The sequence below is a fragment of the Bradyrhizobium sp. i1.15.2 genome (assembly GCF_040548425.1).
In the GTDB taxonomy this organism is placed as follows: Bacteria; Pseudomonadota; Alphaproteobacteria; order Rhizobiales; family Xanthobacteraceae; genus Bradyrhizobium; species Bradyrhizobium canariense.
Genome location: NZ_JBEPRQ010000038.1, coordinates 1 through 48,015 on the forward strand (window position 1 = coordinate 1; position 48,015 = coordinate 48,015).

General features: G+C 64.2%; 46 protein-coding genes. 30 read left to right on the top strand and 16 right to left on the bottom strand.

Annotated elements, in window-relative coordinates; translation table 11 throughout:
• Nucleotides 1-196: 196 nt before the first annotated feature.
• Complete coding sequence (locus ABIB80_RS36010) at nt 197-556, bottom strand: hypothetical protein (RefSeq protein ID WP_007601391.1); 360 nt, start codon at nt 554-556, stop codon at nt 197-199.
• An 87-nt stretch (nt 557-643) separates the two neighbouring features.
• Between ABIB80_RS36010 and ABIB80_RS36015 the strand changes: the two genes are divergently transcribed.
• Genes ABIB80_RS36015 through ABIB80_RS36030 form a run of 4 tightly spaced genes read left to right on the top strand, consistent with a single transcriptional unit; the run spans nt 644 to nt 3,464 of the window.
• A complete protein-coding gene (locus tag ABIB80_RS36015) occupies nt 644-1,624 on the top strand; it encodes an ABC transporter substrate-binding protein (protein WP_051058479.1) in 981 nt (326 codons plus the stop codon).
• 1 nt (nt 1,625) lies between these two features.
• Entirely contained in the window at nt 1,626-2,363 is a 738-nt protein-coding gene (locus ABIB80_RS36020) for an ABC transporter permease (RefSeq protein ID WP_007601389.1), read from the top strand.
• Nucleotides 2,353-3,063, top strand: coding sequence for an ABC transporter ATP-binding protein (locus ABIB80_RS36025; protein WP_007601388.1), 711 nt, complete (start codon nt 2,353-2,355; stop codon nt 3,061-3,063). Before ABIB80_RS36020 ends, ABIB80_RS36025 begins: the two co-directional genes overlap by 11 nt.
• 47 nt (nt 3,064-3,110) lie before the next feature.
• On the top strand, nt 3,111-3,464 hold the full coding sequence (locus ABIB80_RS36030; protein ID WP_007601387.1) for a hypothetical protein: 354 nt from the start codon (nt 3,111-3,113) through the stop codon (nt 3,462-3,464).
• A 168-nt stretch (nt 3,465-3,632) separates the two neighbouring features.
• On the opposite strand, the gene ABIB80_RS36035 is transcribed toward ABIB80_RS36030, so the two are convergent.
• The 4 genes from ABIB80_RS36035 to lanM form a co-directional block, all read right to left on the bottom strand.
• A complete protein-coding gene (locus tag ABIB80_RS36035) occupies nt 3,633-3,842 on the bottom strand; it encodes a hypothetical protein (RefSeq protein WP_007601386.1) in 210 nt (69 codons plus the stop codon).
• 133 nt (nt 3,843-3,975) lie between these two features.
• Nucleotides 3,976-4,881 (bottom strand): DUF6662 family protein, encoded by a 906-nt coding sequence (locus ABIB80_RS36040; RefSeq protein WP_007601382.1) that lies wholly within the window; start codon nt 4,879-4,881, stop codon nt 3,976-3,978.
• 48 nt (nt 4,882-4,929) lie between these two features.
• A complete protein-coding gene (pqqA, locus tag ABIB80_RS36045) occupies nt 4,930-5,010 on the bottom strand; it encodes a pyrroloquinoline quinone precursor peptide PqqA (protein WP_035994375.1) in 81 nt (26 codons plus the stop codon).
• Nucleotides 5,011-5,181: 171 nt separating this feature from the next.
• Entirely contained in the window at nt 5,182-5,574 is a 393-nt protein-coding gene (gene lanM / locus ABIB80_RS36050; protein ID WP_007601381.1) for a lanmodulin LanM, read from the bottom strand.
• A 342-nt stretch (nt 5,575-5,916) separates the two neighbouring features.
• Here lanM and ABIB80_RS36055 point away from each other — a divergent pair, with 342 nt between their 5' ends.
• The 7 genes from ABIB80_RS36055 to ABIB80_RS36085 all read left to right on the top strand — a co-directional run bounded on the left by ABIB80_RS36055 (nt 5,917) and on the right by ABIB80_RS36085 (nt 11,667).
• Nucleotides 5,917-7,581 (top strand): methanol/ethanol family PQQ-dependent dehydrogenase, encoded by a 1,665-nt coding sequence (locus ABIB80_RS36055; protein ID WP_007601380.1) that lies wholly within the window; start codon nt 5,917-5,919, stop codon nt 7,579-7,581.
• Between the two features lie 10 nt (nt 7,582-7,591).
• Entirely contained in the window at nt 7,592-7,948 is a 357-nt protein-coding gene (locus tag ABIB80_RS36060; RefSeq protein ID WP_354129296.1) for a c-type cytochrome, read from the top strand.
• Nucleotides 7,945-8,874: a substrate-binding periplasmic protein gene (locus ABIB80_RS36065; RefSeq protein ID WP_035995565.1), complete on the top strand. Its 930-nt coding sequence runs from the start codon at nt 7,945-7,947 to the stop codon at nt 8,872-8,874. The genes ABIB80_RS36060 and ABIB80_RS36065 overlap by 4 nt, the downstream gene beginning before the upstream one ends.
• A gap of 127 nt (nt 8,875-9,001) precedes the next feature.
• Nucleotides 9,002-9,634: a hypothetical protein gene (locus ABIB80_RS36070; protein WP_035994373.1), complete on the top strand. Its 633-nt coding sequence runs from the start codon at nt 9,002-9,004 to the stop codon at nt 9,632-9,634.
• Nucleotides 9,577-10,011, top strand: coding sequence for an FUSC family protein (locus ABIB80_RS36075; protein WP_245286014.1), 435 nt, complete (start codon nt 9,577-9,579; stop codon nt 10,009-10,011). Before ABIB80_RS36070 ends, ABIB80_RS36075 begins: the two co-directional genes overlap by 58 nt.
• A 110-nt stretch (nt 10,012-10,121) precedes the next feature.
• Nucleotides 10,122-11,111: a Bug family tripartite tricarboxylate transporter substrate binding protein gene (locus tag ABIB80_RS36080; protein ID WP_007601374.1), complete on the top strand. Its 990-nt coding sequence runs from the start codon at nt 10,122-10,124 to the stop codon at nt 11,109-11,111.
• Between the two features lie 130 nt (nt 11,112-11,241).
• Entirely contained in the window at nt 11,242-11,667 is a 426-nt protein-coding gene (locus ABIB80_RS36085; protein WP_007601372.1) for a hypothetical protein, read from the top strand.
• Between the two features lie 59 nt (nt 11,668-11,726).
• Here the strand turns inward: ABIB80_RS36085 and ABIB80_RS36090 are convergent, their stop codons facing one another.
• On the bottom strand, nt 11,727-12,695 hold the full coding sequence (locus tag ABIB80_RS36090; protein WP_007601369.1) for a helix-turn-helix domain-containing protein: 969 nt from the start codon (nt 12,693-12,695) through the stop codon (nt 11,727-11,729).
• Between the two features lie 513 nt (nt 12,696-13,208).
• On the opposite strand from ABIB80_RS36090, the gene xoxF5 reads away from it, so the two are divergent.
• The 7 genes from xoxF5 to ABIB80_RS36125 all read left to right on the top strand — a co-directional run bounded on the left by xoxF5 (nt 13,209) and on the right by ABIB80_RS36125 (nt 21,091).
• Nucleotides 13,209-15,014 carry a lanthanide-dependent methanol dehydrogenase XoxF5 gene (gene xoxF5 / locus ABIB80_RS36095; RefSeq protein ID WP_007601367.1) on the top strand — a complete coding sequence of 602 codons (1,806 nt, stop codon included), beginning with the start codon at nt 13,209-13,211 and terminating at the stop codon, nt 15,012-15,014.
• A 109-nt stretch (nt 15,015-15,123) separates the two neighbouring features.
• Entirely contained in the window at nt 15,124-15,612 is a 489-nt protein-coding gene (locus ABIB80_RS36100; RefSeq protein WP_007601366.1) for a c-type cytochrome, methanol metabolism-related, read from the top strand.
• Nucleotides 15,613-15,673: 61 nt separating this feature from the next.
• The gene (locus tag ABIB80_RS36105; RefSeq protein ID WP_007601365.1) at nt 15,674-16,783 is read left to right on the top strand and encodes an S-(hydroxymethyl)glutathione dehydrogenase/class III alcohol dehydrogenase; all 1,110 of its coding nucleotides are present in this window, start codon (nt 15,674-15,676) and stop codon (nt 16,781-16,783) included.
• A 33-nt stretch (nt 16,784-16,816) separates the two neighbouring features.
• Entirely contained in the window at nt 16,817-17,380 is a 564-nt protein-coding gene (gene gfa / locus ABIB80_RS36110; protein ID WP_007601364.1) for an S-(hydroxymethyl)glutathione synthase, read from the top strand.
• A gap of 626 nt (nt 17,381-18,006) precedes the next feature.
• The gene (locus tag ABIB80_RS36115) at nt 18,007-18,459 is read left to right on the top strand and encodes a (2Fe-2S)-binding protein (protein WP_007601363.1); all 453 of its coding nucleotides are present in this window, start codon (nt 18,007-18,009) and stop codon (nt 18,457-18,459) included.
• 1 nt (nt 18,460) lies between these two features.
• Complete coding sequence (locus ABIB80_RS36120; RefSeq protein WP_007601362.1) at nt 18,461-20,773, top strand: xanthine dehydrogenase family protein molybdopterin-binding subunit; 2,313 nt, start codon at nt 18,461-18,463, stop codon at nt 20,771-20,773.
• 57 nt (nt 20,774-20,830) lie between these two features.
• Nucleotides 20,831-21,091, top strand: a complete 261-nt coding sequence (locus ABIB80_RS36125) for a hypothetical protein (protein ID WP_007601361.1) — start codon at nt 20,831-20,833, stop codon at nt 21,089-21,091.
• Nucleotides 21,092-21,399: 308 nt separating this feature from the next.
• On the opposite strand, the gene ABIB80_RS36130 is transcribed toward ABIB80_RS36125, so the two are convergent.
• The 5 genes from ABIB80_RS36130 to ABIB80_RS36150 form a co-directional block, all read right to left on the bottom strand.
• Complete coding sequence (locus tag ABIB80_RS36130) at nt 21,400-23,139, bottom strand: methanol/ethanol family PQQ-dependent dehydrogenase (RefSeq protein ID WP_007601360.1); 1,740 nt, start codon at nt 23,137-23,139, stop codon at nt 21,400-21,402.
• A 116-nt stretch (nt 23,140-23,255) separates the two neighbouring features.
• Nucleotides 23,256-23,909: a QcrA and Rieske domain-containing protein gene (locus ABIB80_RS36135; RefSeq protein ID WP_007601359.1), complete on the bottom strand. Its 654-nt coding sequence runs from the start codon at nt 23,907-23,909 to the stop codon at nt 23,256-23,258.
• Between the two features lie 264 nt (nt 23,910-24,173).
• Nucleotides 24,174-24,638, bottom strand: a complete 465-nt coding sequence (locus ABIB80_RS36140) for a group III truncated hemoglobin (RefSeq protein ID WP_354129297.1) — start codon at nt 24,636-24,638, stop codon at nt 24,174-24,176.
• A gap of 137 nt (nt 24,639-24,775) precedes the next feature.
• Nucleotides 24,776-25,627 (bottom strand): 3-hydroxybutyryl-CoA dehydrogenase, encoded by an 852-nt coding sequence (locus tag ABIB80_RS36145; RefSeq protein WP_007601357.1) that lies wholly within the window; start codon nt 25,625-25,627, stop codon nt 24,776-24,778.
• A gap of 261 nt (nt 25,628-25,888) precedes the next feature.
• Complete coding sequence (locus ABIB80_RS36150) at nt 25,889-27,367, bottom strand: FAD-binding oxidoreductase (protein ID WP_007601354.1); 1,479 nt, start codon at nt 27,365-27,367, stop codon at nt 25,889-25,891.
• Between the two features lie 221 nt (nt 27,368-27,588).
• On the opposite strand from ABIB80_RS36150, the gene hisC reads away from it, so the two are divergent.
• A complete protein-coding gene (gene hisC, locus ABIB80_RS36155) occupies nt 27,589-28,641 on the top strand; it encodes a histidinol-phosphate transaminase (RefSeq protein ID WP_007601352.1) in 1,053 nt (350 codons plus the stop codon).
• Between the two features lie 224 nt (nt 28,642-28,865).
• A complete protein-coding gene (locus tag ABIB80_RS36160) occupies nt 28,866-29,564 on the top strand; it encodes an ABC transporter permease (RefSeq protein WP_007601350.1) in 699 nt (232 codons plus the stop codon).
• Here ABIB80_RS36160 and ABIB80_RS36165 read toward each other — a convergent pair.
• A complete protein-coding gene (locus ABIB80_RS36165; RefSeq protein WP_007601348.1) occupies nt 29,538-30,347 on the bottom strand; it encodes an ABC transporter substrate-binding protein in 810 nt (269 codons plus the stop codon). The genes ABIB80_RS36160 and ABIB80_RS36165 overlap by 27 nt on opposite strands.
• A gap of 173 nt (nt 30,348-30,520) precedes the next feature.
• Here ABIB80_RS36165 and ABIB80_RS36170 point away from each other — a divergent pair, with 173 nt between their 5' ends.
• Nucleotides 30,521-30,793, top strand: a complete 273-nt coding sequence (locus ABIB80_RS36170; RefSeq protein WP_007601345.1) for a hypothetical protein — start codon at nt 30,521-30,523, stop codon at nt 30,791-30,793.
• Between the two features lie 292 nt (nt 30,794-31,085).
• Nucleotides 31,086-32,180: a hypothetical protein gene (locus ABIB80_RS36175; RefSeq protein ID WP_007601343.1), complete on the top strand. Its 1,095-nt coding sequence runs from the start codon at nt 31,086-31,088 to the stop codon at nt 32,178-32,180.
• Nucleotides 32,181-32,197: 17 nt separating this feature from the next.
• Here ABIB80_RS36175 and ABIB80_RS36180 read toward each other — a convergent pair whose 3' ends face one another.
• A complete protein-coding gene (locus ABIB80_RS36180) occupies nt 32,198-33,514 on the bottom strand; it encodes an alpha/beta hydrolase (RefSeq protein ID WP_007601341.1) in 1,317 nt (438 codons plus the stop codon).
• A 277-nt stretch (nt 33,515-33,791) separates the two neighbouring features.
• On the opposite strand from ABIB80_RS36180, the gene blaBJP reads away from it, so the two are divergent.
• Nucleotides 33,792-34,676, top strand: coding sequence for a BJP family subclass B3 metallo-beta-lactamase (gene blaBJP / locus ABIB80_RS36185; RefSeq protein ID WP_007601339.1), 885 nt, complete (start codon nt 33,792-33,794; stop codon nt 34,674-34,676).
• 326 nt (nt 34,677-35,002) lie between these two features.
• Complete coding sequence (locus ABIB80_RS36190) at nt 35,003-37,009, top strand: putative bifunctional diguanylate cyclase/phosphodiesterase (protein WP_007601337.1); 2,007 nt, start codon at nt 35,003-35,005, stop codon at nt 37,007-37,009.
• 12 nt (nt 37,010-37,021) lie between these two features.
• Here ABIB80_RS36190 and hutU read toward each other — a convergent pair whose 3' ends face one another.
• The 3 genes from hutU to hutI are packed head-to-tail and all read right to left on the bottom strand — an operon-like array spanning nt 37,022 to nt 41,473.
• A complete protein-coding gene (hutU, locus tag ABIB80_RS36195) occupies nt 37,022-38,689 on the bottom strand; it encodes a urocanate hydratase (RefSeq protein WP_007601335.1) in 1,668 nt (555 codons plus the stop codon).
• Nucleotides 38,690-38,702: 13 nt separating this feature from the next.
• On the bottom strand, nt 38,703-40,262 hold the full coding sequence (gene hutH / locus ABIB80_RS36200) for a histidine ammonia-lyase (protein ID WP_007601333.1): 1,560 nt from the start codon (nt 40,260-40,262) through the stop codon (nt 38,703-38,705).
• Complete coding sequence (gene hutI / locus ABIB80_RS36205) at nt 40,259-41,473, bottom strand: imidazolonepropionase (protein ID WP_007601320.1); 1,215 nt, start codon at nt 41,471-41,473, stop codon at nt 40,259-40,261. The genes hutH and hutI overlap by 4 nt, the downstream gene beginning before the upstream one ends.
• 99 nt (nt 41,474-41,572) lie before the next feature.
• Here hutI and ABIB80_RS36210 point away from each other — a divergent pair, with 99 nt between their 5' ends.
• The 6 genes from ABIB80_RS36210 (at nt 41,573) to ABIB80_RS36235 (ending at nt 47,561) form a co-directional block, all read left to right on the top strand.
• The gene (locus tag ABIB80_RS36210) at nt 41,573-42,931 is read left to right on the top strand and encodes a formimidoylglutamate deiminase (RefSeq protein ID WP_007601318.1); all 1,359 of its coding nucleotides are present in this window, start codon (nt 41,573-41,575) and stop codon (nt 42,929-42,931) included.
• Nucleotides 42,928-43,656, top strand: a complete 729-nt coding sequence (gene hutC, locus ABIB80_RS36215; RefSeq protein WP_007601316.1) for a histidine utilization transcriptional repressor HutC — start codon at nt 42,928-42,930, stop codon at nt 43,654-43,656. Before ABIB80_RS36210 ends, hutC begins: the two co-directional genes overlap by 4 nt.
• Before the next feature lie 106 nt (nt 43,657-43,762).
• A complete protein-coding gene (locus ABIB80_RS36220) occupies nt 43,763-44,707 on the top strand; it encodes an ABC transporter substrate-binding protein (RefSeq protein ID WP_007601314.1) in 945 nt (314 codons plus the stop codon).
• A gap of 73 nt (nt 44,708-44,780) precedes the next feature.
• Nucleotides 44,781-45,554 carry an ABC transporter permease gene (locus tag ABIB80_RS36225; protein WP_007601313.1) on the top strand — a complete coding sequence of 258 codons (774 nt, stop codon included), beginning with the start codon at nt 44,781-44,783 and terminating at the stop codon, nt 45,552-45,554.
• Complete coding sequence (locus tag ABIB80_RS36230) at nt 45,551-46,336, top strand: ABC transporter ATP-binding protein (protein WP_354129298.1); 786 nt, start codon at nt 45,551-45,553, stop codon at nt 46,334-46,336. Before ABIB80_RS36225 ends, ABIB80_RS36230 begins: the two co-directional genes overlap by 4 nt.
• On the top strand, nt 46,329-47,561 hold the full coding sequence (locus ABIB80_RS36235; RefSeq protein WP_354129299.1) for a Zn-dependent hydrolase: 1,233 nt from the start codon (nt 46,329-46,331) through the stop codon (nt 47,559-47,561). The genes ABIB80_RS36230 and ABIB80_RS36235 overlap by 8 nt, the downstream gene beginning before the upstream one ends.
• Nucleotides 47,562-48,015 lie beyond the last annotated feature (454 nt).

Here is a 48,015-nt window from a genome sequence, read left to right on the forward strand (position 1 = left end):
CAAGCGGACAAATCCTGCTCGCCTCCATCGCATTCAACATGAGGAAATGGGCCGCGATCGCGGCCTGAGCCGCCCGCCGAGGGCGACAATCACAGCCTTGGCCGGAGCCTGTCGCGACCCAGACCTTCTCTCTCGACGTCTTCAGCCTCAAAAACCAATAGCGCAACAGGCCCACAAGGGGAGAAGGAAGAAAGTGTTAGAAACACCTCACCTCGGCTTCCGCCTGTGCTCGCCGCAAATCATTCACGGCCGAGTTCGCCTGCTCCGAGGTGCGGAACTGGACGCCGAGATTGCCGCGGACCTGGGACATGCTGAGCGCGGTTTCTGCGGTGACGTAGCGCTCATAGGGCACGATCGAGGCCACCACGTCGATCGAGCAGGAACATTGCTCGATCGCCTGCCGGCTCTCGCCATTGGCCTTCATGCAGCCATAGACATACTCGGCACGCGCCGATGTCGGATAATCATTGGCCTCTTCAGCCTGCGCAGCGAGCGCGGTCGCAGCCCACACCGCCAATGCGGCGACAATCGGTCGTAGCTGTCCGGCCAGATTCATGAGCGTCCTCCCGCTGGTTGCGACGGAAGCTATGCTATGCGTATTGTCCTGAAAAGCACCCTATCAGAGGAAACGGCTCACAAGGTGATGAGAGCATTTGGTCGATCATTGGCGCTCGCGACGACGCTGGCGCTGACACTAGCCGGGCCCGGCCGCGCCGCGGATACGATTCGCCTTGCGGTGCAGAAGACCGGAACATTCTCCTGGGAGCTGGCCGCGATCCGCGCCGGCGGCCTCGACAAGGAGGCCGACCTGTCGCTCGACGTCACCGAGCTTGCGAGCCCCGAGGCCGGCAAGATCGCCCTGCGCGCTGGCAATGCCGACATCATCCTGTCCGACTGGCTGTGGGTGTCGCGCGAGCGCACGCTCGGCGCCAAGCTCACCTTCTATCCCTATTCCAGCGCGCTCGGCGCGGTGATGGTGCCGGCCGCCTCGCCGATCAAGTCGCTGGCTGATTTGAAGGGCCGCAAGCTGGCGGTCGGCGGCGGTCCCATCGACAAGAGCTGGCAGCTGCTCCAGGCGCGCATGAAGCAGGACGGCATCGACCTGAAATCGGAGGCGACCATCGTCTATGGTGCTCCGCCTCTGATCGCCGCCAAGGCGCTCGACGGCGAGATGGATGCGAGCCTCAATTTCTGGAATTTCTGCGCACAGCTGGAAGCCAAGGGTTTTAGACGTCTTGCCGGCATCGAGGACATATTGCCGAAACTCGGCGCCAAGGGCGCGGTCTCCGCAGTCGGCTATGTCTTCGACGAAAACTGGGCGGCGAGTCATCGCGATGCGGTGGCGCGCTTCATCGCGATGACCCGCAAGGCCAAGCAGCTGCTGGTGACCTCGGATGCCGCCTGGGACAAGATCGCACCGCTCACCGGCACGAGCGATGCCACCCTGCTCAAGACCTATCGCGAGCGATATCGCGACGGCATTCCGCGCCGGAGCATCGATGACGAAGAAAAGGACGCGCGCGTGCTCTACCGCGTGCTGGCCGAGACCGGCGGACGCGACCTCGTGGGCCCCGCTGCCGAGCTCGATACCGGCACGTTCTATCACGCAGTTGCCGGAGACTGAGGTGCTGCGTCTTCTGTCGTTTGCCCTGTTGCTCGCGATCTGGTGGACAGCCGCCCTGTTCGTCGGCGCCGCAAAGCTGCCCTCTCCGTCCGCCGTGCTCGACGTCGTCATCGCGGAAGCATCGAGCGGCGCGCTGTTCCTGCATCTCGGCGCCACGCTCGCCCGCGTGAGCCTCGCCTTCGTGCTGGCGATGTCGCTCGGCAGCGCCATCGGCTATCTGATGGGACGGGTGAAGCTCGCCGACCGGCTCGGCGATCCCTGGCTGATCCTGCTCCTGAACCTGCCCGCGCTGGTCGTGATCGTGCTGGCCTATATCTGGGCCGGCCTCACCGAGGCCGCAGCGATCGCGGCGATCGCGATCAACAAGCTGCCGACCGCCATCGTCACCCTGCGCGAGGGCGCACGCGCGCTCGACCGCTCGCTCGACGAGATGGCGAGCGTGTTCGCGATGCCGCGCTGGCGCGCGTTCCGCCACGTCGTGCTGCCGCAACTGGCACCCTATATCGCAGCCTCAGCCCGCTCCGGATTGTCGCTGGTGTGGAAGATCGTGCTGGTCGCCGAACTCCTGGGCCGGCCGAACGGCGTCGGCTTCGAGATCGGCGTCGCTTTCCAGCTGTTCGACACGCCGCGGCTGCTGGCCTATTCGCTGACCTTCGCCGCCGTCGTGCTCGTGATCGAGACCGCGCTGGTGCAACCGTTCGAAGCCCGCGCAACACGATGGCGACCCCGTGCGGCTTGAGGTCGATATCACAGGCAAGAGCTTCAAGAGTGCCGCGGGCGGGACGCAGGAGGTGCTCGCGCCGGTCAGATTCGCGCTTCAATCCGGCGAGGTCGGCGTGCTGATCGGTCCCTCCGGCTGCGGCAAGAGCACGATGCTGCGCATCATCCTCGGGCTCGACCGCGATTTCGAGGGGCACGTCTCGCGCCCGCCGGAAGCGCGGATCGGCATGGTTTTCCAGGAGCCGCGGCTGCTGCCATGGCGCTCGGTCGAGCAGAATGTACGGCTTGCGGCACCCGATGTGACCGACGCCAAGCTCGCCGAGCTGTTCAGGATCCTGGAGCTGGACGCGCATCGCAGTCATTTTCCAGGCGAATTGTCACTGGGCCTCGCCCGGCGCGTCGCGCTCGCCCGCGCCTTTGCGGTGGAGCCTGACCTGCTCGTGCTCGACGAGCCCCTCGCCTCGCTCGACGACGCACTCGCCGGCCGTTTGCGCGACGAGATCGCGACGCTGGTGGCGCGCCGTCCGGTGATGACGTTGCTCGTCACCCACAGCCTGGATGATGCGATCCGGCTCGGCGACCGCCTGTTCTTGCTATCGCCGCGACCGGCGCGCATCGTGCGCGAGGTGCCGATTGCCATCCCGCGCGCGGAGCGCAGCGAGGCCGAGCTCGGCAAGATCAGGGCCGAGCTCGCCGCGTTGCAGCTTGAATCGAAATGAGAACTCATGGTCAATTGGATCAACGACATCTTCGCGGGAGGGTCATCATGCGGCGTACGCTGATTGCGATCGGCATCCTGTTGGTTGCGATGCCCGGCGCGGCGCTCGCGCAGGCCAAAGGCAAGGGTATCCGGCTCTGGAATCTGACGACGGAGACGATCTCCGGTTTCCAGCTCTCGCCGGCCGGGAAGACCGAGTGGGGGCCGAACCAGTGCTTGAACGACAAGGACAAGGAGGTCGACCACGACGAGCGGTTGCGCATCACCGGCGTGGAGCCCGGCCGCTACGACGCCAGGGTCAGCTATCCCAATGCACGGCAGTGCATCGTGCGCGACATCGAGATCAAGGCGGATGCGGTGTTCTCGATCGCCGACAAGGATCTGAAGGATTGCAGCAAGTAGCGCGGCTGCGTTACGAGCGTTTTCCCCTCATGGTGAGGAGCGCGGAACGCGCGTCTCGAACCACGCAGGCCCGTCTGTCGCCTGCGGCCATCCTTCGAGACGCTTGCTTCGCAAGCTCCTCAGGATGAGGACCTAAGCCAGTCGTGACCGGCAACGCAGCTCAGGGCTTTACGCCTTGTCGTTCGGGTGCGGATATTCGCAGCGCCACCGCACCGCCTGCCACTTCGGATGGTCGCCAACCCATTGCGCGATATAGGGCGGCGCAGCCATCGCGCATTGCGTCGGCGACCCCGCATAGTTGAACACCAGATGCTGCTCCTCGCAGGTCGCAGGCGAAAGCAACGCACACACAGTCACCACCAGGTCGATCGGGTTCATGCCGGGATCCTCGCAGAGCCGATGAAGAATAGCACAAAAGGCTACGCTCCGAGGAGCGGGAAGTTTCAATCCGGCCGCGCGAAATCGAGCGGGAATTGCCCCGTCGCCTCTCCCCGCAACCGGGGCGCGAGCGCTAGAAATTAACTCCAAAGACCAGCCTTGCCTGGTGGCGCTCGAAATTGACGAGGTCGAGATTGCCGCCTGATCCGGCCGCACGGCCCCAGGCCTGCATGCTCCAGCTCATGGTCAGGCGCGAGCGCTCCGAAAGCTGGAAATAAGCGGTCGGACCGACGAAGAGGGCTTGGCCTGCGAACTCGCCGAGGCCGATGCCTTCGTACTGCCGGAAGTAGCGCACCTCGCCGCCGAGCAGCACATCGGGCCGCACGCGGACGAGGCCGGCGAAGGCCGCGCCGATGGTCGAACTCTTTTCGGACAGTCCCGCCATTTCGAAACGCGCCCATTCGGGTTGATAGATCAGGTTGAGCGCGCCGATGGCGAAGTTCGGGATCAGCTCGCGATCGAAGGCGAGCGTGAAATCGGTACCGTACATCCGCCCTTTTGCGCCGGAAGTCTCGTCGATGCGATCGCCATGGAGTTCGGCGGCGACAGTCAACCCGAATGGCGCGCGCTCGCGATCGAGCAGGCGATAGCGCAGGTCGAGCGAAGCGCCCTGGAAATTGAACTGACGGCGGTCGCCGATATCGGGGACGCCGGTGATGTCGTGCAGCGTGGCGGTGCCGCCGACCTCGATGCGGAAGTTCGGCAGCGGCACGATCTCTATCTCGACCTCCTGCGACAGGGCGCGATAGGTCCCGCCGCCTTTGCCGAATCGTCCTGTCGTCTGGGTCTGGAATTCGCGCTCGCCGGGATTGCCGACATCGGTGCCGATCATGAAGCCGAAGATGTGCTCGGTATCAAAGCCCTCTTCGGCGCTGACGCATGCCGGCGCGAGCGCGACGGTGCAGGCGGCTATGGTCCAGAATGTAAGGGCTCTCGCGCGCATCCCCGACACTACCACGGCTTCGATGGTAGTTGCCATCGAAGCCGCGGCAGGTCGCAAGTCTTACTTGCAGTCTTACTTGTGGTCCTACTTGCGCAAAGCGCAGGCGTACATGTTGATTTCCATGCCGACCGACACTTCCACGATCTTCGGAGCTTTCCAGGCCATTCGGGGACTCCCAAGGGATTGAGCGCGACATCGCGCCGGCCAAAACCTAGGGCTGCGTCAGGCACAGCGCAAGTCGGGAATCGCGCCGTCGACACAGCGAACTGTCGCATCGCGCTTGCAAATTTCTCTCTCGGGCAACTCGCCTTCGCTCCCAGTCAAGCGGCGCGGCGCTCACTGCAACAAGCGCAGCAGCGCGCGGCCGGCGCGCGAGTTCAGCTCCTTGGCATCCAGCGTTCCATCCTTGTCGGGATTCGCCGCGTTGAAGCGCTGCTCCACCACGGAGAGATATTCGTCGAGCGTGAGAGTCCCGTCGCGATCGGGATCGGCGGCGGCGAGTTCTTTCGCCGTTAACCGTCCGCGCAACTCGCGGGCGTCAAGCGTGCCGTCATGATCGGGATCGAGCTTGGCGAACAACGCGGTCGCCGCCTTCTTCACCTCGGCAAGGTCGAGCGTGCCGTCATTGTCGGTATCGAACGTCTTGACCGCGTTGCCGGAGGCAGACCATGCCGGACCGGACATCAGTGCAATCGTGAGCGCAAGTGCAACAGAGCGACGCGATATCATGAAAACCTCCCAGACCAAGAGCTCCGATTCGAGCCGGATCGAAACGACATAAGTCCACAAGCGAGCCTCGGTTCAAGCCCCGAATTGCAGGCTACGCCCGTACAACTTGCGGAACCCGTCGGCCCGACCATTGCCGTGGCGCACGCGCCCTGCTCCATGCCGCGGAATTTCTTCAGCGCCTGCGCACAAGTGAGAGTTGCTTGTCAGCTCTCCGTCAGGTGACCGGCTTCCGGCCGCCCACCAGATCGGCGTCGCAACTACGACTTTCGTATTGACGCGTTTTGCATTCGGGCGGAGTGTTGCTGCCGCAGCGTCAATAGGCGCGCATATTGGGAGGAACGGATGAAACGCTTTGCGATGGCCGCGAGCCTCGTCATGCTTGCATCGATTTGTGCAAATGCACAAACCAGCGAGCAGCTGGTCAAGGGTGCGACCGATACATCGAACGTTCTCAATTACGGAATGGGCTACAATCTCCAGCGTTTCTCGACGCTGAACCAGATCAACAAGGACAGCGTCAAGAACCTTGTCCCGGTCTGGCACTACTCTTTCAACGACGATCGCAGCGAGGAATCGCAGCCGCTGGTGTACCAGGGCGTGATCTACGTGACGTCGCACAACGCGACGATGGCGGTCGACGCCAAGACCGGCAAGCAGATCTGGAAATCCAAGGTCGAGTATCCTGCCGAAACGCCGCGCATCGTCTGCTGCGGCATCATCAATCGCGGCGCCGCGCTCTATGACGGCAAGGTGTTCCGCACCACGCTCGACGCCAACGTGATCGCGCTCGACGCCAAGGACGGCAAGGAGCTGTGGCGGCAGAAGGCTGCCGATATCAAGGAAGGCTATTCGATGACGGTGGCGCCGCTGGTCGCCGACGGCGTCGTGATCACCGGTATCTCCGGCGCCGAGTTCGGCACCCGCGGCTTCATCGACGGCTGGGATCCGGCAACAGGCAAGCACCTGTGGCGCACCCATTCGATCCCCTCCCCCGATGAGCCCGGCGGCGACACCTGGAAGGGCGATACCTGGAAGCTCGGCGGTGGCTCGACCTGGATTACGGGCTCCTATGATCCCGAGCTGAACACGGTCTATTGGGGTATCGGCAATCCCGGACCGTTCAACTCGGCGGTGCGCCCGGGTGACAACCTCTACACCTGCTCCGTGCTGGCGATGGATCCCAAGACCGGCAAGATCAAGTGGCACTACCAGTTCTCGCCGAACAATCCGTTCGACTATGACAGCGTGGCCGAGATGGTCCTCGCCGACATGAACGTCGAGGGCAAGCCGACCAAGGTGTTGATGGACGCCAACCGCAACGGCTTCTTCTACGTGCTCGACCGCACCAACGGAAAGCTGCTTGCGGCCAATCCTTACGTGAAGGTCAACTGGGCGACGGGAATCGACATGAAGACGGGCCGGCCGATCGAGACCGATGTCAGCAAGGACGCGCGCGAGGGCAAGAAGGTCGTTGTCTTTCCGTCGCTGCTTGGAGGCAAGAACTGGGAGCCGATGTCCTTCAACCCGCAAACCGGGCTCGCCTACGCCAACACGCTCGCCTTCGGCGGGCACTACAAGACCGAGCCCGTCACCTTCAAGCAGGGTGAATGGTATCTCGGCATGGACCTCACCGACCTCTGGGAATGGGGTGATGGTCCGCGCGGGCATCTGAGGGCGATCGACCCCATGACCGGGAAGGCCAAGTGGGAAGCGCCCAGCGACATCCCGCGCTTCTCGGGCGTGCTGTCGACCGCGGGTGGCGTCGTGTTCTCGGGCGCGCTGACCGGCGAGTTCGAGGCCTTCGACGCCGACACCGGCAAGAAGCTCTGGCAGTTCCAGACCGGCTCGGGCATCGAGGGACAACCGGTGACCTGGCAGCAGGACGGCGTGCAGTATGTCGCCGTGACGAGCGGGTACGGCGGCGTCTACTCGATCTTCTCCGGTGACGAGCGGCTTGCCACGGTACCGGCTGGGGGCTCGCTGTGGGTTTTTGCGGTCAAGCAGTAGCCACGGCACGATGCTGAAAGAGGTGACGTACAGGACGGTGGCGATCCTTGCCACCGTCGCGGTGCTGACGGTCGCGCTTGCGGCGGCCGTTCGTGCCGCGGATGATTCAACCGGCAATCCCGTGCAGGCACAGATCGACCACGGCAAGTCGACCTATGCCGAGAAATGCTCGCACTGCCACGGCCCCAACATGATGAACCCCGGCACCATCACGCCGGACCTGCGCGCCTTCCCCGACGACAAGACGCGCTTCGTCACCACGGTGAAGAACGGCAAGAACAACAAGATGCCGCCCTGGGCCGACATTGTCAGCGACGAGGAGATCGGGAATCTCTGGGCCTTCATCTCGAGCCGGAGAAAACCATGAGGCGCTGGCTGGCCGCTTGGAGCATTGCCGCAATCCTCGCGGCGGCGGCCGCGGCTGCACGCGCGGCCGACGATCCGCTCAAGATTTGTCTCGACGAGGACCGGCCACCGCTGTCGGTGCACCACAAGGGCAAGCCGGACTCGGGTTTCGACGTGCTGCTGGCGGAGGCGATCGCCGACCGGCTCGGACGACCGCTGACGATCCAGTGGTTCGAGAGCAAGCTGGACGAGGATTCGAGCCCGCAGCTCGAGGCCAATGCGCTGCTGTCCGACGGGCGCTGCTCGCTCGTCGGCGGCTATGCGCTGACGACGGACTCCCTCGTCAAGCCCGGCATGAAAACGGCGCGCTTGCCGGATTTTGCCGGCGCCACCCGCGACGACCGACGCCGCCGCGTCGCGCTCGGCGTGCTCGCGCCGAGCCAGCCCTATGTCTACTCGCCGATGACAGTCGTGCTCGGACCCAAGGCGCGGGGTCGCAAGATCGGCGACATCGGCGACCTCGCCGGCCTGCGCCTAGTCATCGAGAGCGGCTCGCTCGGCGATGCGATCCTCATGACCTTCGACAAGGGGCGCCTGATCGACCACATCACGCATCTCGTCCCCGGCCGCGATGATCTTCTCGGCGCACTTGCCCGTGGCGACTATGACGCGACGCTGATCGACCTCGGCCGCCTCGACGCCCATCGCGCCGCGCACCCCGATACGGCGATCACCGCGTCCGGCTACTACTATCCGATCGGGGCCAATCGCGGCTATGTCGGGCTGGCCAGCGATCCGGCGCTGATCGACGCCGTCAACAAGGCGCTGAGCGGGCTTGCCGCCGAGGGCAAGATCGCCGAATTCGGCAGGCAGGCGGGGCTGAGCTATCTGCCGCCGCAGGAGCCTGCAATCCTCGGCGACGTCTGGATGAAGATCATTCAGCGGTGACCGGAGCGTCCGGCTCCCGGAATGACGGATAAAGTGGTCGGCGATGGGCCCACTACAACCATCGCTGGCTCGGCGACATTCTGCACCCTATGATACCGCCGTTTTCATTCGGCCATCTGGTGGCATCGTGAATCCTTCCGCAGCAGGCCTGCGCGATCTGCTCTCGCGCGAAATCAAGACCGGCGAGCTGGTGCGGGCGCTGATCGTCGTCGGCCCGATGGTCGCCGCCTATTTCGTCGCGCGCGAGACGGCGCTGCTGAATCTCGGGTTGGTCGCGGTCTCGCTGCTCATTCCGGCGCTACGGCTGCACCTGCCGCCGAAGGTTATCGTATGTTACTACATTGCCATCCTCCTCACTTTTGCCGCGCTCTTCCTTGCCGCCCCGATCAAGCCGCTATTCGCAGTGCTGACGGCGCTCGCCGGATTCCTTGCGGTCGCGGTGACATGCCATGGCGAACATTTCCGCACGCTCGGGAATTGGGTGTTCATCCCCGCCGTGTATCTCGCCTGCGAGGTGCGGGAGGGCGTGAGCGCCTCGGAAGCCCTGCGCCATGCCGGCATGATCATCGTGTCCTCTCCGATCGCGCTGGCTCTGGTCTGCGCCATCCGGATTTACGACCAGCGACGGTGCGCGATGCCGCGACCTCGTTCGGAGCGCCCGCGGCCGAGTGGTTTGTGCCCGCGGCGGCAACCGCCCTTGCAGTGTTCGCTGCGGCGGCGCTGGTCGAGATCCTCGAGCTCGCGCAGGGCCAATGGGTGATGTGGTCGGCCGCAAGCGTCGTGGTCGGCGATCTCGCCGCTTCGACCGGCAAGCTGAAGCAGCGGGCGATTGGCGCCGTCGCCGGCGTGCCGCTCGGTTTCCTCGCCGGCATGGTGCTGCCGCAAAGCCGCGTCGGCTATGCGCTCGCGGTTCTCGCGGCCACCCTCACGCTGATCGCGTTCTCCCGCTACATCGTCGGCTTCGGCCTGCGCTGCTTCTTCATCGCGCTGGCCGCTTCCTTCGCCGGCAGCGCCAGCGGCATCGCGGAGGAGCGCATCGTCAACGTGCTGATCGGCGGCACCTTCGGCTTGCTTGCGGTAGCCCTGACTGAAATCGTCTGGCTGCGTGTCATGCGAAAAGTGCGATTGTCCGGATGACGCCCGAATAGGCACAGCGCGGCCCGTCGAATGCGCCAATCTGTCTCGCCAGCCACCCATGGCAGAGGCGACCCGATGCAGTACCGTCGCCGACAACCCGGGAGAGAATCATGTCCGCAAAACTCGATCGCCGCCACTTCATCGCCGCCGGCACCACCACACTCGTGATGCCTTTCGTCTCGCGCGGCGCCTCGGCGCAGGCTGCGTGGCCATCGCGGCAGATCCGCATGATTTGCAGCTATCCCGCCGGCGGACAGACCGATCTGCTCGCGCGCGCCTATGGTGAATTCATTGCCAAGCAGGTCGGAAAGACCGTCGTCGTCGAGAACAAGCCCGGAGCCGCCGGCGCGATCGGGACGGCGGAGGTCGCCCGCGCGGAGCCCGACGGCCACACCATCCTGTGCTCGATCTCGACCACCTACATCATGAACCGGGTGGTGATGAAGACTCCCGGCTACGACATGGACAAGGATTTGACGCTCGTCAGCGTCATTCCGGGCGCCGGCCTCCTGCTGGTGGCGAACCCGAAAACCGGCGTCAAGACGTTGGAGGATTTCGTCGCCTTCGCGCGCAAGAGCGGCAAGGTCAACTTCGGCACCTATAGTGCGGGCTCGGCTCCGCATATGACGGTCCACGAGCTCAACAAACAGTATGGCCTTGCCATCGAGCCGATCCACTATCGCGGCGAAGCCCCGATGTGGACGGGCATGCTGGAAGGTACGCTCGATGTGGCCATGGGCAGCTACACGGCAGCGCAGTCGGTTTTGCAGAGCGACCGTGGCACCGTGTTCGCGGTGCATTCGAAGAAGGTCGACGCCATCCCCGATATCAAGACTCTCCCCGAGCAGGGCGCGACGTCGAAATTCTTCACCGTTAGCGGCTTCTCCGGCTGGGCCGTGCCGAAGGCTACACCGCAACCGGTCGTCGACCGCTTGGCGGAGCTTTGCGTCGCTGCCAACAACGATCCGAAGGTGAAGGAGGTTCTCAACACGTTCGTGCTCGAACCCGCGATCGGCTTCAAGGACACCAACGCCCTATATCAGCGCGAGCTGCCGATCTGGATCGAGAGCGCGCGGTCGCTCGGCCTCGAGCCCTCCTGAACCGGGAGACAAGACGCCCTTCGCGGCGCAACATCCGACCAAAGCCTAGTGCCGGAAACGTATTTTCCCGCTATGATTGTGCGACGCTGCTGGGAAGGTCTCACCGGCGCGGACGAGAAAGGCCGATCCCATGACACCGGATGGCGTTGCCGTAGCCGTCATGATCATCCTGCTGTTTCCGATGGGCTATTTCACGCTGGCGTCTCCGGCCTTCCTGCTGGTGAAACTGGATATCCAGCCCGTGGCCCAGCTTTTGCGCGGAATGTTCAATGCCCATTTTCTGGTGATGCGCGTTGCCGGAATTATCGGAGCAGTAGCTTTCCTGCTCGACGGTCGTCTGGTCGCAGCGATGGGCGTCGGCCTCCTTGCAGCCTTGGCGATCTACGGACGCCGCGGGTTCATGCAGCGGATGGACGAACAGCTCAGCGCCACGGACGCCGGCGATGCCGAGGCCCCGCGTCGGCTGCGCCGGCTGCATTGGAGCGGGATGCTGGGCAACGCGGTGCTGCTCGCCGCTCTCCTAATAAGCATTCCCTACATCGCCATATCGGCGTGAGAGACATCGCGGGCGCGTGACGGGCAACCGCTGTCGTCGACGCCGAACCTGGCGTTTGCCTAGTGCTCGTCCGCCGCAACCGCGCCCTGTTGCGCCTTGTGGATCGAGGACGGCACCACGCCGAAATATTTCCGGAACACCCGGCTGAAATGCGATGAGCTGGAGAAGCCCCAGGAGAATGCGACGTCGGTGATGGTCTTGCCGGCGTGGGCCTCGAGCTCCTGGCGGCAATTCTGAAGACGCGCCTGCCAGATGTAGTCGCTCACCGTGGTGCCGCGCTCCGAGAACAGCATGTGCAGATAACGCTTGGAGCAGCCGAGCTCGCCGGAAATCTGGTCGATGCACAGATCCGGATCGCGCAAATGCTCGCGGATGAAGAACTGCGCGCGCACATAGGTCGCTTCGGGCCCGACGCGATCGAGCATCGTGTCGGCCTCGCGCAGCGGCAGCAGCAAGAGGTCGATCAGCGAATCGGCGACGCCGACCGCACTGTTCGCCGACAGCTTCGCCGCCTCGTCGAAGGTCGCATGGACGAAATCATGGGCGATCCGCCCCGTCCCGGTGCGTGAGGTCAATTTGCAGGCGGGCATTCGCTGCGACGGGAATCCGCGGTCGCGCAGCAGCGCCTTTGGCACGATCACCACGTCATGGCGCGTGAAAGCGGGGCTGATGATCGAATGCGGACAGGAGACGTCATAGGCGATGATGTCCCCCGGGTTCAGCTCGATGTGGCGGCCTTCCTGCTCGAAATAGGACACACCGTAAGTCTGGAAGTGGATCTTGATATACGGGTGTTCATTGGCCTTGGCGCGCGCCAGCGTGTGCGCAATCCGATGCTGGCTGACCTCGATCTGGCAGAGCTTCAGGCGCGAGACGCTGGTGTAGTCGATGCGGCCTTCGAGCGAAGACGCTTCGAGCGGATCGACGTCGAAATGCCCGCACAGGCTCGTCAGCCCGTCGATCCAGCTTTGGATCTGACGTTTCGGCGTCATGCCCGTCGTCGAGAGCGTGTGAATCGTGTCGGACATTAATCCAGCCACTGGTTTGATCCGGAGATTTTACGCGAATCGCGAGCCGCGCTGCCGGAGCCCTGAACCGTGATTGCGTGACGTTTACCTCGATTTTGAGCGATCTTCCAGAACGAGCGCCGTCGTTCCAATGCCACCCTTGTAAGTTAATCCTCCGCCTTAGTTGCAGCGCCGTCAAGGGGAACCTAAGCGTGGGAGACGGTCCCAAAGCGCTGCGGAAGCCGCTGAATTCGCTACTGCAAAATCAAAATCTTCGCGGCCGTGCGCTGTCAAGCAAACCAGCTTCTCTCTTGGGCAAGTTTCCCGATAACGAAGTCGTTAGGGATTGCATCAGGAACAACAAGAACGGGCCGCTCCGCACGTGGACCCGTGGCTCTCATCAGGAGGAGGAAACACCACAGCATCGTTTCTGGTCCCAATCGTGACCGCCCTGCACGAGCAGACGCCGGACGAAAAGCCCGGCGATTAAGCAATGCTTCGGAAACAATAAACGAGACCAATGGAGGAATGACTATGCGCAAGGTACTACTCGCGGCCTATCTTGGCTCCGCGGCGGCCCTCGCCGTCGGCAGCGCGTCGGCCAACGACGAAGTGCTCAAGATGTCGCAGAACCCGAAAGACTGGGTGATGCCGACGGGCGACTACGCCAACACCCGCTATTCCAAGCTGAACCAGATCAACGCACAAAACGTAGGCAAGCTCCAGGTCGCCTGGACCTTCTCGACCGGCGTGCTGCGCGGCCACGAAGGCGGCCCGCTGATCATCGGCAACATGATGTACGTCCACACGCCGTTCCCGAACAAGGTCTACGCTATTGACCTTTCCAACGAGAACAAGATCGTCTGGAAGTACGAGCCGAAGCAGGATCCGAATGTGATCCCGGTGATGTGCTGCGACACGGTCAACCGCGGCTTGGCCTATGGCGACGGCAAGATCTTCCTGCATCAGGCCGACACCACGCTCGTCGCGCTCGATGCCAAGAGCGGTCAGGTGGCATGGACCGCGAAGAACGGCGACGCCAGCAAGGGCGAGACCGGTACTTCGGCCCCCATGGTCGTCAAGGACAAGGTGCTGATCGGCATCTCCGGCGGCGAGTTCGGTGTTCAAGCCCATATGACCGCCTACGACATCAAGACGGGCAAGCTGGCTTGGCGCGGCTACTCCGAAGGACCGGATGATCAAATCCTGGTCGATGCAGAGAAGACCACCGCGCTCGGCAAGCCGATTGGCAAGGATTCCAGCCTCAAGACCTGGCAAGGCGATCAGTGGAAGATCGGCGGCGGCGCCACCTGGGGCTGGATCTCCTACGATCCCGAGCTGAACCTCGTCTACTACGGATCGGGCAATCCCTCGACCTGGAATCCGAAGCAGCGTCCCGGCGACAACAAATGGTCGATGACGATCTGGGCTCGCAACCCTGACACCGGCCAAGCCAAGTGGGTTTATCAGATGACGCCCCACGACGAGTGGGATTATGACGGCGTCAATGAGATGATCCTCTCGGACCAGGCCATCAACGGCCAGCCGCGCAAGCTGCTGACGCACTTCGATCGTAACGGCCTCGGCTACACGCTCGATCGTGCCACCGGTGAGCTCCTGGTCGCCGAAAAGTACGATCCGAAGGTGAACTGGACCTCCGGCGTCGATATGGACAAGAACTCGGCCACCTACGGCCGCCCGAAGGTGCTCGACACCGCTTCGACCGACAAGGCGGGCGAGGACCACAACGTGAAGGGCATCTGCCCGGCCGCGCTCGGCACCAAGGACGAGCAGCCGGCAGCCTACTCGCCGGACACGCAGCTGTTCTACGTTCCGACCAACCACGTCTGCATGGACTACGAACCGTTCAAGGTGAGCTACACTGCGGGCCAGCCCTATGTGGGTGCGACGCTCTCGATGTATCCGCCGCAGGGTGAAACCCACATGGGTAACTTCATCGCCTGGGACGGCAAGACCGGCAAGATCGTCTGGTCGAACAAGGAGCAGTTCTCGGTCTGGTCGGGCGCGCTCGCAACCGCAGGCAACGTGGTGTTCTACGGAACGCTCGAAGGCTACCTGAAGGCAGTCGACGCCAAGACCGGCAAGGAGCTCTACAAGTTCAAGACTCCCTCCGGCATCATCGGCAACGTCACCACCTATGAGAACGGCGGCAAGCAGTATGTCGCAGTGCTCTCGGGCGTGGGCGGCTGGGCCGGTATCGGTCTGGCGGCAGGCCTGACCGATCCGACCGCCGGTCTCGGCGCAGTCGGTGGCTACGCGGCGCTCAGCAACTACACGGCACTCGGCGGAACGCTGACCGTGTTCTCGCTGCCCAACTAGGCCTCTCAGCATCGCTCCGGCGCGTGGATCAACTCCACGCGCCGGCTCGTCTCACCGAATGCCTTCCGAGGAAAATCTCTTGCGTAAAATCTGCTCTGCCATTGCTGCGATGTTCTTGGTCGCGTCCGGGGGAATTGCCGTCGCGGACGGCTCAGGCGATCCGACTGCCGTCAAGCAGAACGAAACCGGCGAATGGTCCGACAAGGAAGGCAATCCAACCTATAAGATCACCGACGGATCCGTCGACTGGTACACCTATTCCGGATACCGCCGCTATCACTCGGACTGCCATGTGTGTCACGGCCCGGATGGCATGGGCTCGACCTACGCCCCGGCGCTGAAGGATTCGCTGAAGACGATGAGCTATGCCGACTTTCTCGGCGTCGTCGCCTCCGGCCGCAAGAACATCTCGACTGCCGCAGAGAACGTGATGCCGGCTTTCGGCGATAACCCGAACGTCGCCTGCTACATGGACGATCTCTACGTCTATCTGCGCGCCCGATCCAACGAGGCCTGGGGCCGCACAAGACCCGGCAAGCACGAGGACAAGAACGACGCCTATACCAAGAACGAAGATTCGTGCATGGGCAAGAAGTGAACGAGCGGAGCCCGACCAGGACCTGGTTCTTGGCGCCCTGCTGGAATTTGAGGAGCTTAAGATGAAGACACGTGCCGCCGTCGCTTTCGAAGCCAAGAAGCCGCTCGAGATCGTCGAAGTCGATCTGGAAGGACCGAAGGTCGGCGAAGTCCTGGTCGAGGTCAAGGCGACGGGCATCTGCCATACCGACGCCTACACGCTCGACGGCTTCGACAGCGAGGGAATTTTCCCGTCGATCCTGGGGCATGAGGGCGCGGGCATCATCCGCGAGATCGGTCCTGGCGTGACCTCGGTGAAGCCGGGCGACCATGTCATCCCGCTCTACACGCCGGAATGCCGGCAATGCAAAAGCTGCCTTAGCCAGAAGACCAATCTCTGCACCGCGATCCGCGCGACGCAGGGCAAAGGCGTGATGCCCGACGGTACCAGCCGCTTCTCCTACAAGGGCAAGCCGATCTACCACTATATGGGCTGCTCGACCTTCTCGAACTTCACCGTGCTGCCGGAGATCGCGGTCGCCAAGATCCGCGAGGACGCGCCGTTCGACAAGAGCTGCTACATCGGCTGCGGCGTCACCACCGGCGTCGGCGCCGTCGTCAACACCGCCAAGGTCGAGCCGGGCTCCAACGTTGTCGTGTTCGGGCTCGGCGGCATCGGCCTGAACGTGATCCAGGGCGCCAAGATGGCTGGCGCGGACAAGATCATCGGCGTCGACATCAACGACTCCAAGGAGGAATGGGGACGCCGGTTCGGCATGACCGATTTCGTCAATCCCAAGAAGATCACCGGCGACATCGTCCCACATCTCGTGACCCTGACCGACGGCGGCGCCGACTACACCTTCGACTGCACCGGCAACACCACGGTGATGCGCCAGGCGCTGGAGGCCTGCCATCGTGGCTGGGGCACCTCGATCATCATCGGCGTTGCCGAATCCGGCAAGGAGATCGCTACCCGCCCGTTCCAGCTCGTCACCGGGCGAAACTGGCGCGGCACCGCCTTCGGCGGCGCGCGGGGCCGCACCGACGTGCCGAAGATCGTCGACTGGTACATGAACGGAAAGATCCAGATCGACCCGATGATTACCCACACGCTCAAGCTCGAAGACATCAACAAAGGCTTCGACCTGATGCATGAGGGTAAATCGATCCGTTCAGTCGTCGTGTTCTAGCTCGAAAAGCGTCACCCCAAGGAGGATCGACCCATGACTGTTGCACTCCATCCCTCGATCGATAACGGCATCAAACAGGGCAGCGGCAGCTTCGCCGGCGGCACGCTCGTATGCAAATGCAGCGACCATCAGGTCAAGGTCGCCGTCAAGGGCGACGTCGCGCATAACCATGCCTGTGGCTGCACCAAGTGCTGGAAACCGCAGGGCGCGAATTTCTCCGTCGTCGCCGTGGTACCCCGCCAGAACGTCACCGTGCTCGAGAACGGCGACAAGCTCCAGATCGTCGATCCATCGGCGGCGATCCAGCGCTACGCCTGCAAGGCCTGCGGCACGCATATGTACGGCCGCATCGAGAACAAGAGTCACCCGTTCTACGGCCTCGACTTCATCCACCCCGAACTGTTCCAGGAGCAGGGTTCGCAGGCGCCGCAATTCGCCGCCTTCGTCTCGTCGGTGATCGAATCGGGCGTGAAGCCGGAGCAGATGGGCGGAATACGGGCTCGGTTCAAGGAGCTTGGACTTGAGCCCTATGACTGCCTGTCGCCGGCGCTGATGGACGCGATCGCGACCCACGTCGCGAAGGCCAAGGCCGCCTGAGCAAAGGCCGCCTGACGTTTGCCGCGCCCCATTCGCTCGCTGGTTCCACCACACCCAGCGAGCGGACGGAGCCGGCCGGGACGATCGCGGCGATGCCGCCGCTTCTCGACTGCACCTGTGTGGGGGCCGTCAGCTCCCTCAGTCCTGGTCTCTGAATGACTGCGCAGGGCCACCACTTCCCGCTTGAAGTGCGCGGCGCTTGCGTTTCTCCCTCCCTCGACTGAGGCATCCTGCTTCGTCCGCACAGGTGTTCTGGCGGACGAAGCTTTTTTTTGTTGTCCCCATATCGAGATGCGCGCGGCGAGATGCGGCGCCCTGCTTTTGACAAACCTTCGTTGCAATCTTTTCCCATCGAGAACAGCTGACTAGAGAACACTCGGCTGTGAATGCTAGACCGAAGCGATCCTTGCTAAGATCGCGACGTGACGATGCCGCGCGAATTCAATAATCAAGAACACGACGGGAGGTATCGAACACATCCGGACATGACATTGGCATTCCTGAGTCCTGCCGGGATCTGCCCGCGCGGGATGACCGCTGGAATGCGACGCCGCGCAGCGGACATTGCACCGACCGGCATCTGGAAAATCTGAAATCAACAAGCTTATGAAGAGCGAGGGACGATCATGATCAAGGTGAAGATCAACGGCCAGGAACAGAGCTGGGACGGCGACCCGGATCTCCCGCTACTCTGGTTCCTGCGCGACGAGGCCGGTCTGACCGGCACCAAGTTCGGCTGTGGCCAGGCCCTGTGCGGCGCCTGCACTGTCATCGTCGACAAGGAAGCCGTGCGCGCCTGCATCACGTCGATCAACGACGTCGCCGGCCGCGAGATCACGACGATCGAGGGACTGCATCCGAACGGTGATCACCCGGTGCAGAAGGCCTGGCGCCAAGTCAACGTTCCCCAATGCGGCTTCTGCCAGGCGGGCCAGATCATGCAGGCGGCTGCGCTGCTGATGGACAACCCAAAGCCGTCGCACGACCAGATCCGCGAAGCGATGTCCGGCAACATCTGCCGCTGCGGCTGCTACCAGCGCATCGAGAATGCGGTCCATCTCGCATCGACGGGAGTGTGACATGAATTTCATCGACAACCCGAAGAAGCTTCGTGGCTTCGAGAAGAACATCAAGGTCGAGAAGGTTTCGCGCCGCAGCATCCTGAAGGGGCTCGGCATCACAGGCGGCTTCGTGCTCGCGGCGCCCGTGATGTCGCGCCAGGCGTTCGCCTACGAGACCGGCGCCGGCAAGATGCCGCACGGCGTCGTGGTCGATCCGCGCGTATTCGTCGCGGTCGCACCCGACGGCACCGTCACCATCCTTGCTCACCGCGCCGAGATGGGCACAGGCGTGCGCACCAGCCTGCCGCTGATCGTGGCCGAGGAGATGGAAGCCGACTGGGCCAGGGTCAAGGTGGAGCAGGCCCATGGCGACGAGGTCAAGTTCGGCAACCAGGACACCGATGGCTCGCGCAGCACGCGGCATTATTTGATGCCGATGCGCCAGATCGGTGCCTCCGCCCGCACCATGCTGGAGCAAGCCGCCGCGAAACGCTGGGGTGTGCCGGCAACCGAGGTCAAGGCCGTCAATCACGAGGTCGTCCACAGCGCAACGAGCCGCAAGCTTGGCTTCGGCGAGCTCGCAGCCGATGCCGCCAAGGAACCGGTGCCGAGCATCGAAGGGCTCAAGCTGAAGGACCCCAAGGACTTCCGCTATCTCGGCAAGGGCCAGATCGGCATCGTCGATCTCCACGACATTACCACCGGCAAGGCGCGTTACGGCGCCGACGTGCGGCTGCCTGGCATGAAGTATGCCGTGATCGCGCGCCCGCCAGTGACCGGCGGCAAGCTGGTCTCGTTCGATCCGGACGCGGCGTTGAAGGTCCCCGGTGTCGAGAAGGTGATGCAGGTGCGCGGCTGGCCGTGGCCGTCGAAATTCCAGCCGCTCGGCGGCGTTGCCGTGATCGCGCGCAACACCGGTGCGGCGATCAAGGGCCGCGACGCGCTGAAGCTGACCTGGGACGACGGCGCCAACGGCAAATACGATTCCGTCGCCTACCGCAAGGAGCTCGAGGAGGCCTCGCGCAAGCCGGGTCTTGTGGTGCGCCAGGAAGGCGACGCCGAGGCTGCTCTGAAGGGCGCCGACAAGGTCGTCGTCGGCGAATATTATCTGCCGCATCTTGCCCATGTCAGCATGGAGCCGCCGGTGGCGGTCGCCGACGTCAAGGGCGACAAGGCGGAGATCTGGGCGCCGGTGCAGAGCCCGGGCGGCACGCGCGAGGACGTTGCGAAGACGCTCGGCATTCCCGAGGGCAATGTCACCGTCAACGTCACGCTGCTCGGCGGCGGCTTCGGCCGCAAGTCGAAATGCGACTTTGCGCTCGAGGCCGCGCTGCTGTCGAAGGAGCTCGGCGTCCCGGTCAAGGTGCAGTGGACGCGCGAGGACGACGTCCACCACGATTTCCTGCACACGGTCTCCGTGGAACGGATCGAGGCGGGGCTCGACAAAAGCGGCAAGGTGATCGCGTGGCGCCATCGCAGCGTGGCCCCGAGCATCGGCTCGACGTTTGCGGCAGATGCAAAGCACCAGGCGCCTTTCGAGCTCGGCATGGGCCTCGTCGACATGCCCTTCGAGATCGCCAACATCTCCTGCGAGAACCCGGAGGCCGCGGCGTTCACCCGCATCGGCTGGTTCCGCTCGGTCTCGAACATCCCGCGCGCCTTCGCGGTCCAGTCGATGGTGGGCGAGATCGCCCATGCAACCGGCCGCGACCAGAAGGAGACGCTGCTCGCGCTGATCGGCAGCCCGCGCATCGTCAAGCCTGCTGTGAAGGACATGTGGAACTACGGCGAACCGATGGATAGCTATCCGATCGACACCGCGCGCCTGCGCAAGGTGGTCGAGCTGGTCGCCGAGAAGGGCGAATGGGGCCGTCAGGTGCCGAAGGGCCATGGCCTCGGCATCGCAGTGCACCGCAGCTTCGTCAGCTATATCGCGACCATCGTCGAGGTGGCCGTCGACGACAAGGGCAAGCTGACCGTGCCGCGGGTGGACACCGCCATCGACTGCGGCACCTATGTCAACCCCGAGCGCATCGCCTCCCAGATCGAGGGCGCGGCGATCATGGGGCTCAGTCTGGCCAAATACGGCGAGATCACCTTCAAGGACGGCAAGGTGCAGCAGAAGAACTTCGACGACTTCCAGGTCCTCAGGATCGACGAATCCCCTGCTGTGACCAACGTCTACATCGTGCCGCCAGGATCCGACACGCCGCCGAGCGGCGTGGGCGAGCCCGGCGTCCCGCCATTCGCGCCGGCGCTGATGAACGCCATCTTCGCCGCGACCGGAAAGCGCATCCGCAGCCTTCCGCTCGGCAAGCAATTGGAAGCATAAAGGCGGGAACACAAGGCGGCCTCGCGCCGTTTGCATCGATCTGACAGGAGCAGATCGATGACCCATACCTCAAAGGCGCTCGCAGTCTCGTTGCTGTCGAGCGCCTTGCTTTTGACGGCCACTGGCGCATACGCCCAGAGCAACACCACACCGCCGACCACCGCGACGCGCCCCAGCACGCCGGACCAGAACTCACTGCCCAACGCCAATGCCACGCCGCCCTCGACCAGCCAGACCACCGGGCAGCACAATCCCGATCCCAAGGTTCGCGAGATGAACCAGAAGGCAAAGGACAAGGTCGAGCGCGAGGGGAAGTAGCGATCTCGCGCATCGGCGTTTTGACGCCGTGATTGTCGGATCTACTTCTTCGCCGAAGCGCAGCGATATGCCTTCTCCCCTTGCGGGAGAGGGCAGCGACGCCGGTTGCCACGACCCCGCTTGGGTGAGGGGTATGCCTGCGTGAGTCTCGCACATTGTGATGCGCGGATAGAACCCCTCATCCGGCGCTTCGCGCCACCTTCTGCCGCAAAGGGAGAAGGGAGGACGCCGACGCAAAATGCGGCGGACGTTGCCGTCCGCCGCATTTGCCCCCTGACACTCCGCTTCTTTCGATCCGCCAGCGGAGCTTACTTCTTCAGCGCGAACACCCAGATCACGCCGCCCTGCGGCACGTTGGCTTCGATGCCGATGTTGTTGGTCACGAGTGCATCCTGGATGCGCTGCGCATCCACGCCCCATCCCGACTGGATCGCGATGTATTGCGTGCCGTCGATCTCATAGGACACCGGCATGCCCATGATGCCGGAGTTGGTCTTCTGCTCCCAGAGCAGCTCGCCACTCTTGGCGTTGAAGGCGCGGAAGTTGCGGTCGTTGGTACCACCCACGAAGACGAGATCGCCTGCGGTCGCCGTCACCGATCCGAACAGCTGCGACTTGGGGAAGTTGTGCTGCCACACCTTCTTGCCCGTGGCGGGATCCCAAGCCTGGAGCTCGCCGAAATGATCGGCACCCGGCTTCGTCTTCAGGCCGATGTCCTCCGGCTTGGTGCCGAGCCAGAGCTCGCCGGGCTTGAGCGGAACCTTCTCGCCGGTGAACCCACCGCAGAAATTCTCGTTGGCGGGCACGTAGACGAGGCCGGTCTTCTGGCTGTAGGCCGCCGACGGCCAATCCTTGCCGCCCCACAGCGATGGACAGAACTCCACGCGCTTGCCGACCACGGGCTTGTGCGCGGGATCGACGATCGGCCTGCCGCTCTCGGCGTCGATGCCCTTCCAGACGTCAGTGGAGACGAACGGCCAGCCGGCGACGTAGTTGATTTTGGTCGGCGTGCGCTCGAGTATCCAGAAGATCGCATCGCGTCCCGGATGGACCAGGCTCTTGATGTTGCGGCCGTCGCGTTGCAGGTCGATCAACATCGGCGCTTCGACTTCGTCCCAGTCCCAGGAATCGTTCTGGTGATACTGGTGATGGGTCTTGATCTTGCCGGTGTTCGGATCGAGCGCGAGCACCGAGGAGGTATAGAGATTGTCGCCGGGATGCATCTCGCCGGGCCACGGCGCGGCGTTGCCGACGCCCCAATAGATCGTCTTGGTGTCCTTGTCGTAATTACCGGTCATCCAGGCCGAGCCGCCGCCGTTCTTCCAGTCCTCGCCCTGCCAGGTGTCGTGGCCGGGTTCGCCTTCGCCCGGGATGGTATAGGTCCGCCACAGCTCCTTGCCGTCCTTGGCATCGTAGGCGGCGACATAGCCGCGCACGCCGAACTCGCCGCCGGAGCCGCCCACGATGACCTTGCCGTCGACGATCAGCGGCATCAGGGTCATGTACTGGCCCTTCTTGTAGTCCTGCACCTTGGTGTCCCACACCACCTTGCCGGTCTTGGCATCGAGCGCGACGACATGGTCGTCTGTGGTGGCGAGATAGAGCTTGTCCTCCCATAGGCCGACGCCGCGGCTGGTCGGATGCAACTGGAATAGGTCGTCGGGAAGCTGCCGCTTGTAGCGCCAATATTCGTCGCCCGTTTTGGCGTTCAGCGCGATCACCTGCCCCATCGGGGTCGCAACGAACATCACGCCGTTGTTGACGATCGGCGGCGCCTCGTGACCTTCGACCACGCCGGTCGCGAAGGTCCAGACCGGGGTGAGGTTCTTTACATTCGAGGTGTTGATCTGGTCGAGCGGGCTGTAGCCCTGCCCGTCATAGGTCCGCCGGTAGAGCATCCAATTGGCGGGCTCCGGGTTTTCCAACCGCTGCGCGGTGACCGGCGCGTAGTTCTCGATCGGGCCTGATACGGCGGCGGTCGAGGCAAGAGTCGATGCAAGACACGTGAAGGTGACGAAGCCGGACAGTAACCACTGCTTCCTGGTCATGGCGTTCCCCTTTTTCATCCGTTTTGAATTCTTGTTTTGAATTCTTGTCGTTCGTCCCGTCGTCCACCCATCGGCGGATGCGGTCTCTCATGACGCGGGCACAACCCGCACGCCCATCATCCCGGCTGCGCGCCACCTACCTTTCCGACGAAGTTTCCGGCGACGCTGAGCGAGCCGTCAGCCAGCGCCAGCGGCAGCGCAGCGAGCCGTCGCGGCGCCGGCCCGAACACGACCTGCGCGCCCGCGCGAGGATCGTATTCGGAGTTGTGGCACATGCATTTGAGCACTTCCTTGTCGCCGACATCGCTCTTCACCCACGCCGTGACAGGACAGCCGGCATGCGAGCAGATTGCCGAATAGGCGAGGATGCCGTCGACGGCGCGCGCTTTTGTCTGCTCGTCGAGCTCGGCGGGGTCGAGGCGGATGATCAAGATCTCGTTGAGGCGCGAGGCGCTGCGCACGACCGATGTCTTTGGATCTTTCGGCCAGGCATGCACCGGCGGTCCGCCGGCCGACAGAGCGGCCGCGGTGACGGGCTTTCCCTCCTGATCGCCTTCGGCGAAGACGAGCAGATCGCCCTTCTGAGGCCGCTCGTCGGAGCCGGGCGCATCCTCGCCCGCGTGGACCTGCGTGGAACAGGCGAAGCACGCCGTGGTGGCCAGCGCACTCTTCAAGAGTGCCCGCCGGGTTTGCTCCGTGCAAGCGTCAGCTTCGGATTCCGCTGTGTTGTCGGAGGATGAAGAGGATGGGTTGAACGATGCACTCGACATGTTCACAAGCAGGCGCTGGAACTCTGCCGAAAAAAAGGCAAAGATTTTTTCCCGCAGTGCATCACACGGTTATGCTCGCACTGATTGAACGCGAACACGCGCATTTGCGCGCATTTTTCTAATTGCAACGTCACGCTACGCGACCGGCATGATGATTTTGCAGATCAGATCAATGCTGCCGGTATTGGTGCAATGCGCCGACGCTCGGCGCGATCGTAGCGCCATCAATGCGGCTGCGCATTTCTCAGGCAGGCATTCTGTATTCTAGGAGCGGAGCACGTGACGCGGCGCAGCGATGCGTCCGGCCAAGGTCGCCGACGCCATCTCGAAACTGTCGGCGATGCGGCGCGCCCTGTCGATGAACAGCGCGGCTGCCTGCGGCGGGCAGACCTCGCGCGCGGTCTGTTCAAACAAATCGAGCCAGCGGTCGAAATGATCCCCGACCAGGTTCAGTGGCATATGCGCCCGCATCGGCGAACCATGGTAGCGGCCGCTCATCAGCACGACCGACGACCAGAAATCCCGGAGCTTGGCCAGATGCTCGTCCCAATTCTGCACGATCGCGAACACCGGCCCCACCAGCGCATCCTCGCGGACGCGGCCATAGAAACGGGTCACGAGTTCCCCGATCATCTCTTCGGTGATCCCCGTGCGCTCGATCGCGTCCTGGGTCAGCAAATTCCGCCGCGCGGCCGCAGCCTCGCGCTCGGCCTTCAGTCGATCCGACATGTCCCTTGTTATCCGTTCCGTTGTTCCCGCAGGACGCCCGTTCGACATTGTCAGGCCGATTGCGCGCGGCGTCTTTGTCGCAGCGCAAATCGCGGGGGCCGGCGGCGAGCACTCAACGCCCGCCGCCTGCGCCATTGTCAGGCGCCGTAGGTGTAAAAGCCCTGCCCCGTCTTGCGGCCGAGATGGCCGGCGTCGACCATTTCCTTGAGCAGGGGAGCTGGACGGTATTTGGGGTCGTTGAAGCCTTTATAAAAGACCTCCATCACCGACAACATGGTGTCGAGCCCGACGAGATCGGCGAGCGCCAGCGGCCCGATCGGATGGTTGCAGCCGAGCTTCATGCCGGCATCGATCTCTTCCGCCGTCGCAATCCCCTCCTGCAGCGCGAAGATCGCCTCGTTGATCATCGGGCACAGGATGCGGTTGACGGCAAAGCCCGGGCTGTTCTTGGCCGTGATCGCCACCTTGCCGACGCGCTTGGCGAAATCGAGCGCCTTGGCGTGGGTGTCGTCGGAAGTCTGCAAGCCGCGGATGAGCTCCAGCAGCGCCATGACCGGAACCGGATTGAAGAAGTGCATGCCGATGAAGCGGTCGGGGCGGTCGGTCGCGGCGGCGAGCTTCGTGATCGAGATCGACGAGGTGTTCGTGGCGAGCAGCGTGCGCGGCGACAGCGTCGCACAGAGATCCTTCAGGATCTTGAGCTTGAGTTCCTCGTTCTCGGTCGCGGCCTCGATGACGAGATCGCAATCGACGAGCTTGGCGCGATCGGTGGTGCCGGTGATGCGCTTGAGCGTGGCGTCGCGATCGCCCGCCGACATCTTCTCCTTCTTGACCAGGCGCTCGAGGCTGCCGCCGACCGTCGAAATCCCGCGGTTCACCGCCGCATCGGAAATATCGACCATCACGACCGAAAGCCCGGCCGCGGCACAAATCTGCGCGATGCCGTTCCCCATGGTCCCTGCCCCGATGATGCCAACGGTTTGGATCATTGCCTCAAATCCTTTATCCTTACGGACGTGCCCTACCGGCCCCGCCCCATTGTTCCTGCATCAGGGTCTAGCACCGCCCCCGGGCGGGTGCGACCTGATCTTGTCCCTTCATTAAAGCATCCAAGGCGGGAATAAAGCCGCCTTTCGGTCGCGAAACGGCGTGATTTGGTGCCCCGGCCCGTTTGGCCCGGCCGATCTGCGGCATCCCGTCCCCGGAGGGCGCGAGGGTGCGGGGAGCACCGGGCTCGAGGTGGACGCGCCTCAACCGAGACGAAGCACCTTGCCCGGATTCATGATGTTCTTGGGATCGAGCGCCCGCTTGATCGTGCGCATGATGTCGAGCTCGATCCGGGAGCGATAGTGCTGGAGCTCGTCGAGCTTCTCGATGCCGATGCCATGTTCCGCCGAGATCGAGCCGCCCATGGAGGTAACGAGGTCGTTGACGGCCCGTGTGATTGCTGCGGAATACTGGGACAGCGTATCGCGGTCCATGCCCTTCGGACCCATGAAGGAGAAGTGCACATTGCCGTCTCCGATATGGCCGAGCGGATAGGGGCGGATCGGCGGCAGGATTGCGAGCACGGCCTCGAGACCGCTGTCGATAAACTCGGGAATCCTTGAGACCGCGACCGAGACGTCGTAGCTCAAGCCCGGACCTTCGGTGCGCGATGCCTCGGCCACGCTCTCGCGAATTCGCCACATGTTGCGCGACTGCGTTTCGGTTTGCGCGATCACCGCATCCAGCACCCGGCCCGCCTCGAGCTGGTCGGCCAGGAACTGCTCCATCCTGTCCGACATGCCCGTGCCACCGTCCTGCCGTGGCCGGGCCGACGACCATTCGAGAAGGAGATACCATTCGGTCTCAGCCTTGAGAGGATCCTGGGTGCCGGGAATGTGCCGCAGCACCATGTCGGTGCACGCACGGCTGATGAGCTCACAGGAGCCGACATTGTCATCGGAAGCAGCATGCGCCTCCGACAGAAGGTCGATAGCAGACTTGGGATCGCGAATCGCGAGCCATGCCGTGCACACGTCTTTCGGCGCCGGCCAGAGTTTCAGCACCGCCTTGGTGATGATGCCGAGCGTCCCTTCGGCGCCCATGAACAGATGCTTGAGGTCATAGCCGGTGTTGTCCTTCTTGAGCGCACGCAGGCCGTCCCAGATATCGCCATTAGCCAGCACGACCTCCAGACCCAACACCAGATTTCGCGCATTGCCATAACGCAGCACCTGCACGCCGCCGGCATTGGTGGACAGATTACCTCCGATCATGCACGAGCCCTGAGCACCGAGGCTGAGCGGAAAGAGGCGGTCGTGGCGCGCGGCTGTGTCCTGAAGCGTCTCGAGGATGCAGCCTGCCTCCACGGTCATGGCATAGCCGACGGGATCGATATTCAACACCTGGTTCATGCGACCGAGCGACAGCACGATGCCGCGGTGCATGGGCCACGGCGTAGCGCCGCCCATCAGGCCGGTGTTGCCACCTTGCGGAACGATGGCAATGCCGTTGTCGTAACAGAGCTTGACGACAGCGGAGACTTCCGTGGTGCTGGCCGGACGCACGACCGCCGCCGCCTGCCCCGCCAACTCGCCGCGCCAGTCGGTCACGAAGGGCAGCTTGTCCTGCTCGTCCAGGATCAGGCCTTTGTCGCCGACGATGGCCCGCAAGCGGTCGAGAACGGCTGAGGTCACTGGCGCGGTCGGAATCGAGGGAGCGGTGGGAAGGGCTGCACCCGGCATATGTTCCTCTCTTTTCGGCCGTTCCGCGCCTGGGGCGCGTCAGCCTTCGTTCTTGTTTTCATTCTGGGCGGTGGTGCGATGACCCTAGCATAGGGGGCGCGCTTGGGAACGTCTCCGGCAGTAAGCCTCGTGCAGATTTGCCTGGGATTGCTGAATGCAGGCGCACTTCCGCGGAGCTCCCGTATACCCTACTGTGCCCGATCACATTCGGATTGGAGATCATGAGCCGTTTCTGGAGTCCGGTCGTCCACACGCTTTCGCCCTACGTCCCCGGCGAGCAGCCCAAGCAGGACGGCATCGTTAAGCTCAATACCAACGAGAATCCCTACCCGCCCTCGCCGCGCGTGCTCGCGGCGATCGCAGCGGCCGTGGAGCGGCTGCGCCTTTATCCCGATCCGCGCGCAACGCGCCTGCGTGAGGCGATCGCGGCCCATTGCGATGTGGCGCCCGAGCAAGTGTTCGTCGGCAACGGCTCCGACGAGGTTCTGGCCCACACCTTCCAGGCGCTTCTGAAGCACGAACCACCGCTTCTATTCCCCGACGTCACCTACAGCTTCTACCCTGTTTATTGCGGCCTCTATGGAATAACGCATGACGAGGTGCCGCTCGATGCTGCGATGAGGATCGATATCTCCGACTACAGGCGGCCATCGAGTGCCATCCTCCTCTGCAATCCGAACGCTCCTACCGGCATTGCCCTTCAGCGCGACGCAATCGCATCGCTGCTCGCCGAACAGCCGGACCGGCTGGTGGTGGTGGACGAGGCCTATGTCGATTTCGGCGCCGAGAGCGCCGTGCCGCTGGTTGCACGCCACGACAATCTGCTGGTCATCCAGACCTTCTCGAAGTCGCGCTCGCTCGCTGGCCTGCGGGTTGGTTTTGCCATCGGCCAACGACCGCTGATCGAAGCGCTGGAACGCGTGAAGGACAGCTTCAACTCCTATCCCGTCGATTGCCTCGCGATGGCCGGCGCCGCCGCCGCCATCGAGGACGACGGCTGGTTCCGAGACACCCGTGCCCGTATCATCGCGAGCCGCGAAACCTTGGCCCGCGACCTCAGACAACTCGGCTTCGAGGTGTTGCCGTCGCTCGCCAACTTCGTCTTCGCGCGCCATCGAAGCCGGAGCGGAGCAGATCTCGCGGCAGCGCTTCGCCAGCGTGGCGTTCTGGTCCGGCATTTCGGCAAGCCACGCATCGAGAACTTCCTGCGCATCACGGTCGGAACGGAGGCAGAGTGTGCCCGGCTTATTGAAGTGCTGCGCGGCTTGATCTGAGCCCCGACGGTCCCCGCATCAGGCAAAGTCAAAACGATGAGGCCGAACGCCACCTCGTGCCATGCTGCGCAAGGCTTTGATTTCCGGTCCAATTCGGGTTACCAAACCGCTCCGCCGCCTGCTTTGCAGGACGATCCCCTCAGGGAAATAAACGTGAATCACCTCCGCAGTCCCGAAATCGGCGCACGCGAGACATCGCGGCGGGCGCCGAAGCTCAGGCACGGATGAACGACTTCGCGCGATCCGTCGGCGCCGCGTTCACGCTGATCGGCGAGGCCGATGCGGAGCTTCTGGCCATCGTCGGGCTGTCGGTGCGCGTCAGCCTCACCGCCAGCATCCTCGCGCTTCTGATCGGGGCGCCGTTCGGGGCGCTGCTTGCGATCACCCGGTTCCGCGGGCGGCAGGTCATCATCGTCCTCACCAATGCCTTGCTTGGTCTTCCGCCGGTCGTGGTCGGGCTCGCACTCTATCTTTTGCTGTCACGATCCGGCCCGTTCGGGGCCGCCGGCCTGTTGTTTACGCCAACGGCCATGGTGATTGCGCAATCGCTGCTCGCAACACCGATCGTGGTTGCACTCGTCCACCGCCCGGCGAGCCTGCTGTGGGCGGAGTATGGCGACCTGGCGCGGATCGACGGGCTGTCGACGTTGCGCAGCATCGGCTTGCTGTTCGCGCTGGGCCGGACCTCGCTGCTGACGGCCTTTCTAGCAGCCTTCGGGCGCGCGATCGCGGAGGTTGGCGCCATCCTCATCGTCGGCGGCAACATCCGCGGTTTCACGCGCACGATGACGACGGCGATCGCGCTGGAGACCAGCAAGGGCGACCTGCCGCTGGCGCTCGGGCTCGGGCTGATCCTGCTCGCACTCAGCGTCGCAGTGTCCACCGTCGCCTTCCTGCTAGTGGGACGCGTTGGGGAAAAATAGCTGCTCGCCCCCGACCTTGTAGCCGGCGATGGCCTCCTGCCCCCCAGGAGAGATCAGCCAGTCGATGAAGGCCTGCCCGTCCTGCGCCTTCACGTTCGCATGCTTGGCCGGATTGACCAGCATGACGCCGTACTGGTTGAACAGCCGCTTGTCGCCTTCCGTCAGGACGGTAAGCTCGCCGCGGTTCTTGAATGACAACCAGGTGCCGCGGTCCGACAGCAGATAAGCATTCGACGACGACGCCATGTTCAGGGCCGGACCCATGCCCTGGCCGATCTCGCGATACCAGCCGTCCTTGGCGGCACCGAGGTCGATGCCTGCCTCCTTCCACAGCCGTAGCTCGGCCGCGTGCGTGCCGGACTTGTCGCCGCGCGAGATGAACGGCGCCTTCGCGGCGGCGATCTTGCGCAGCGCATCGGCCACGTCCTTGCCGCCGGCGATCTTCGCGGGATCGCTCTTCGGCCCGACAATGACGAAGTCGTTGTACATGACATCAAAGCGCTTCACGCCCTCCCCTTCGGACATGAACTTGTCCTCGGCGGGCCTGTCATGGACGAACACGACGTCTGCATCGCCGCGCCGCCCGATGTCGAGCGCCTGGCCCGTACCGACGGCAACGACCTTCACGTCGATGCCCGCGGCCTTCGAGAACAGCGGCAGCAAGTAACCGAACAGCCCCGACTGTTCCGTCGACGTCGTCGAGGCCACGGTGATGGCGCGCTCCTGCGCGACTGCGATCGTGGACCAGAGCAGAATCGCTCCGAGAGTCATTATCTTTTTCATGCCTCGTCCTTACACCAGATGCCCGATGTTCCAAACTCTACCGTCGATAGAGCCGTACAGGGAACCTCGACAAGCACCGCAACGTGCTTGGTCATGATCCTCGCGACGCTTCCCTGTGAGGAACGTCCGCTCCGCGCGCAAGTTGTCCTCAAGTCAACCCAGGAGGAAACCAGATGAAGAAGATCATTTTGGCATCCGCATGCATCATGGCGCTGGCGACCGGCGGCGCCTTTGCGCAGACACAACCCGCCCCAGGCGCATCCGGCCATGGCGACGTCGGCCCTTCGTCGCGGGGCCCCGCGACCAAGGGCATGACGACCGGCGCGTCGTCGAACATGCAGAACGAGGCCGCCGACAGCAAGGGCAAGCAGACTCCGTCGGCCGGCGGCAGCAACACGAACAACATGGGCAGCCAGGCCGGCGGCGGCGCGGGCTCCGGAAAGTAGGCTTGCATCGATCGGAAGTCCGGAGAGGGGCGATCGTCCCCTCTCCAAGAGTCTTCGTGCCGCCAAAGCTCGCCGATGTCATACGCGAAGGTCTTGGTGTCGAACGAAACGTGTTGGCGGGGCTGCAGCTTGACTACAGTCACGCCGGCTAACTCGCAGCCGCGCGCTCTAAAGGCTTGGATGTTCTGCAATTGGTCCCACCTACATTGACATCAGTGTGACAGCCGGGGATTTTTACATTGCTGGCGAATCAGCGATGGCCTCAAGCCGAGTACCTCTTGGACAACTCCCAGTGCTTTCGAGACTGATATCGTTGCTGCGCCGCATCCCCGCGGTGAAATGGGCGTTGACCCGGCTTCGGCCTGCGCCGCACGGCGGCAGCATCGCGGTCGCGCCTGATACCGCAGACGCCTCATCCGCCATTGTTGCTGACATTGCAGTAGCCGCGGAGGTTCTCGACACCAGCATCGGCGTGGATACGTCGCACTGCGACGCCGCGGTCGCGGCTTCGGCCGAAGACGACAGCGCCAGCCCTGTCATCGCGGAGAGCCCGTCGGAAGCGCCAGCCGATATCAGCGGCAGCGACGAATCCTCCCGGGAGACGGCGGCGGACGTCGAGCCGGTCGTCGTGGAGGAAGCGTCGGTCGCGACCATCGAGGTCGTGCGCGAGCCGGTCGACGTCCCCGAACTCATCACCAACAGCGATGCATCTCCCGAGCTTGCGGCCGTTGAGCCCGTTGTCGCGGAGGAGGCCTCGTCCGCCGATGCCGCGGTCGAGGTCGTCCCGGTTGATGCCCCCGCTCTCGCCGTCAACGACGAGCATTCCGCTACCGTCGACGTGGATACTCGCTCAACTCTCGACGATGCGTGTGTGGCGCTTGCCGATCGCGAAATCTCGGCGGAGCATGTCGCTGAGGATAGCATCGACAGCGATTCCTCCCCCAGCGCCGCGAAAGTCGCCGACGACACGCCCAGCGTCGTCACGGATGTTGCGCCGGAGCCGGCCCTCGAGGCCCCCGCTCCGGAGATCACTGGCGCGCCGAAGATCCGTGCAAAGATCGCAGAACCAGCCGACCGCGCCACGCTGATCCGGCAGCGTTGGGCGGAGACCGGGATCAGGATGTGGAATCCGCGCCTTCACGGCGCCGGTGATGCCACACTGAACATCCAGGGCAGTGTCGGGCTGCTGCCGCCCGCGCCCGGCGAGACGATGCCGCGCTACGACAAGCTGGAATTCCGGATGCTCGGTGGACAGATCGTTTGCGAAGGCGTGATTGTCGAAGCACCCGCGCATGCAAGCCAGCGCAGTTTTACGCGGCTCGCCGAGCCGGGGAAACCCGATCGGGTCCGCGAACCAATGCGGGAACGCCAGGCCGCTCTCGCCTGACCCTTTATTCCCTGCGCTCAGGGGATCGGATAGCCCTTCCAGACCCACTCCAGCGCCGACGGCAGCGTCTGCGCGATCGTGGGACGGTCGACGTGCTTGGCGTTGCGCACGAACAGAAACTGATAGTGGTAGCCCTTCTCCGCCAGCACCTTGGCCATCAGCGCGTTGGACAGGGTCCAGTCGTGCATGCCGTCGGGAATGGTGGGGTTCGGATAGAACAGGTCCTGGTCGCCGCCGAAGAACCAGAAGCGGATCGGCTTGGCCGGCGCAGCGACGATCAGCGGCACGCCGGGCGGCTCGGCCGGCGTGAGCACGCCAGCCTTGGAAATGAGATTGGGTGTGGCCGGCCCCGTCCATGCGCTGTGATATTCCCAGGCGCCGCCGCGCAGCGACGGGTCGTGCGGCCATTGCTGGTTGACCATGGTCGGCGAGAACGCCAGCACGCGGTGATAGAGATCGGGATAGAACCACGCTATGGTGAAGGCTGCCACACCGCTCGAACTCAGCCCCATGGTCGCACGCCCATCGGGATTTCTGGTCAGCTTGACGTCGGCATTCTTTTCGACCAGCGGCAGCACTTCACGCTCGACGAACTGCGCGTAGGCCCCTGACACCGCGTCATATTCGCGGCCGCGCTGACTGCCCTGCGCGTCCTGCCCGCCATTGCCGATCTGGATCGCGATCATCGGCGGCACGCGGCGCTGCGCGATCAGATTGTCGAGCGTGACGGCGAGATCCTTGTAGGCGTTGGAGCCGCCGTCGCCGACCACGATGAACGGCGCCTCGGTGCCGCGCACATATTGCGCCGGCACATAGACGTCGATGGCGCGCGACCAGATGCCGGGGTGGCTGGTGGTGACTATCATGTGCGACTTGTCGTCCGGCGCCGTGACGGTCGTCATGATCGAGGAGTTGGTGCAGCCGGCGACGTCGTCGCGGATCAGGCCGGGATTGTAGATGGTGCTCTCCTTCGACGGCAGCGTGAAGGATTTTGTCGTCCCGCGCGGCACACCCTCCCTCGCGATCGTCTCCGGCGCAGGATTGTGGGTGGGGCCGATGATAAAATTGCCCTCGGCACCCGGTGGCGGCAGCGTTCCGTCAGGAAGCTCGGTCGCGCGCGGGTAATTGGGATTGGATGGATCGCGCGTCGGAGGCGCCGTCTTGAAATCGAGACCCGTCGTATCGATAAAGAACGGGGCCGCCTTGTCGGTGCTGTTGGCCCCAGGCGGCATCACCATGTTCTGGGTGACGCAGGCCGGCTGCGAGTAGGCAATTGAAGTGAAGGAGACGAGGAAACTCAGCGTCCCCGCAAGGACGGAGGATGATCTGGTCATTTCAGCTCCCGATGCCGACGAGTCTTTCTGGCTCGCCTTGGGGCAAAGTATGGCGAGCCGACTGCGCGCGGTCAAACCCCAACCGGCCGCGTTGCAGCGATGGCCGCCATGCTCAAAACGGACGGGCACGGTTATTCCGCGCACGCCACGACATTTTTCAGACATGTGGCCGTTGCTGCCGCACCTCGCACGACGTAGCTTGCCGGCCGGCCGCGCGAAGGCCGCGCCCGATCAAGACGACAAGAACAATCTGCAAGAACAATCTGGGAGACAAACGATGAAAAAGCTCACGGCCGCGCTCTGTGCATTGGCGTTCCTCGCAACCGGCGCGCAGGCGCAGACCGTCAAGGATTTCATTGCGGCGGTCACCAAGAAATGGACCACGCCGTTCGAGCCGTTCCAGCTCATCGGCAACATCTACTATGTCGGCACCGACGGCATCGCCGTCTACATCATCAAGACCTCACAGGGCCTGATCCTGATGGATACGGCGCTTCCGGAATCCACCGGCATGATCAAGGACAACATTGCCAAGCTCGGTCTCAAGGTCTCCGACATCAAGATCATCCTCAATACGCACGCGCATTTCGACCACACCGGCGGCTTCGCCGAGATCAAGAAGGAGACCGGTGCACAGCTCGTGGCCGGTGAACGCGACAAGCCGCTGCTGGAGGGCGGCTATTATCCTGGCGACGAGAAGAACGAGGATCTCGCCTTCCCCACAGTGAAGGTCGATCGCGCCGTGAAGGAAGGCGACAAGGTCACGCTCGGCGACACCACGTTGACGGCGCATGCGACTCCTGGCCACTCGCCGGGCTGCACGAGCTGGGAAATGACCGTCAAGGACGGCAATCAGGACCGCAAGGTGCTGTTCTTCTGTAGCGGCACGGTGGCATTGAACCGGCTGGTCGGCCAGCCGACCCATGCCGGAATCGTCGACGACTACCGTGCGACCTACGCCAAGGTGAAGGCGATGAAGATCGACGTGCTGCTCGGGCCGCATCCGGAGGTCTATGGCATGCAGGCCAAGCGCGCCGAAATGAAGGACGGCGCACCGAACCCGTTCGTCAAGCCGGGTGAGCTCGCAGCCTACGCCACAACCCTGTCGGAGGATTTCGACAAGCAGCTCGCCAAGCAGACCGCCGCGCTCGAGAAGAAATAGCGGTCATCCGGGCATCCGCACACCTTTCCTCGACAAAGAGAGGTGTGCGAGCAGATCGCCTCGCACCATTGGCGATGCGACAGAATGCTGCGCCGACACCGATGGTTAGCAGAGCGTCACCAACGTTTTTGCGGTCTTTTGCAATCGATACGCTCGTTTTCGCCGCCACATATCGTTAACCCGGCCTCACCAATGCAGGCGGCCGGAAAACTCCCGGTAGCGTACAACCTTCGCCGGCTTTTCCTGCGAGACCCGCCTAACGCGACCTTTACCCTCGCCGTGCAACATCCCCAGCGTTTTGAAGGGGATCCGGGGCTCGTATTGCAATGCCTGTCACCAATTTGAAGTCTCATCTCGCCGCCGCGTTGCAGCTGTTTCGCGTGCCCGCTGACCCCGACCTCACGCGCGCGCAATTCGACGCCTTCTCCAAGCAGATCCCGTTGCTCTATTTCATCCTCATGAGCAACACGATCGCTGTCGCCTATACCTATGTGAGCGTGGCGCCGGACTGGTTGACGCTCATCGTGCCATCCGTGCTGACCGCGCTCGCGGCGCTTCGCACCTTCTGGTGGCTGCGCCAACGGCACCTCGTGCGCACCGATGCCGACATCCTACGCAATCTGCGCGCCACCAACTGGATGACATTGCCGATCGGCGCGGGCTTCACAGTCTGGTCCTTCGCGCTCTACCCTTACGGCGACCCCTTCGCCAAGAGCCAGGTTGCCTTTTACATGGCGGTGACCGTGATCGGCTGCATCTTCTCGCTGATGCATCTGCGCTCGGCGGCACTGATCGTGACGCTGGTCGTCGACGTGCCCTATGTGCTGTTCTTCTGGGCCACCGGCGAGCCGACGCTGAAGGCGATCGCCGTCAACAATCTGCTCGTGTCGGGGGCGATGGTGACGGTGCTGTTCATCTACTATCGCGACTTCGCCGATCTCGTCGCGAGCCGCAAATCGCTGCTGGCGCAGCAGGCGGCGACCCAAGCCCTCTCGGACGAGAACTTCCGCCTCGCCAACCTCGATTCCCTGACCGAACTGCCGAACCGCCGCCGCTTCTTCGCCGAGCTGTCGAGCGCGTTCACCGATGCCGAGCGCAGGAACGTTCGCGTCGCGGTCGGGATCATCGACCTCGATGGCTTCAAGCCGATCAACGACAATTACGGCCATTCGGTCGGCGACCGCGTTCTGATCGAGGCGGGCCGGCGCATCCGCGAAGTCTGCGAGGGCTTCGGCCCGCAGCGGGTGGAATTCGCCAGGCTCGGCGGCGACGAGTTCGGCCTCGTCGTGTGCGGCGACCCTGACGATGCGGATCTGATGCGGCTCGGCGAACGCGTTGGTGACCAGGTCAAGCTGCCCTACCAGCTCGACACCGCCCATACCGGGCTGTCCTGCTCGATCGGCTTCGCGCTATTCCCGCAATCGGCAACGACGGCGGAAGCGCTCTATGAATGCGCCGACTATTCGCTCTATCACGCCAAGCGGCATCTGCGCGGCCGCACCGTGATCTTCTCGAGCGAGCTCGAGGCCGAGATCCGCAGCCGCGGCGTCATCGAGAATTTGCTGCGCACCGCCGATTTCAGCACCGAGATGGACTTGGTGTTCCAGCCGATCGTGGACGCCATGAGCGAGCACACCGCCGGCTTCGAGGTCCTGGCGCGCTGGCGCAGCTCCCGCCTCGGCCTGGTTTCGCCGGCCGACTTCATTCCCGCCGCCGAGCGCATCGGCCTGATCCGGCCGCTGACGCAAGCGCTGCTGGCGCGCGCGCTCGCGACGGCCAGGACCTGGCCCGACCACATCCGCCTGTCGTTCAACCTGTCCGCGCACGACATCTGCTCGCCCGAGGGCATCCTGCCGCTGATCACCATCGTCGAGAAGAGCGGGCTGTCGTCGCGCCGGATCGATTTCGAGATCACCGAGACCGCCGTCACCTTCGATTTCGTACGCGCACAACAGTCGATCGCGGCATTGAAGGCGATGGGCTGCGGCATTTCGCTGGACGATTTCGGCACCGGCTATTCCTCGCTGAGCCACGTGCACTGGCTGCCGCTCGACAAGATCAAGATCGACCGCAGCTTCATCGCCGACGTCAATGACAATGCAGTGAGCCACAAGATCATCAAGTCCCTCACAGGCCTCTGTGACGACATGGAGATCGCCTGCGTCGCCGAGGGCGTCGAGACCCGCGCTCAGCTCGACACCCTGCGCCGGCTGGGATGCGACTTCATCCAGGGCTACTACTTCGCCAAGCCCATGCACGGCGACGCGATCGACGAGTATCTCGCAAAGGAACGCCAGCGCCTTGGCGGCGCCGGTGCCAGGGTCGTGGCCTGAGTCGCGCCTGGACTAGCGCAGGCTCGGCAGATCGAGCCCCTTGTCGCGGGCACATTCGATCGCGGTGTCGTAGCCCGCGTCGGCGTGGCGCATGACTCCGCTGCCAGGGTCGTTCCAGAGCACGCGCGCGATCCGCTTCGCCGCTTCCGGCGTGCCGTCGGCGACGATCACCATGCCGGCATGCTGGGAATAGCCGATACCGACGCCACCGCCATGATGCAGCGACACCCAGGTCGCGCCGCTGGCGCAATTGAGCAGAGCGTTGAGCAAGGGCCAGTCGGACACAGCATCCGACCCGTCCTTCATCGCTTCGGTTTCGCGGTTGGGGCTCGCCACCGAGCCGCTGTCGAGATGGTCGCGGCCGATCACGATGGGTGCCTTCAATTCGCCGCGCGCCACCATCTCGTTGAAGGCAAGGCCCAGGCGATCGCGATCGCCAAGCCCGACCCAGCAGATCCGTGCCGGCAGGCCCTGAAACTTGATGCGCTCCCTGGCCATGTCGAGCCAATTGTGCAGGTGCTTGTCGTCAGGCATCAGCTCCTTGACCTTGGCGTCGGTCTTGAAGATGTCCTCGGGATCTCCCGACAGCGCCGCCCAGCGGAACGGCCCGACGCCGCGGCAGAACAACGGACGGATATAGGCGGGGACAAAGCCCGGAAAATCGAAGGCATTCTTCAGGCCCATGTCCTGGGCCATCTGGCGGATGTTGTTGCCGTAGTCGAGGGTCGGGATGCCTTGCGCATGGAAATCCAGCATGGCCTGGACGTGCTCGACCATCGAGGTTTTCGAGGCGCGCTCCACGGCCTTGGGGTCGGCGGCGCGCGTGGCTTCCCACTCCGCGAGCGTCCAGCCCTTCGGCAAATAGCCGTTGATCGGATCGTGCGCGCTGGTCTGGTCGGTGACGATATCGGGCCTGACGCCGCGGCGGACCAGCTCGGGAAAAATCTCCGCGGCATTGCCGAGCAGACCGACCGAGACCGCCTTCTTCGTCTTGGCCGCCTCCGCCGTGATCGCAAGTGCCTCGTCGAGCGTGGCGGCCTGGCGATCGAGATAACCGGTGCGCAGACGCATCTCGATGCGGCTCGGCTGGCATTCGACTGCCAGCATCGAGGCTCCCGCCATGGTCGCAGCCAGCGGCTGCGCGCCGCCCATGCCGCCGAGACCGGCCGTCAGAATCCATTTGCCGGCGAGGCTGCCGCCGTAATGGCGACGCCCGACCTCAACAAAAGTCTCGTAGGTGCCCTGCACGATGCCCTGGCTGCCGATATAGATCCAGGAACCCGCCGTCATCTGGCCGTACATCATCAGGCCCTTGCGATCGAGCTCGTTGAAATGATCGAGCGTCGCCCAGTGCGGCACGATGTTGGAGTTGGCGATCAGGACGCGCGGCGCGTCAGCATGGGTGCGGAACACGCCGACCGGCTTGCCGGACTGGACCAGGAGCGTCTCGTCGGCTTCGAGCTTGCGCAACGTCGCAATGATCCGGTCAAAGCTCTCCCAGTCGCGCGCGGCGCGGCCGATGCCGCCATAGACCACGAGCTCGCTCGGACGTTCTGCAACGTCGGGATCGAGATTGTTCATGAGCATGCGCAAGGGCGCTTCCGTCAGCCAGCTCTTGGCGCTGATTTCGCTGCCGCGGGGCGCGCGGATGGTGCGGTCATTGTCCAGTCGGCGGTTCATGCGGAACACCTCGTCAGGCAAGCGTCGGAAACGGGTCGGTTGAAAGTACGGCGAGCGCCGCAGCCGGCAGCGCGTCGGCCTCGATCATCGCTGCAGCCTTGGCGAGATCGCCGGCCATGTAGCGGTCGGCGCCGAGCGGCGCTACCTGCTCGCGCAGTGCCGCAATGACGGCAACGAGCGGCGCACTCGTCGCGTGCGGCGCGCGTAGCGTGATGCCCTGGGCGGCGACCAGGAACTCGATGCCGAGGATGGCAGCGAGATTGTCGGCCATATCGGACAGCCGCCGTGCGGCATGCGCGGCCATCGAGACGTGGTCTTCCTGGTTGGCACTGGTCGGCGTCGAGTCGATCGAGCAGGCGGCCGCGCGCTGCTTGTTCTCGGCATAGAGCGCGGCCGCCGTCACCTCGGCGATCATGAAGCCGGAATTGATACCGGGATCGGGAGTGAGGAACGGCGGCAGGCCGAAATTGAGCGCGGGATCGACCAGCGTCGCGATGCGCCGCTCGCTGATCGCACCGATTTCCGACAGCGCAAGCGCGATGGTATCCGCGGCAAAGGCCACCGGTTCGGCATGGAAGTTTCCGCCGGAGACGATCTCGCCGGTCTCGACCAGCACGAGCGGATTGTCGGTGACGGCATTGGCCTCGACGATCAGCGTCCGCGCCGCCTGCACGATCAGGTCGAGCGCCGCGCCTGCGACCTGCGGCTGGCAGCGCAGGCAATAGGGATCCTGCACGCGCTCGTCGCCTTCGAGATGCGACAGGCGGATGTCGCTGCCCTCGAGCAGCGCCATCAAGGCTGCCGCGGCCGCGATCTGTCCCGAATGGCCGCGCAGCGCCTGGATTTCGGGGCGGAACGGCGCCGTCGAGGCCATCGCCGCATCGACCGACAGCGCGCCGGTGACGAGCGCGGCGCGGGCCAGGCGAAATGCGCGCAGCACGCCGGAGACGGCGTAGGCAGTGGAGAATTGCGTGCCGTTGATCAGCGCGAGCCCTTCCTTGGGACCGAGCGTCAGTGGCGGCAGGCCGGCCGCGGCGAGCGCCTCGCGGCCCGATACGATCTTGCCATCGACGATCGCCTGCCCTTCGCCGATCATCACGGCGGTCATATGCGCGAGCGGCGCGAGGTCACCGGAAGCGCCGACCGAACCCTGCTGCGGCACCAGCGGTGAGACGCGCCGCGCCAGCATGGCCTGCAGCTGCTCGATCACCTCGCGGCGCACGCCGGAGGCGCCGCGCCCGAGCGAGATGATCTTCAGTGCCATCATCAGGCGGACGATGGGCTCGGGCGTCGCCGCACCGACGCCGCAGCAATGCGAGACGATGAGGTTGCGCTGGAGCAGCGCGGTCTGGTCCGGCGGAATGCGCTTCGAGGCAAGTTTGCCGAAGCCGGTGTTGATCCCGTACACGGGAGCGTCGGCGCGCGCGGCCCTTGCAACGATCTCCGCGGCCGCGTCGACGCGCGGCCAGAACGAGGGATCTAGAACAACAGACGCGCCTTCGAGCACGCGCGCGAGGTCATCGAGGCCGACGGTTCCCGGCTTGACGACGATCGGCGCGCGCTTCTCCGTCATTGTCCCCTCCACACCCGGCGGTGCAGCGGATTGAAGCCGATACGGTAGACCAGCTCGGCGGGGCACTCGATGTCCCAGATCGCAAGATCACACCATTTGCCTGCCTCTAACGTGCCGGTATCATGGAGCACGCCGAGCGCTCGCGCGCCTTCCCGGGTGACGCCGGCAAGGCATTCGGCCACATTCATCCGGAACAGCGTCGCGCCCATGTTCATGGCAAGCAGGAGCGAAGTCAGCGGCGAGCTGCCCGGATTGCAGTCGGTCGCAAGCGCCATGGCAACGCCGTGCTTGCGGAACGCCTCGACCGGCGGTTTTTGCGTCTCGCGGATGAAGTAGAAGGCGCCGGGCAGCAGCACGGCCACCGTTTTAGCTTTTGCCATCGCCGCTGCACCGGCTTCGTCGGTGTGCTCGAGGTGATCAGCCGATAGCGCCGAGAATTTCGCGGCAAGCGCAGCGCCGCCGAGGTTCGAGAGCTGGTCGGCATGCAGCTTAACCGGCAGTCCAAGCCGCCCCGCTGTCTCGAACACCTGCGCCGTCTGCTCGCCGGAAAATGCAATCCCCTCCATGAAGGCATCGACGGCATCGGCCAGGCCGGCCTTTGCAATCGCAGGCAACATCTCCCTGCAGACGAGATCGATGTAACGATCCTTGTCGCCCTCCGCCTCGATCGGCAGCGCATGCGCGCCGAGGAAGGATGTGCGGATCGCGACCGACCGCTGACAGCCGAGGCTTCGCGCGGCGGCCAGCTGGCGCATCTCGGTCTCGGTATCCAAGCCGTAGCCGGACTTGATCTCGACCGTGGTGGCACCCTCGGCAATCAGCGCATCGAGCCGCGGCAGCGCGTGTGCTACGAGCTCGGCCTCGCTTGCCTTGCGCGTCGCGGCCACTGTCGAGACGATACCGCCGCCGGCGCGCGCGATCTCCTCGTAGCTCGCGCCCTTCAGGCGCAGCTCGAATTCATGGGCGCGGTTGCCGCCATAGACCAGATGGGTGTGACAATCGACGAGACCGGGCGTGATCCAGCGCCCTCCGCAATCGATCCGTTCGGCTGCATCGGCATCCGCCGGAAAATCAGTCTGCGCACCTGCATAGACGATACGGCCGGCGCGCGCGGCGATCACGCCATGCTCGATCTCACCAAGATCGGGGCGGTCGGCCCGCATCGTGGCGAGCCGGGCGTTATGCCAGATCCGGTCGAAGCGCTCTGCCATGCAACTGTCCCTTCGCGGATGCCCCTGCGCCCTGGGATGCTTGACTTATATGTCTAGACATATAATCGTGTCGCGGTTCTGTCCAGCCGGCATGGAAACATGACACGACTGCATTTCGCCTCCGCGCTCCTGCCCTCGGGCTGGGCCAATGACGTGCAGGTGGTGATCACCGCCGGCGCGATCGCCGAGGTGACGCCGGGCGTGGCCCCGGCCTCCGGGGACGAACACCACGACATCGCGCTTCCGGGACTTGCGAGCCTGCACAGCCACGCCTTCCAGCGCGGCATGGCGGGTCTCGCAGAACTGCGCGGCGACAGCACCGACACCTTCTGGACCTGGCGCGAGGCGATGTACCGCTTCGCGCTGGCGATGACGCCTGACGACGTCGCAGCGGTCGCGACACTGCTTTATGTCGAGATGCTGGAGCAGGGTTTTACCCGCGTCGGCGAATTCCATTATCTGCATCATGACCGCGATGGCTCGCCCTACGCCGACATCGGCGAAATGGCCGCACGCATCGCGCAGGCCGCCGAAGCCTCGGGTATTGCACTGACATTGCTGCCGAGTTTTTATGCGCACGGCTCATTTGGTGGCGCAGCACCGCATGCCGACCAGCGCCGCTTCATCTGTACGGTTGATCAGTTCGCCGCGCTGGTGAGCGCCTCGCGCAAGGCGATTGAACAATTGCCGGGCGCAAATATCGGTATCGCGCCGCACAGTTTGCGCGCTGTGACGCCGGCCGAGCTTGCAGCGATCATTCCGCTCGCGGACGGCGGCCCGGTGCACATTCATGCCGCCGAGCAGGTGAAGGAGGTCGAGGATTGCCTGGCCTGGTCTGGACAGCGTCCAGTGCAATGGCTGCTTGAGCACGCGCCAGTCGACCGACGCTGGTGCCTCATCCACGCGACCCACACGACGGATGAAGAAGTCACTGCATTCGCCAAGACTGGCGCGGTCGCGGGACTCTGCCCTATCACCGAGGCAAGCCTTGGCGACGGCATTTTCTCGGCTCGCGAATTCGTCGGTGCCGGCGGTGCCTTTGGCATTGGCACGGATTCCAATGTGCTGGTCGGCGTCGCCGACGAGCTGCGCCAGCTCGAATATGGCCAACGGCTCAAGCACCGCGAGCGCAACGTGCTCTCCGCCGGCGCAGGCCGCTCGACGGGACGCGCCCTGTTCGATCATGCGCTTTCAGGCGGCGCGCGGGCACTAGCACAGATGTCAGTCGGTCTCACGCCAGGTGCGCGCGCCGACATCGTCACGCTCGACACCACGCATCCCTCGCTGGCGGGGCGCGCGCGCGACGCCGTCATCGACGGCTGGATCTTTGCCGCAGGCAGCGGTGCGGTCGATTGCGTCTGGGCCGGCGGCGACAAGGTCGTCGAGGGCGGACGGCACCGGCTGCGCCAGACCGCACGCGAACGCTTCAACGCGTCGGTCCGGAGGCTCGTCGCATGAGCCTCGCCACAGATGCCGCCGACAAGCCGACGCTCTACAAACGGATCCGCGCCGACATCGAGAAGCGCATCCTGACCGGGGAATGGCCGCCGGGCCATCGCATCCCGTTCGAGCACGAACTGGTCGCGCGCTACGGCTGCTCGCGCATGACCGTGAACAAGGCGCTGTCGGAGCTCGCCCAAGCCGACCTGATCGAGCGGCGGCGACGTGCCGGCTCCTTCGTCCGCCGGCCGCAACACCAGTCGGCCGTGCTCAAGATCGCCGACATGCGCGCAGAGATCACCGGGCTTGGGCGCGCTTACGGCTACGAGCTGATCGGTCGCAAGCTCCGCGCCGCAACCGCTGCCGACCGCGACCGCCTCGGCGTCAAGAAGGCGGGCAAGGTGGTCGCGATCACCTGCCGCCACAGCGCCGACAACGTGCCTTTCGCCGTCGAGGACAGACTGATCGATCTCGCGTCGGTGCCGGATGCGGCGACCGCGGATTTTTCGCGTGAGCCACCCGGCTCATGGCTGCTTCACCATGTTCCATGGACAGAGGCAGAGCATACGATCAGCGCTATCGTTGCGGACGATCGCACGGCCGAAGCGCTCGACATCGCCGTCGGCGCACCCTGCCTCGTGATCGACCGCTATACCTGGCGCAGCACGCGCACGATCACCGCCGTGCGGCTGCTCTATCCCGGTGACTCTCACCGCCTTGTCGCCCGATTCAAGGGAGGCTGAGAGGACGATGTCGGCACAAATCGTGCAACGTTTCGGGCAACGGTCCATTGGGACTGACAATGATCAACAGGACGTCAATCCATCGATCGGCAAGAGGACGACAATCATGCGTAGTTCGAAAGTATTTGCGGCAGTCATTGCGCTTACGGTCTCCACCCCCGTGCTCGCCGACGACGTCAAGGTCGGCGTCGGCATCTCCGGATGGACCGGCTTCGCGCCGCTGACGCTGGCGAAGGAGGCCGGCATCTTCAAGAAGAACGGCCTCGACGTCACCATCAAGAAGATTCCGCAGAAGGATCGCCATCTCGCGATCGCGTCCGGCGACGTCCAGTGCGCGGCAACGACCGTGGAGACCTGGATCTCCTGGAACGCCAACGGCGTCGCGACCAAGCAGATCTTCCAGCTCGACAAGAGCTACGGCGCCGACGGCATGGCCGTGCGGAACGAGCTCGCCGCGATCAAGGATCTGAAGGGCAAGACGGTTGCGGCTTCCGCGCCCGGCACCTCGCCCTATTTCGCGCTGGCCTGGATGCTCAAGAAGAACGGCCTGTCGGTGAAGGACGTCACCGTCGTGAACCTCGAGCCGGCCGCGGCCGCGCAGGCCTTCGTCTCCGGCCAGAACGATGCCGCGATGACCTACGAGCCGTATCTGTCGACGGTTCGTGCCGCCCCCGACAAGGGCAAGATCATCGCCACCACGCTCGACTATCCGATGGTCATGGACACGTTCGGCTGCACGCCGAAATTCCTCACCGAGAACCCGAAGGCCGCCAAGGCGCTCGCCGACAGCTATTTCGAGGCGCTCGACATGATCGCCAAGGACCAGGCCAAAGCCTACGAGATCATGGGCGCCGACGTGAAGCAGAGCGGCGAGGCGTTCGGCAACTCGGCAAAGTATCTGCGCTGGCAGGACAAGGCAGCGAACCAGAAATTCTTCGCCGGCGATTTCCTGACCTTCAACAAGGAAGCCGCCGACCTCCTGCTGGAGATCGGCATCATCAAGGCCGCGCCGAAGGTCGAGGATCTCTTCGACGCCAGCTACATCAAGTAAATCTCCCAGGAGCCGCCGGCCCCGTCTCGCGGCGGGGCCGGTAGACTTGTTCACCACCCGGATACACAGTTTGATGCGTCCCCTCGATCCCGTGACGTCAAGGCAGCGCGTGGCTTACGGCCTTGCGTTCTTCGTGGTGTTCGTTGCCCTCTGGTCCTGGGCAACCTTCGGCGGCCACGTGTCGAAAGTGTTCCTCGCCAACCCGCTGACCATGGTGCAGGAAGGCGTCGATCTGATCATCAAACAGGGCTTCCTGTTCGACATCGGCATGACGATCTGGCGCGTCGTCGGCGGCTTCGTACTGGCCGCCATCATCGCCGTGCCGTTCGGCGTGCTGATGGGCGCCTACAAGCCGGTCGAGGCATTCCTTGAACCGTTCGTCTCCTTTGCGCGCTATCTGCCGGCCTCCGCTTTCATTCCCCTCCTGATCCTGTGGGCCGGCATCGGCGAGCTGCAGAAGCTGCTCGTCATCTTCATCGGCTCGGTGTTCCAGATCATCCTGATGATCGCGGTCACCGTCGGCACCACGCGGCGCGACCTGGTCGAGGCGGCCTATACGCTGGGGGCCAGCGACCGCGGCATCATCCGCCGCGTGCTGTTGCCCTCTTCCGCGCCGGAGATCGCCGAGATCCTGCGGCTGGTGCTGGGCTGGGCGTGGACCTATGTCATCGTCGCCGAACTGATCGGCTCCTCCTCCGGCATCGGCCACATGATCACCGACAGCCAGGCGCTGCTCAACACCGGCCAGATCATCTTCGGCATCATCGTGATCGGGCTGATCGGCCTGGTCTCGGACTTCCTGTTCAAGGCATTCAACGCGTGGCTGTTTCCCTGGAGGCTCGCATGACGATCCTCAAGATCGAACAGGTCTCGCGAACCTTTCCCGCGCGCCACGGCAACGCCCCGACGAGGGCGCTGGAGCCGACCGATCTTGTGATCGGCAACAACGACTTCGTTACTATCCTTGGCCCTTCCGGCTGCGGCAAGTCCACGCTGCTGCGCATCGTCGCCGGCCTCGATCGTCCGACCGGCGGACGCGTGGTGCTCGATGGACGCGAAGTGAGCGGCCCGGGCGCCGACCGCGGTATGGTGTTCCAGTCCTACACGTTGTTTCCCTGGCTGACGGTGCGCGAGAACATCGCCTTCGGCCTGCGCGAGCGTGGCGTGCCCGAGGCGGAGCGAAACAAGATCGCCGACGCCTTCATTCGCCAGGTCGGCCTGTCCGGCTTTGAGAACCATTGGCCCAAACAACTCTCCGGCGGCATGCAGCAACGCACCGCGATCGCGCGCGCGCTCGCCAATGATCCCAAGATCCTGCTGCTCGACGAGCCCTTCGGCGCGCTCGACAACCAGACACGCGCCCTGATGCAGGAAATGCTGCTCGGCATCTGGGAGCGCGACCAGAAGACCGTGCTGTTCGTGACCCACGACATCGAGGAAGCGATCTTCCTCGGCAGCCGCGTCATCGTCATGAGCGCGCGTCCCGGCCGCATCAAGGCCGAGATCAACGTGGACCTGCCGCATCCGCGCTCCTACAAGATCAAGACCACGCCCGAATTCGTCCAGTTGAAGGAACGGCTGGTCGAGGAGATCCGCACCGAGGCGTTGAAGGTTGCCGAGCATGCCTGAGACCTTTTCACGCGCAAACGGCGAGCGGGTTCTCGCCGATCTCAATGCGCTCCGTGCCATCGGCGCCTACAAGACCGGCGTGCACAAGCCGACTTTCTCCGAGCCGCACAAGCTTTCGCTGGATTGGCTGGTGCGGAAGCTACCCGACGCGGGCCTCACCGCCGCGATCGACGGCATCGGCAATGTCTTCGGCACCAGCGCAAAGTCGGGACCCAAGCTGCTGGCGGGATCACATCTCGAAAGCCAGAACTACGCCGGCTGGCTCGACGGGCCGCTCGGTGTCGTCTACGCGCTCGAAGCGGCCCGCGTGCTCAATGCCGATCCCTCGCTCGAAGGTGCGGTCGAACTTGCCGCCTGGTGCGACGAGGAGGGACATTTTGGACACTTCCTCGGTTCGCGCTCCTATGTCGGGCAAGTGACCGAGGCCGACATTGATGTCGCACGCGACCGTACCAGCGGCCGCACCATGCGGGACGCACTCGCCGACATGGGGCTCGCAGGACGACCGCGCACTACCGCCGAGCCGGGCCGGCACGTCGGATATCTGGAAGCCCATATCGAGCAGGGCGACACGCTCGAGAGCGGCCGCCTTGCGATCGGCGTTGTCACCTCCATCGTCGGCATCTGGCAATACCAGATCAATTTCGTCGGTGAGCAGAATCACGCCGGCACGACCCGCATGGCTGCACGGAAGGATGCCGGGCTGGCGCTGGCAAAGTTCTGCGTCGCGATCGACGAGCGTTTCCCCGATAGCTGCGGGCCGCGCACGGTCTGGACCACCGGCCGCATCACGCTCGATCCCGGCGCGCCCAGCATCATTCCGGGGGGAGCCGAAATGCTGTTCCAGATCCGCGACGACGATCCTTTTGTCATCGCCCGCCTGGAGCAACTGCTGCGGAGCATGGCGGACGAGGCCAGCGCGAACGGTCCCTGCACCGTCACCGTGGAAAAGATTCGCACTGGCGCGCCGGCCATGATGAACGCGGGCATCCAGGACGCGATCGAAGCCGCGAGCAAGGCCCTGGCCGGCGGACGATCCATCCGCATGCCCAGCGGCGCCGGCCACGATGCGCAGATGCTTGCGGCCGTCATGCCCGCGGGCATGCTGTTCGTACCGTCGATCGGCGGCATCAGCCATCACTGGACCGAGAACACCGCTGACGCTGACATCGCCACCGGCGCCCAGGTGTTCGTCGACGCTTGCAGGCGGATACTCGGCGGCTAGAACGGCGCGCCGCCCCCACTCTCTCCCCATCGTCATTGCGAGCGAAGCGACTTGTCCGCCGAAGCTTTAGCGAAGGCGGAAGCAATCCAGAATCCCTCCGCGGCGGCAGACTGGATTGCTTCGCTGCGCTCGCAATGACGGCGTATGAGGCGGCAGCTTCGTCCTCCCAGCACCACTGTCATTCCCCGCGAGAGCGGGGAATCCAGTACGCCGCGGCTTCTCGGTTCAATCATAACTGTCTCGGAATACTGGATCGCCCGGTCAAGCCGGGCGATGACAGGGAGTGTGTAGCCGCAGACACGGCTTCGCGTCCTCGCGGCGCGTTCGCCCGAGCTTTGCCTGGTGATTCCACCCTCTTGTCCAAGAGGGCGCAGGGAAGGCCGGGTGCCGGCTGGCACCCGCGGTCCGCTGCGCGAAAAGCACACGCAGGAAAACCGCACAGCAGCATACAGGT

Excerpts from the sequence above, each read along its gene's own strand:
- ABIB80_RS36010 (WP_007601391.1), bottom strand. The coding sequence starts at position 556 with ATGAATCTGGCCGGACAGCTACGACCGATTGTCGCCGCATTGGCGGTG.
- ABIB80_RS36015 (WP_051058479.1), top strand. The coding sequence starts at position 644 with ATGAGAGCATTTGGTCGATCATTGGCGCTCGCGACGACGCTGGCGCTG.
- ABIB80_RS36030 (WP_007601387.1), top strand. The coding sequence starts at position 3,111 with ATGCGGCGTACGCTGATTGCGATCGGCATCCTGTTGGTTGCGATGCCC.
- ABIB80_RS36035 (WP_007601386.1), bottom strand. The coding sequence starts at position 3,842 with ATGAACCCGATCGACCTGGTGGTGACTGTGTGTGCGTTGCTTTCGCCT.
- ABIB80_RS36040 (WP_007601382.1), bottom strand. The coding sequence starts at position 4,881 with ATGGCAACTACCATCGAAGCCGTGGTAGTGTCGGGGATGCGCGCGAGA.
- pqqA (WP_035994375.1), bottom strand. The coding sequence starts at position 5,010 with ATGGCCTGGAAAGCTCCGAAGATCGTGGAAGTGTCGGTCGGCATGGAA.
- lanM (WP_007601381.1), bottom strand. The coding sequence starts at position 5,574 with ATGATATCGCGTCGCTCTGTTGCACTTGCGCTCACGATTGCACTGATG.
- ABIB80_RS36055 (WP_007601380.1), top strand. The coding sequence starts at position 5,917 with ATGAAACGCTTTGCGATGGCCGCGAGCCTCGTCATGCTTGCATCGATT.
- ABIB80_RS36060 (WP_354129296.1), top strand. The coding sequence starts at position 7,592 with ATGCTGAAAGAGGTGACGTACAGGACGGTGGCGATCCTTGCCACCGTC.
- ABIB80_RS36065 (WP_035995565.1), top strand. The coding sequence starts at position 7,945 with ATGAGGCGCTGGCTGGCCGCTTGGAGCATTGCCGCAATCCTCGCGGCG.
- ABIB80_RS36080 (WP_007601374.1), top strand. The coding sequence starts at position 10,122 with ATGTCCGCAAAACTCGATCGCCGCCACTTCATCGCCGCCGGCACCACC.
- ABIB80_RS36085 (WP_007601372.1), top strand. The coding sequence starts at position 11,242 with ATGACACCGGATGGCGTTGCCGTAGCCGTCATGATCATCCTGCTGTTT.
- ABIB80_RS36090 (WP_007601369.1), bottom strand. The coding sequence starts at position 12,695 with ATGTCCGACACGATTCACACGCTCTCGACGACGGGCATGACGCCGAAA.
- xoxF5 (WP_007601367.1), top strand. The coding sequence starts at position 13,209 with ATGCGCAAGGTACTACTCGCGGCCTATCTTGGCTCCGCGGCGGCCCTC.
- ABIB80_RS36100 (WP_007601366.1), top strand. The coding sequence starts at position 15,124 with ATGTTCTTGGTCGCGTCCGGGGGAATTGCCGTCGCGGACGGCTCAGGC.
- ABIB80_RS36105 (WP_007601365.1), top strand. The coding sequence starts at position 15,674 with ATGAAGACACGTGCCGCCGTCGCTTTCGAAGCCAAGAAGCCGCTCGAG.
- gfa (WP_007601364.1), top strand. The coding sequence starts at position 16,817 with ATGACTGTTGCACTCCATCCCTCGATCGATAACGGCATCAAACAGGGC.
- ABIB80_RS36115 (WP_007601363.1), top strand. The coding sequence starts at position 18,007 with ATGATCAAGGTGAAGATCAACGGCCAGGAACAGAGCTGGGACGGCGAC.
- ABIB80_RS36120 (WP_007601362.1), top strand. The coding sequence starts at position 18,461 with ATGAATTTCATCGACAACCCGAAGAAGCTTCGTGGCTTCGAGAAGAAC.
- ABIB80_RS36125 (WP_007601361.1), top strand. The coding sequence starts at position 20,831 with ATGACCCATACCTCAAAGGCGCTCGCAGTCTCGTTGCTGTCGAGCGCC.
- ABIB80_RS36130 (WP_007601360.1), bottom strand. The coding sequence starts at position 23,139 with ATGACCAGGAAGCAGTGGTTACTGTCCGGCTTCGTCACCTTCACGTGT.
- ABIB80_RS36135 (WP_007601359.1), bottom strand. The coding sequence starts at position 23,909 with ATGTCGAGTGCATCGTTCAACCCATCCTCTTCATCCTCCGACAACACA.
- ABIB80_RS36140 (WP_354129297.1), bottom strand. The coding sequence starts at position 24,638 with ATGTCGGATCGACTGAAGGCCGAGCGCGAGGCTGCGGCCGCGCGGCGG.
- ABIB80_RS36145 (WP_007601357.1), bottom strand. The coding sequence starts at position 25,627 with ATGATCCAAACCGTTGGCATCATCGGGGCAGGGACCATGGGGAACGGC.
- ABIB80_RS36150 (WP_007601354.1), bottom strand. The coding sequence starts at position 27,367 with ATGCCGGGTGCAGCCCTTCCCACCGCTCCCTCGATTCCGACCGCGCCA.
- hisC (WP_007601352.1), top strand. The coding sequence starts at position 27,589 with ATGAGCCGTTTCTGGAGTCCGGTCGTCCACACGCTTTCGCCCTACGTC.
- ABIB80_RS36160 (WP_007601350.1), top strand. The coding sequence starts at position 28,866 with ATGAACGACTTCGCGCGATCCGTCGGCGCCGCGTTCACGCTGATCGGC.
- ABIB80_RS36165 (WP_007601348.1), bottom strand. The coding sequence starts at position 30,347 with ATGAAAAAGATAATGACTCTCGGAGCGATTCTGCTCTGGTCCACGATC.
- ABIB80_RS36170 (WP_007601345.1), top strand. The coding sequence starts at position 30,521 with ATGAAGAAGATCATTTTGGCATCCGCATGCATCATGGCGCTGGCGACC.
- ABIB80_RS36180 (WP_007601341.1), bottom strand. The coding sequence starts at position 33,514 with ATGACCAGATCATCCTCCGTCCTTGCGGGGACGCTGAGTTTCCTCGTC.
- blaBJP (WP_007601339.1), top strand. The coding sequence starts at position 33,792 with ATGAAAAAGCTCACGGCCGCGCTCTGTGCATTGGCGTTCCTCGCAACC.
- ABIB80_RS36190 (WP_007601337.1), top strand. The coding sequence starts at position 35,003 with ATGCCTGTCACCAATTTGAAGTCTCATCTCGCCGCCGCGTTGCAGCTG.
- hutU (WP_007601335.1), bottom strand. The coding sequence starts at position 38,689 with ATGAACCGCCGACTGGACAATGACCGCACCATCCGCGCGCCCCGCGGC.
- hutH (WP_007601333.1), bottom strand. The coding sequence starts at position 40,262 with ATGACGGAGAAGCGCGCGCCGATCGTCGTCAAGCCGGGAACCGTCGGC.
- hutI (WP_007601320.1), bottom strand. The coding sequence starts at position 41,473 with ATGGCAGAGCGCTTCGACCGGATCTGGCATAACGCCCGGCTCGCCACG.
- ABIB80_RS36210 (WP_007601318.1), top strand. The coding sequence starts at position 41,573 with ATGACACGACTGCATTTCGCCTCCGCGCTCCTGCCCTCGGGCTGGGCC.
- hutC (WP_007601316.1), top strand. The coding sequence starts at position 42,928 with ATGAGCCTCGCCACAGATGCCGCCGACAAGCCGACGCTCTACAAACGG.
- ABIB80_RS36220 (WP_007601314.1), top strand. The coding sequence starts at position 43,763 with ATGCGTAGTTCGAAAGTATTTGCGGCAGTCATTGCGCTTACGGTCTCC.
- ABIB80_RS36225 (WP_007601313.1), top strand. The coding sequence starts at position 44,781 with ATGCGTCCCCTCGATCCCGTGACGTCAAGGCAGCGCGTGGCTTACGGC.
- ABIB80_RS36230 (WP_354129298.1), top strand. The coding sequence starts at position 45,551 with ATGACGATCCTCAAGATCGAACAGGTCTCGCGAACCTTTCCCGCGCGC.
- ABIB80_RS36235 (WP_354129299.1), top strand. The coding sequence starts at position 46,329 with ATGCCTGAGACCTTTTCACGCGCAAACGGCGAGCGGGTTCTCGCCGAT.